At 71.7% G+C, this 54,679-nt stretch carries 59 protein-coding genes (1 of these 59 cut by a window edge); 29 read left to right on the top strand and 30 right to left on the bottom strand.

Annotated elements, in window-relative coordinates; translation table 11 throughout:
- Nucleotides 1–226: the 5' portion of a GlxA family transcriptional regulator gene (locus M1O15_RS27055; protein WP_248636808.1), read on the bottom strand. The gene continues 716 nt to the left of window position 1, outside the view; 226 of the gene's 942 nt are visible here — the first part of the coding sequence; its start codon is at nt 224–226; the stop codon falls past the left edge of the window.
- A gap of 224 nt (nt 227–450) precedes the next feature.
- On the opposite strand from M1O15_RS27055, the gene M1O15_RS27050 reads away from it, so the two are divergent.
- Genes M1O15_RS27050 through M1O15_RS27040 form a run of 3 tightly spaced genes read left to right on the top strand, consistent with a single transcriptional unit; the run spans nt 451 to nt 1,982 of the window.
- Nucleotides 451–1,146: a DJ-1/PfpI family protein gene (locus M1O15_RS27050; protein ID WP_248636807.1), complete on the top strand. Its 696-nt coding sequence runs from the start codon at nt 451–453 to the stop codon at nt 1,144–1,146.
- 27 nt (nt 1,147–1,173) lie between these two features.
- Nucleotides 1,174–1,491 (top strand): hypothetical protein, encoded by a 318-nt coding sequence (locus M1O15_RS27045; RefSeq protein WP_248636806.1) that lies wholly within the window; start codon nt 1,174–1,176, stop codon nt 1,489–1,491.
- On the top strand, nt 1,488–1,982 hold the full coding sequence (locus M1O15_RS27040; protein WP_248636805.1) for a hypothetical protein: 495 nt from the start codon (nt 1,488–1,490) through the stop codon (nt 1,980–1,982). Before M1O15_RS27045 ends, M1O15_RS27040 begins: the two co-directional genes overlap by 4 nt.
- Nucleotides 1,983–2,007: 25 nt before the next feature.
- On the opposite strand, the gene M1O15_RS27035 is transcribed toward M1O15_RS27040, so the two are convergent.
- On the bottom strand, nt 2,008–2,304 hold the full coding sequence (locus M1O15_RS27035; RefSeq protein ID WP_248636804.1) for a DUF397 domain-containing protein: 297 nt from the start codon (nt 2,302–2,304) through the stop codon (nt 2,008–2,010).
- 36 nt (nt 2,305–2,340) lie between these two features.
- Entirely contained in the window at nt 2,341–3,090 is a 750-nt protein-coding gene (locus M1O15_RS27030) for a helix-turn-helix domain-containing protein (protein ID WP_308282409.1), read from the bottom strand.
- 297 nt (nt 3,091–3,387) lie between these two features.
- Between M1O15_RS27030 and M1O15_RS27025 the strand changes: the two genes are divergently transcribed.
- The 6 genes from M1O15_RS27025 (at nt 3,388) to M1O15_RS27000 (ending at nt 6,537) form a co-directional block, all read left to right on the top strand.
- Nucleotides 3,388–3,597: a hypothetical protein gene (locus M1O15_RS27025; protein ID WP_248636803.1), complete on the top strand. Its 210-nt coding sequence runs from the start codon at nt 3,388–3,390 to the stop codon at nt 3,595–3,597.
- A gap of 4 nt (nt 3,598–3,601) precedes the next feature.
- Nucleotides 3,602–4,129: a DUF6879 family protein gene (locus M1O15_RS27020; protein WP_248636802.1), complete on the top strand. Its 528-nt coding sequence runs from the start codon at nt 3,602–3,604 to the stop codon at nt 4,127–4,129.
- Nucleotides 4,126–4,962, top strand: coding sequence for a helix-turn-helix domain-containing protein (locus tag M1O15_RS27015; protein WP_248636801.1), 837 nt, complete (start codon nt 4,126–4,128; stop codon nt 4,960–4,962). Before M1O15_RS27020 ends, M1O15_RS27015 begins: the two co-directional genes overlap by 4 nt.
- Nucleotides 4,963–5,048: 86 nt before the next feature.
- Nucleotides 5,049–5,255, top strand: a complete 207-nt coding sequence (locus tag M1O15_RS27010; RefSeq protein WP_248636800.1) for a hypothetical protein — start codon at nt 5,049–5,051, stop codon at nt 5,253–5,255.
- A 116-nt stretch (nt 5,256–5,371) separates the two neighbouring features.
- The gene (locus M1O15_RS27005) at nt 5,372–5,824 is read left to right on the top strand and encodes a hypothetical protein (protein WP_248636799.1); all 453 of its coding nucleotides are present in this window, start codon (nt 5,372–5,374) and stop codon (nt 5,822–5,824) included.
- Nucleotides 5,825–5,862: 38 nt separating this feature from the next.
- Nucleotides 5,863–6,537 carry a pentapeptide repeat-containing protein gene (locus M1O15_RS27000; protein WP_248636798.1) on the top strand — a complete coding sequence of 225 codons (675 nt, stop codon included), beginning with the start codon at nt 5,863–5,865 and terminating at the stop codon, nt 6,535–6,537.
- 30 nt (nt 6,538–6,567) lie between these two features.
- Here M1O15_RS27000 and M1O15_RS26995 read toward each other — a convergent pair whose 3' ends face one another.
- Nucleotides 6,568–7,320, bottom strand: a complete 753-nt coding sequence (locus M1O15_RS26995; RefSeq protein WP_248636797.1) for a nucleotidyltransferase domain-containing protein — start codon at nt 7,318–7,320, stop codon at nt 6,568–6,570.
- 81 nt (nt 7,321–7,401) lie between these two features.
- Between M1O15_RS26995 and M1O15_RS26990 the strand changes: the two genes are divergently transcribed.
- Both M1O15_RS26990 and M1O15_RS26985 read left to right on the top strand, forming a co-directional pair.
- Nucleotides 7,402–7,626: a hypothetical protein gene (locus tag M1O15_RS26990; RefSeq protein WP_248636796.1), complete on the top strand. Its 225-nt coding sequence runs from the start codon at nt 7,402–7,404 to the stop codon at nt 7,624–7,626.
- Nucleotides 7,627–7,649: 23 nt separating this feature from the next.
- On the top strand, nt 7,650–7,805 hold the full coding sequence (locus M1O15_RS26985; RefSeq protein ID WP_248636795.1) for a hypothetical protein: 156 nt from the start codon (nt 7,650–7,652) through the stop codon (nt 7,803–7,805).
- 162 nt (nt 7,806–7,967) lie between these two features.
- On the opposite strand, the gene M1O15_RS26980 is transcribed toward M1O15_RS26985, so the two are convergent.
- The 8 genes from M1O15_RS26980 to M1O15_RS26945 all read right to left on the bottom strand — a co-directional run bounded on the left by M1O15_RS26980 (nt 7,968) and on the right by M1O15_RS26945 (nt 17,727).
- Nucleotides 7,968–9,398 (bottom strand): DUF6177 family protein, encoded by a 1,431-nt coding sequence (locus M1O15_RS26980; protein ID WP_248636794.1) that lies wholly within the window; start codon nt 9,396–9,398, stop codon nt 7,968–7,970.
- Between the two features lie 142 nt (nt 9,399–9,540).
- Complete coding sequence (locus M1O15_RS26975) at nt 9,541–10,566, bottom strand: hypothetical protein (RefSeq protein WP_248636793.1); 1,026 nt, start codon at nt 10,564–10,566, stop codon at nt 9,541–9,543.
- Nucleotides 10,563–12,860 carry a hypothetical protein gene (locus M1O15_RS26970; RefSeq protein ID WP_248636792.1) on the bottom strand — a complete coding sequence of 766 codons (2,298 nt, stop codon included), beginning with the start codon at nt 12,858–12,860 and terminating at the stop codon, nt 10,563–10,565. The genes M1O15_RS26975 and M1O15_RS26970 overlap by 4 nt, the downstream gene beginning before the upstream one ends.
- Nucleotides 12,857–13,264 (bottom strand): DUF6507 family protein, encoded by a 408-nt coding sequence (locus M1O15_RS26965; protein ID WP_248636791.1) that lies wholly within the window; start codon nt 13,262–13,264, stop codon nt 12,857–12,859. Before M1O15_RS26965 ends, M1O15_RS26970 begins: the two co-directional genes overlap by 4 nt.
- 252 nt (nt 13,265–13,516) lie before the next feature.
- Nucleotides 13,517–15,211 (bottom strand): phospho-sugar mutase, encoded by a 1,695-nt coding sequence (locus tag M1O15_RS26960; RefSeq protein WP_248636790.1) that lies wholly within the window; start codon nt 15,209–15,211, stop codon nt 13,517–13,519.
- Between the two features lie 89 nt (nt 15,212–15,300).
- Nucleotides 15,301–16,125 (bottom strand): purine-nucleoside phosphorylase, encoded by an 825-nt coding sequence (locus M1O15_RS26955; protein WP_248636789.1) that lies wholly within the window; start codon nt 16,123–16,125, stop codon nt 15,301–15,303.
- A gap of 237 nt (nt 16,126–16,362) precedes the next feature.
- Nucleotides 16,363–17,190 (bottom strand): DUF899 family protein, encoded by an 828-nt coding sequence (locus tag M1O15_RS26950; RefSeq protein ID WP_248636788.1) that lies wholly within the window; start codon nt 17,188–17,190, stop codon nt 16,363–16,365.
- A 99-nt stretch (nt 17,191–17,289) separates the two neighbouring features.
- Nucleotides 17,290–17,727: a gamma-glutamylcyclotransferase family protein gene (locus tag M1O15_RS26945; protein WP_248636787.1), complete on the bottom strand. Its 438-nt coding sequence runs from the start codon at nt 17,725–17,727 to the stop codon at nt 17,290–17,292.
- Between the two features lie 169 nt (nt 17,728–17,896).
- Here M1O15_RS26945 and M1O15_RS26940 point away from each other — a divergent pair, with 169 nt between their 5' ends.
- Together M1O15_RS26940 and M1O15_RS26935 are read left to right on the top strand one after the other, a co-directional pair.
- Nucleotides 17,897–19,345 carry an NAD(P)H-quinone dehydrogenase gene (locus M1O15_RS26940; protein WP_372499593.1) on the top strand — a complete coding sequence of 483 codons (1,449 nt, stop codon included), beginning with the start codon at nt 17,897–17,899 and terminating at the stop codon, nt 19,343–19,345.
- 255 nt (nt 19,346–19,600) lie between these two features.
- A complete protein-coding gene (locus M1O15_RS26935; RefSeq protein ID WP_248636841.1) occupies nt 19,601–20,530 on the top strand; it encodes a DeoR/GlpR family DNA-binding transcription regulator in 930 nt (309 codons plus the stop codon).
- 23 nt (nt 20,531–20,553) lie between these two features.
- On the opposite strand, the gene M1O15_RS26930 is transcribed toward M1O15_RS26935, so the two are convergent.
- Together M1O15_RS26930 and M1O15_RS26925 are read right to left on the bottom strand one after the other, a co-directional pair.
- Entirely contained in the window at nt 20,554–21,147 is a 594-nt protein-coding gene (locus tag M1O15_RS26930; RefSeq protein ID WP_248636786.1) for a TetR/AcrR family transcriptional regulator, read from the bottom strand.
- A 189-nt stretch (nt 21,148–21,336) separates the two neighbouring features.
- Nucleotides 21,337–23,109, bottom strand: coding sequence for an acetyl/propionyl/methylcrotonyl-CoA carboxylase subunit alpha (locus M1O15_RS26925; protein ID WP_248636785.1), 1,773 nt, complete (start codon nt 23,107–23,109; stop codon nt 21,337–21,339).
- Between the two features lie 395 nt (nt 23,110–23,504).
- Between M1O15_RS26925 and M1O15_RS26920 the strand changes: the two genes are divergently transcribed.
- Complete coding sequence (locus M1O15_RS26920) at nt 23,505–23,984, top strand: hypothetical protein (RefSeq protein ID WP_248636784.1); 480 nt, start codon at nt 23,505–23,507, stop codon at nt 23,982–23,984.
- A 27-nt stretch (nt 23,985–24,011) separates the two neighbouring features.
- Here M1O15_RS26920 and M1O15_RS26915 read toward each other — a convergent pair whose 3' ends face one another.
- Nucleotides 24,012–24,620: a Maf family protein gene (locus tag M1O15_RS26915; RefSeq protein ID WP_248636783.1), complete on the bottom strand. Its 609-nt coding sequence runs from the start codon at nt 24,618–24,620 to the stop codon at nt 24,012–24,014.
- A 141-nt stretch (nt 24,621–24,761) separates the two neighbouring features.
- On the opposite strand from M1O15_RS26915, the gene mmpB reads away from it, so the two are divergent.
- Nucleotides 24,762–24,890: a morphogenic membrane protein MmpB gene (mmpB, locus tag M1O15_RS31520; RefSeq protein WP_282577309.1), complete on the top strand. Its 129-nt coding sequence runs from the start codon at nt 24,762–24,764 to the stop codon at nt 24,888–24,890.
- Between the two features lie 69 nt (nt 24,891–24,959).
- Here mmpB and M1O15_RS26910 read toward each other — a convergent pair whose 3' ends face one another.
- Both M1O15_RS26910 and M1O15_RS26905 read right to left on the bottom strand, forming a co-directional pair.
- Complete coding sequence (locus M1O15_RS26910) at nt 24,960–25,169, bottom strand: acyl-CoA carboxylase epsilon subunit (protein WP_248636782.1); 210 nt, start codon at nt 25,167–25,169, stop codon at nt 24,960–24,962.
- 53 nt (nt 25,170–25,222) lie between these two features.
- A complete protein-coding gene (locus tag M1O15_RS26905) occupies nt 25,223–26,884 on the bottom strand; it encodes an acyl-CoA carboxylase subunit beta (protein ID WP_248636781.1) in 1,662 nt (553 codons plus the stop codon).
- A gap of 182 nt (nt 26,885–27,066) precedes the next feature.
- Here M1O15_RS26905 and M1O15_RS26900 point away from each other — a divergent pair, with 182 nt between their 5' ends.
- The 5 genes from M1O15_RS26900 (at nt 27,067) to hutH (ending at nt 33,515) form a co-directional block, all read left to right on the top strand.
- Nucleotides 27,067–27,960: a biotin--[acetyl-CoA-carboxylase] ligase gene (locus tag M1O15_RS26900; protein ID WP_248636780.1), complete on the top strand. Its 894-nt coding sequence runs from the start codon at nt 27,067–27,069 to the stop codon at nt 27,958–27,960.
- A 316-nt stretch (nt 27,961–28,276) separates the two neighbouring features.
- Nucleotides 28,277–29,740, top strand: coding sequence for an adenylate/guanylate cyclase domain-containing protein (locus M1O15_RS26895; RefSeq protein WP_248636779.1), 1,464 nt, complete (start codon nt 28,277–28,279; stop codon nt 29,738–29,740).
- A 28-nt stretch (nt 29,741–29,768) separates the two neighbouring features.
- The gene (locus M1O15_RS26890) at nt 29,769–30,611 is read left to right on the top strand and encodes an enoyl-CoA hydratase/isomerase family protein (protein ID WP_248636778.1); all 843 of its coding nucleotides are present in this window, start codon (nt 29,769–29,771) and stop codon (nt 30,609–30,611) included.
- 143 nt (nt 30,612–30,754) lie between these two features.
- Nucleotides 30,755–31,903, top strand: a complete 1,149-nt coding sequence (locus M1O15_RS26885; RefSeq protein ID WP_248636777.1) for a GGDEF domain-containing protein — start codon at nt 30,755–30,757, stop codon at nt 31,901–31,903.
- Nucleotides 31,904–31,961: 58 nt separating this feature from the next.
- Complete coding sequence (hutH, locus tag M1O15_RS26880) at nt 31,962–33,515, top strand: histidine ammonia-lyase (RefSeq protein ID WP_248636840.1); 1,554 nt, start codon at nt 31,962–31,964, stop codon at nt 33,513–33,515.
- Between the two features lie 95 nt (nt 33,516–33,610).
- On the opposite strand, the gene M1O15_RS26875 is transcribed toward hutH, so the two are convergent.
- The gene (locus M1O15_RS26875; protein WP_248636776.1) at nt 33,611–33,949 is read right to left on the bottom strand and encodes a hypothetical protein; all 339 of its coding nucleotides are present in this window, start codon (nt 33,947–33,949) and stop codon (nt 33,611–33,613) included.
- A 106-nt stretch (nt 33,950–34,055) separates the two neighbouring features.
- On the opposite strand from M1O15_RS26875, the gene M1O15_RS26870 reads away from it, so the two are divergent.
- Nucleotides 34,056–34,448, top strand: a complete 393-nt coding sequence (locus M1O15_RS26870; RefSeq protein WP_248636775.1) for a hypothetical protein — start codon at nt 34,056–34,058, stop codon at nt 34,446–34,448.
- 354 nt (nt 34,449–34,802) lie between these two features.
- Nucleotides 34,803–36,080 (top strand): L,D-transpeptidase, encoded by a 1,278-nt coding sequence (locus M1O15_RS26865; protein ID WP_248636774.1) that lies wholly within the window; start codon nt 34,803–34,805, stop codon nt 36,078–36,080.
- Nucleotides 36,081–36,171: 91 nt separating this feature from the next.
- Here M1O15_RS26865 and M1O15_RS26860 read toward each other — a convergent pair whose 3' ends face one another.
- Both M1O15_RS26860 and M1O15_RS26855 read right to left on the bottom strand, forming a co-directional pair.
- Nucleotides 36,172–37,077 (bottom strand): ribosome-inactivating family protein, encoded by a 906-nt coding sequence (locus M1O15_RS26860; protein ID WP_248636773.1) that lies wholly within the window; start codon nt 37,075–37,077, stop codon nt 36,172–36,174.
- A gap of 174 nt (nt 37,078–37,251) precedes the next feature.
- Nucleotides 37,252–38,118 (bottom strand): helix-turn-helix domain-containing protein, encoded by an 867-nt coding sequence (locus M1O15_RS26855; RefSeq protein ID WP_248636772.1) that lies wholly within the window; start codon nt 38,116–38,118, stop codon nt 37,252–37,254.
- 127 nt (nt 38,119–38,245) lie between these two features.
- Between M1O15_RS26855 and M1O15_RS26850 the strand changes: the two genes are divergently transcribed.
- Nucleotides 38,246–39,289 (top strand): NAD(P)-dependent alcohol dehydrogenase, encoded by a 1,044-nt coding sequence (locus M1O15_RS26850; RefSeq protein ID WP_248636771.1) that lies wholly within the window; start codon nt 38,246–38,248, stop codon nt 39,287–39,289.
- Nucleotides 39,290–39,412: 123 nt separating this feature from the next.
- Nucleotides 39,413–39,778 carry a DUF1330 domain-containing protein gene (locus M1O15_RS26845; protein WP_248636770.1) on the top strand — a complete coding sequence of 122 codons (366 nt, stop codon included), beginning with the start codon at nt 39,413–39,415 and terminating at the stop codon, nt 39,776–39,778.
- A 10-nt stretch (nt 39,779–39,788) separates the two neighbouring features.
- Here M1O15_RS26845 and abc-f read toward each other — a convergent pair whose 3' ends face one another.
- Both abc-f and M1O15_RS26835 read right to left on the bottom strand, forming a co-directional pair.
- Nucleotides 39,789–41,420 carry a ribosomal protection-like ABC-F family protein gene (gene abc-f / locus M1O15_RS26840; protein WP_248636839.1) on the bottom strand — a complete coding sequence of 544 codons (1,632 nt, stop codon included), beginning with the start codon at nt 41,418–41,420 and terminating at the stop codon, nt 39,789–39,791.
- A 160-nt stretch (nt 41,421–41,580) separates the two neighbouring features.
- The gene (locus M1O15_RS26835) at nt 41,581–42,192 is read right to left on the bottom strand and encodes a dihydrofolate reductase family protein (RefSeq protein WP_248636769.1); all 612 of its coding nucleotides are present in this window, start codon (nt 42,190–42,192) and stop codon (nt 41,581–41,583) included.
- Nucleotides 42,193–42,343: 151 nt separating this feature from the next.
- Here M1O15_RS26835 and M1O15_RS26830 point away from each other — a divergent pair, with 151 nt between their 5' ends.
- A complete protein-coding gene (locus M1O15_RS26830) occupies nt 42,344–42,715 on the top strand; it encodes an AQJ64_40280 family protein (RefSeq protein WP_248636768.1) in 372 nt (123 codons plus the stop codon).
- A 20-nt stretch (nt 42,716–42,735) separates the two neighbouring features.
- Here M1O15_RS26830 and M1O15_RS26825 read toward each other — a convergent pair whose 3' ends face one another.
- The 3 genes from M1O15_RS26825 to M1O15_RS26815 form a co-directional block, all read right to left on the bottom strand.
- The gene (locus M1O15_RS26825) at nt 42,736–43,569 is read right to left on the bottom strand and encodes an NAD-dependent epimerase/dehydratase family protein (RefSeq protein ID WP_248636767.1); all 834 of its coding nucleotides are present in this window, start codon (nt 43,567–43,569) and stop codon (nt 42,736–42,738) included.
- A 134-nt stretch (nt 43,570–43,703) separates the two neighbouring features.
- Entirely contained in the window at nt 43,704–43,910 is a 207-nt protein-coding gene (locus tag M1O15_RS26820; RefSeq protein ID WP_248636766.1) for a DUF397 domain-containing protein, read from the bottom strand.
- A 168-nt stretch (nt 43,911–44,078) separates the two neighbouring features.
- Nucleotides 44,079–45,419: a tetratricopeptide repeat protein gene (locus tag M1O15_RS26815; protein WP_248636765.1), complete on the bottom strand. Its 1,341-nt coding sequence runs from the start codon at nt 45,417–45,419 to the stop codon at nt 44,079–44,081.
- 869 nt (nt 45,420–46,288) lie between these two features.
- On the opposite strand from M1O15_RS26815, the gene M1O15_RS26810 reads away from it, so the two are divergent.
- On the top strand, nt 46,289–46,780 hold the full coding sequence (locus M1O15_RS26810; protein ID WP_248636764.1) for a hypothetical protein: 492 nt from the start codon (nt 46,289–46,291) through the stop codon (nt 46,778–46,780).
- A gap of 353 nt (nt 46,781–47,133) precedes the next feature.
- Here M1O15_RS26810 and M1O15_RS26805 read toward each other — a convergent pair whose 3' ends face one another.
- Together M1O15_RS26805 and M1O15_RS26800 are read right to left on the bottom strand one after the other, a co-directional pair.
- Nucleotides 47,134–47,427: a DUF6087 family protein gene (locus M1O15_RS26805; RefSeq protein WP_248636763.1), complete on the bottom strand. Its 294-nt coding sequence runs from the start codon at nt 47,425–47,427 to the stop codon at nt 47,134–47,136.
- Nucleotides 47,428–47,440: 13 nt separating this feature from the next.
- A complete protein-coding gene (locus tag M1O15_RS26800) occupies nt 47,441–48,781 on the bottom strand; it encodes an NsdA family TPR-like regulatory protein (protein WP_248636762.1) in 1,341 nt (446 codons plus the stop codon).
- A gap of 217 nt (nt 48,782–48,998) precedes the next feature.
- Between M1O15_RS26800 and M1O15_RS26795 the strand changes: the two genes are divergently transcribed.
- The 3 genes from M1O15_RS26795 to tgmC are packed head-to-tail and all read left to right on the top strand — an operon-like array spanning nt 48,999 to nt 51,401.
- Nucleotides 48,999–49,232, top strand: coding sequence for a putative ATP-grasp-modified RiPP (locus tag M1O15_RS26795; protein WP_248636761.1), 234 nt, complete (start codon nt 48,999–49,001; stop codon nt 49,230–49,232).
- Between the two features lie 4 nt (nt 49,233–49,236).
- A complete protein-coding gene (tgmB, locus tag M1O15_RS26790; protein ID WP_248636759.1) occupies nt 49,237–50,211 on the top strand; it encodes an ATP-grasp ribosomal peptide maturase in 975 nt (324 codons plus the stop codon).
- The gene (gene tgmC / locus M1O15_RS26785; protein ID WP_248636758.1) at nt 50,208–51,401 is read left to right on the top strand and encodes an ATP-grasp peptide maturase system methyltransferase; all 1,194 of its coding nucleotides are present in this window, start codon (nt 50,208–50,210) and stop codon (nt 51,399–51,401) included. The genes tgmB and tgmC overlap by 4 nt, the downstream gene beginning before the upstream one ends.
- Before the next feature lie 844 nt (nt 51,402–52,245).
- Here the strand turns inward: tgmC and M1O15_RS26775 are convergent.
- From M1O15_RS26775 to M1O15_RS26765, 3 genes are all read right to left on the bottom strand, one after another.
- Nucleotides 52,246–52,680 (bottom strand): VOC family protein, encoded by a 435-nt coding sequence (locus tag M1O15_RS26775; protein WP_248636757.1) that lies wholly within the window; start codon nt 52,678–52,680, stop codon nt 52,246–52,248.
- Nucleotides 52,681–52,722: 42 nt separating this feature from the next.
- Nucleotides 52,723–53,388, bottom strand: coding sequence for a peptide-methionine (S)-S-oxide reductase MsrA (gene msrA / locus M1O15_RS26770; protein WP_248636838.1), 666 nt, complete (start codon nt 53,386–53,388; stop codon nt 52,723–52,725).
- 91 nt (nt 53,389–53,479) lie between these two features.
- A complete protein-coding gene (locus M1O15_RS26765) occupies nt 53,480–54,583 on the bottom strand; it encodes a hypothetical protein (RefSeq protein WP_248636837.1) in 1,104 nt (367 codons plus the stop codon).
- Nucleotides 54,584–54,679: the final 96 nt, after the last annotated feature.

The raw sequence follows: 54,679 nt of genomic DNA, 5'->3' as shown, positions 1-54,679 counted from the left end.
CGGCCGTACCCGGCACGATCACGGTGTCCGCACCCCGTAGCCCCTCCAGCCCGTACGGCGCCCGCAGCGCGAAGGTCCCCGCGTCCACCTCGGGCCGCTCGGCGCACACCCGGATGCGGTACGCGGGCCGCCCGTCCGGCAACCGGGTCCGCGAGAAGGTGTCGATGGGGGTGGCGAGGTCGAAAGGGAGCACCTGGTCGAGGGCGAGTACGGCGACGGTGTGCATGGCGGGAACGTACCCCGCCGCCCCCTCCCTGCCAACCGCCTCTCCGGCCGCACACCCGCCCTCACCAGCCGTGTCGCAAGCATCTGCGCCGATGGCCGTATCCCGTTGAAGAGTGTCGATAGTGCCACTGGGGGAGCGTCCCCGCACTGCCTAGGGTCGTGGGCGGGCCACCGGCAGATCGGCATCGGCCCACCCACGACCGCATCCACCCCGGGAGCCTGCCCATGCCGCCCACCTCCCCCGCCGACACCGCTCAAATCGTGCTGTTCGACGGCTTCGACCCACTCGACGCCGTCGCCCCCTTCGAGGTGCTGCACGCGGGCGCCATCGCCTCCGGCGGGGCGCTGACCGTGGAGCTCGTCTCCGCCGAGGGCCCGCGCGAGGTGGTCAGCGGTTCGGGTGGGCTGCCCCTGCGCGCCACGGCCGTGCTCGACCCCGACCGCCCCGGGATCGTCCTGGTCCCCGGCGCCTCGGGCCGTATCGCCGAATCGGACGCCGCCGGTACGGACCCCCGACCCAGCGGCGAACCCATCCCCGTACTCCTCGGCCGCGCCCTCACCACCCCGCTGCCGGATCTGCTCAAGGCGGCGATGGCCAACCCGGAGGTGTTGGTGGCCACCGTCTGCGGCGGCTCGGCCGTCCTGGCCCTGGCCGGCCTCACCGAGGGACGGCACGCCACCACCCACCACCAGGGCATGGACCTGCTGGACGCCACCGGCACCCATGCCGTGGCGGCCCGGGTGGTGGACGACGGCGACCTGGTCACCGGCGCCGGGGTGACCTCCGGTCTCGACCTGGCCCTATACCTGCTGGAACGGCGGCTCGGGCCGCGTATCGCCCACGCGGTGGAGGAACTGTTCGCCTACGAGCGCCGAGGCACCGTCTGGCGCCCCACCGGCCCCGTCCCCCTGCCGCTCTGACGCCCCTCCGAGCAAAGGACCATCCCCATGACCGTCGCCGTCACCGGCACGTGGGACCTGGCCATCGCCACCCCCCTCGGCACCATCCACGCCGTGGTCCACCTCCAGGAGGCGGACGGCGCCCTCACCGGCACCGCCTCCGGCGCGGGCGAGGACGTCCCGCTGCGGGACCTCGCCCGCACCGGCGACCGGCTCACCTGGCACCAGGCCGTCACCAGGCCCCTCCGCCTCAACCTGGTCTTCGACCTCACCGTCGACGGCGACACCCTGACCGGCACATCCAAGGCCGGGCGGCTGCCCGCCTCTCGGGTGACCGGCGCCCGCCGCATCGGAGTAGCCGCATGACCAAGCTGCTGCTCTCCCTGCACGTGGTGGCCGCCATCCTGGCGATCGGCCCGGTCGCCGTCGCCGCCAGCATGTTCCCCGCGATGCTGCGCCGCACGTCCCCCGCCTACGCGGCCGGGGCTCCCGCGCCGGCCGGTGCCGAGTCTCCCGTGGCGGCGACCGGCGACCGCATCGCCACCCTCCGCCTCCTCCACCGCATCTGCCGCGTCTACACCGGCGTCGGCGTGGCCGTCCCCGTCTTCGGCTTCGCCACCGCGAGCGCCCTCGGAGTCCTGGGCAGCCCCTGGCTGATCGCCTCGATCACGCTCACCTTCATCGCGGCGGCAATCCTCTGGGTGCTGATCCTCCCGGCCCAGGAAGCCGCCCTGGAAGGCACCGGCCCCACCGGCGGCCCCGGCCGACTCGCCATGCTGACCGGCGTGTTCAACCTGCTGTGGGTCGCCGTCACCATCCTGATGATCGTCCGCCCGGGCTCGACCACCAGCGCGTAGCGCACTGCGGGGCCCGGGCGTTGTCTCAGCTCACCGAGCGCGTGAACGCGGCCCAGGTGGCGGGCTCGACGGTGAGCATCGGGCCCGACGGGTTCTTGGAGTCCCGCACATGCACGGCGGCCGGATGCGCGGCCACCTCGACACACTGGCCGCCATCACTGCCACTGTGGCTGGACTTCTGCCATTCGTAAGCGACTTCGAGGCACTGGCCACCCTCGCTGCCGCTGTAGCTGGACTTGAACCACTCGTAGGCGACTTCGAGGCACTGGCCGCCCTCGTCGCCGCTGTAGCTGGACTTGAACCACGTCAGTGCGGTGCTCATCGCTCTCCCAGAAGCCGGTCCAGCAGGCTCCTGGTCTCATCCACATCCAGCGCCTGCGTCCGTCCGCAGCATCGCATACTTCTGCAACAGGATGCTGACCTCGGTCGGATCAGTGACGAGGTGGCTGCCGCGCTGCGTCTCCGTGTACCCCACCAACTGGTGGTCCGGGGTCTCCAGCACGGTGAACGGCCCATCGAGTGCCGCATGCCGGGTCTGGCTCAGCGGCAGGATCTGGATGGTGACGCCTGGGAGTTCGGCGCAGTCACGCAGATGCCGAATGGCCTCACGCCGGATCTCCGGCCCGCCGAAGTCGCACCGCAGGATCCACTCCGCGATGACGAAGCTGATGTTGGGAGGCTGCTTCCGGTGCAGGATCTCCTGCCGCGCCAGCCGAGTCGCCGTCATCGACTCGATCTCCTCCTCACTCATCGCGGGAACCTTGTTCCGGAAGGTCTCCAGCGCGTAGGCGCGGGTCTGGAGCAGCCCGGGGATGGCCTGGTTCTCGTACCACTGGATCGCGACGGCCACCTCCTCCAGGTCCATGTACTCCTCGGCCCAGGCCGGAATCAGGTCCACCTCGGGCATATGGGCCACCGCCGTCGTCAGCGCGCCCTTGGTCTCCAGGACGTCATCGATGATCCGGGCCCAGTCCGGTTTGAGCGCCCGGCGGCCCTGTTCGATGGAGGCGAGGGTGTCCAGCTCCATGCCGACCTCCTCGCTGAGCCCCCGTTGCGTGTAGCCCGCCGCTCGCCGGAACGTGCCCACCAGGGCCCCCACCAGCCGCATGGCCGACGCGTTGCGTCGCCGGTTCTGTGGTTGTCGTGACATGGGTGCGAACTCCCCCTCACGCGGGTCGGGTTAAGCGCGAATGGCTCGTACAGCAGCTTTGTACGACCTGGCGCACGGCCCGACCGGGTGATGGCCCGAATGCCCCACGGAAGGATGAGGACCACCCGCCTTCTCTTCTGGGTCCGGTCCGCAGACGGCGGCTCACGCCCCGGACGGGTGACGTTCGAAGGTCCTCTGGATGTGGCAGGCCGGCGGCGCTACGGTGCTCGCCACAGCCCCCGGCAGGAGGTACGCATGGCCAGACGCTTACGCACCCTTGGGACAACGTCGGATGACGGCAAGTGCCCCACCCTCTACGAGGACATCGACAGCGGCGACATCGTCGTCCAGGGATACGTACTGTCGGACCCAGACGATGTCCGGCAGATGGAGCACGTGCTGCCCGGTGAGTCCTTTGTCGTCGTCCCGCGTGAACTGCTCACCCGCTACGCGCCCAGGGAGTAGTGAAGTGCCGGAGTTCATCGACGACGAAGATTTCGGCAGTTACTTCGAGACCTTCGACCACACCGCCTGGCGGTTGGAGACGCGTCGGGGCTACGCCTCGGACCGGGTGAGTGAGAAGTTCCATCGCTGGTCGGAGAGCGGCGTGCTGCCTGACGACTCGCACCGCCCCTGGTGCCGGAACGTGCGACGGCAGACGGCCGCAGGCAAGAGGATCGAGCGGGTTCGGCTGGTCGATACCCCGCTCACTCCGGAGCAGCGATACCTGTTGGCCAGTGCCAAGGCCAACAACGCCGCTGGCGAGGACATCAGGACGCTACGGCGGGACGAGGCCGATCGGCTGAGGCTCGGGAGCGAGGATTTCTGGCTCTTCGACGCATGTCGAGCACTGGTGCTGCACTTCGACAAGGCGGACGAGTACCTCGGTGCCGAACTGGTCACCGACCTCGCCCGTGTCGTGCGGTTCTGCCAGCTCCGGGACGCGGCCTGGCATTTCGCGATCCCACACGAAGCGCTGGCGACCGAAGCCCAGTGAGCACGGATTTCCAGCAGGCGCGTGAAGCCCTCGGGCTGCGGTTGCGCGGCCTGCGCACCGCAACCGGTCTGAACGGGAAGGAGTGGGCGGGGCGGCTGGGATGGCAGCGTTCCAAGGTCTCGCGGTTGGAGACCGGCAAGCAGACCGCGACCCCGGTTGACGTCACGGCGTGGGCGGCGGCAGCCGGTGCTCCGGAGGCGGCCGACGAACTCATTCGGCGGCTGGACCGGTTGGAGACGCACTACCGCTCGTGGCGCCGGCAACTTTCGGCCGGGCACCGTGCCGTGCAGGAGCGGCACGGTGTCCAGGAGTCGCAGGCCCGGGAGATGCTCATCTTCGAGTCCGGCATCATCCCGGGGCTCGTCCAGACGCCCGAGTACGCGCGGGGTGTTCTGACGGACGTATCCGCTCGGCACGGCAGTCCGGCCGACGTGGAAGAGGGCGTCACGGCCCGGATGCGTCGTCAGGAGATTCTCTATCGACCCGGTCGCTCCATCAGCATGGTTCTGTGGGAAGCGGCGCTCTACGTGGTGCGCTGTGAACCACCGGCCATGGCGGCACAACTGGACCGGTTGTGCGGCCTGGTGGGCCTCGATGCCGTGACCATCGGCATCATCCCGCTCGGGGCCCGGACCCCCTTCTCGCCCAAACACGGCTTCTGGATCATCGATGACCGTGTGGTGGTCGCCGACACCTGGTCCGCGGAACTGAGCCTGGACTCGGCCGAGGACCTGGCCCTCTATCGACGTCTGTGGACCCTGCTGCACGGCGCAGCCGTCCACGGGCACCAGGCTCACGCGCTGATCACCCGCGCACGCGGCCGCCTGGCCTGAGCAACTTCTCCCATTCACCGCACCCTCGTGCGCAATCCCGCGCAATGGTGCGGTGAGCAGGGCGGACACGCTTCTACCGTCCAGCCATGGCTGAGGAACCGAACGCCCCGGGCTGGTGCCACTGGCACGGCGGCCCTACCCACAGCGCCGTACTCATCGCCGTACTGGAGGCGGGAAGCGGGCCGGGGAACGCGCTGTACGCCTGCGCCCCGTGCCGGGACGAGCAGCGCCTGACGCCGTACGCCGAGAGCGCCCCGCCCTCCGACAGCGCACCGCTGCCCTCCGAGGGCTGACCCGCCTACCGCCGCCACGCGCTGGAGCGGGCGCGCTTGGCGGGCCGAAAAGCCCCCGCCCAGGCCGAATTCCCTGGCAGGAGCGGGACGCCCGTCGAAGGGGGACCGAGGACCAGATGAGCAGAACCATGACGGGCACCGGCCGGGTGACCGTGCTCCCGCTGCTGCACCTGTGGCCGGACCACTACTGCGTACTCGCCTACACCGGGACCGGTGCCTTCGGCGACACCGCCGTCGTCGGCTGCGTCCCCGTCCCCGGGGTTCCGGAGGTGTCGCTGCTGGACGTGGCGGCCCGGCACCAGCCGCAGCGGCTGTACGGGTCCCCGGCCGGGCGACCGGAGTTCGCGGCGGCGTGCTGGCTGATCTGTACGGGGTGGAGCGGACGCGGCACTCCGCAGCCCCGGTCCCTGGACCTGCGGGTCGCCGACTGGGCCCTGGAAACGGAGCGGACGATCGAGCTGGGGCAGACCATGTACGGCCATGACCGGCTGTGCCTCGGCCGGTTCACGCTGGAGGACGAGGCGCTGATGGGGGCGGCTGTGAAGTTGATGCCGGACCATTCGGGCTGACGCAGCATCGCCCCTCGGCACCGCACGCAAGGAGCAGCATGGCCAGCCGTAGCTTCGGCCGCATCACCGTGACCACCCCCGACCTCGATGACCCCGGTCTGTACCTGTCCCTGGTCGAGACGCTGGAAAACCCTCGCGGCATCGTGCAGGACTTCGCCTACGGGGATGCCGACCTTCGCTCGCTGGCTCTCACCGGAGTCCAGCTCATCACGGGCAGGGTCAGCGATGTTCGCGCGGAGCGGGTCCGGTTCGAGTCGTTGAACCTGCACGGCGTCGAGATCATCGGCAGTGAACTGGGTTCGTTGCATTGGAGCGAGGGCAGGCTCACCCGGGTCCATTTCCGTGACTGCCGGCTCATGGGGGCCACGCTGGACGGAGTGGTCCTGGACGACGTGCTGTTCGAGGAATGCCGCTTGGACTACGCCACCGTCCGGAAGGTGCGCGCCGGCGGTCCTGTCGCGTTCGTCGGCTGTGCCTTCACCGAGGGCACGTTCACCGACTGCGACCTCTCCGGCGCCGTGTTCTCGGACTGCGGACTCAGGCTGACCGAGTTCGGTGGGGGACGGTACCGGGGCGTCGACCTCCGCGGCAGCGACCTCTCGCGGATCCGCGGTGTCGCCAACCTGGCCGAGGTCCGTATCGATCCCGGCCAACACGCGGACCTCGCCCAAGCCCTCGTGGGAGAACTCGGCATCACCATCGGCGACGACTGACTGATCAGGGAAGGGATGCGGGCTGACGTCCTACCCGGCGCCGGTCAGCGTGGCGCGGATGCCGCGGCGTAGGAAGGCGCGGGCTCGGGCCGCGCGGCGGAGGCGGCGCAGGGGGCTGAGTGGGGCGGGGGTGCCGTAGCGGCGGGCGCGGATGTCGTCCACCACGTCCAGCGGGGCGCCCAAGCGCGGGAGTTCGTCCAGGGCCTCGGCCTTGGTGATGAGCCGTCCGTCGCGCAGGGTGACGGTGGCGCGGGCCAGGACCAGGAGGCCGAGGTCCACCCAGATGTCCTGGAGCCAGAGCTGCGGTTTGGCGGTGGCCGGGAGCCAGTAGTGGCGCAGGTCGCGCCGGATGTGGGCGGCGAGCTCCCCGGGTGCGAGCGGTGGGAGGAGGGCGGTGGGCGGCGGGCCGTGCAGGGTGAGGCCGCCGTCGAGCAGTTCGCGGCGGGAGATGGGGGTGACCGGGCGGCGGAGCATCCGGGCGTGTGCCCAGGTCAGATGGTCCGTCCCGGCGTCGGAGAGGGCAGCCTCCGGCAGGTAGGAGCAGTGCAGCCGGGTCGCGTCCGGGTGCTCGACGGCGAGCAGCCGGTGGAGCGCCGCCAAGCGCTCCCGCTCCTGGGCGTCCACCGGGCGCTCGACCACCGCGATCAGGTCCAGGTCGCTGCGCCCCGGCTGGAAGTCGCCGAGGGCCAGGGAGCCATGGGCCCAGACCGCCACCAACGGCACCGACGTCCGTAACTCGGAGACGAACCTGCGGAGGAGGAGATCGGTGGATTCCGTCGTCATGGTCGTGATGGTGGCACGGGGTCAGCCTGAGCGGTATGGGCGGCGGATCATTCAGTCGTCGGACCGGTCGGGGACGAAGTGGTGGCGGATGTCGTCCCGGTCGAGGCGGGTGAGGGCTTCCACGACCCGGGTGGAAGGGGGTACTTCGACAGCAAGGACGGGCTGTTCGACGCCGTGGTCACCGACTCGCTGGACCGCATCGCCACCGTCCTCCTGATCGACGCTGACGACCTGGCGCGACTGGGCGGTCCGGCTCTACGACTCCTGTCTGAGCGACCCGGACACCGTCCGCCTGGATCGGGCTGAAGCGGCGGCCCGCCGGGCTTCTGGTGGACGACTCGGACCGGCTCGATGACCCCAAGACCGAGGCCTTCCGGCAGGCACGGACCGCCGGGCTGGTCTGCCCCGGCGACCCCTTCGACCTGATGGCCCCGGTCATTGCCATGGTCCGTGCCTGGTCCTCGGTGCTCCTCCGCCGGGGGTAGAGCCTGGGAGAGAGTCGCGGGCGATCTCGGGGCGGTCGCCAGTTCGCGCCCAACCAGGACCCCAGACGGCGAGGGTCAATTCTACCGGAGCGCCGGACGCGACATTTCGGCCCGTCGGCCTGCCCGTCAATGCTCAATCGCCGATAACGTTCACCGAAGTGATCACAGAGTGTCCGTGGGCTCACCCGTCGCAAGGCCTCGGGAGCGCAGATGCCGGCCGAGGCGTTGGAGCCGCCACCATGCCTCGGCGGGCGCGCCGTCACTGAGCGGGAAATGCAGGGCGGGGCTACTGGCCGGTCCAAAGAGGGTCGGGCTGACATCTGGCAGGATGTGGCGGGCCCTGTTGAGGCCGAGGCCCGCGACAGCGCTCGCGCCGAGGGTGACGGACAGCGGGACGGGTGGAGATTCCCGATAGGCCGGAGTCGTCAGATCGGTACTCCCGGCTCGCAGTTCGGCGACCATGGTGGCGAGGCCGTGGCGGGTGGCGAGTTTCTCCGCCACCTCGCGTACGCAGTCCAGCGGCGGTACGTCGCCAGCGAGGTGACGGGTGGTGAGTACAACGTGCTCCTCCACACCGGCGGCGGTGTGGGCCACGCGCATCGTGGCGATGGTCGGGTGTTCGGGCTCGCCGACGATGGCTAGCCAGGTAGAGGCTGACTGCCGGGCGCGGTCCCGGGCGAGCTCTGTCAGCCGCCCGGGCGACCAGGGGATGCCGACCGGCTCAGCGGTCGACCAACCGGCGGGCGGAGAACCGGTCAGCACCCGCCAGGCGCTCTCCAAGGCACCCCCCAGGACGAGCCGCTCGTCGGCGAAGTGGACCGTGCGGTAGGAGAGCGAGAGCTGTGCTCCTTCCATGGCGTTGGAGGGCCGGTCCTGGAAGGGCTCCGCGATGAGGGATGCGCCGTCCTGGCCGGCGACAGGGACGTAGCGCCCGTCTTGCCAATGCAGGACGACACCGGTCAGCCCGTCGTAGTAGCCGCCGTCGGGGCTCCGGACGACCCAGCGGGAAGGAGTGCGCCGCAGCAGCTCCCGCATCGGGAAGGTGAGCCGGACCCCGATGGGCGTAACGATGTTCAGCTCGCGTCCTGTGCCGAACGCGGTGCGCATGGCCTCGATCAGCCATGAGGTGGCTGCGACGACCGGCCGATCCTGCATGATGACGACCGCATGCTCGGTGAGGACATCGATGCCCGGGGGCGCCGCTGCCGGGCCGGTGGCTGAAGGCGTCACGACTTCGGTACGGGACCCCCCGGGCCATACCGTCCCACCCAGCAGGGCTGTGAGCCTTCCAGCCATCGACTGTGCCAGGCGCTCGGCTGCCTCGACCGTGGCCGTAGCCCGAAGCTCGGTCCACCAAACGGGCGTCACGGTCGTGATGTCGGGCCCGAGCAGCCGGGCGGCCTCACCGGGGACCTGGAGCAGGCGGGAGGTCTCCAGCGACACCAGCACCTGGCCGTCGGGCCCGCAGACCTCCGTCACGGCGCCGCTCGCCCGTCGGTTCACTCTGAGGTCGGGCCCGCCGGCGTAGAGAGCCGCCATCAGCGACCCGATGTCCGGCAGTTCGGGGGTGAGGGCGATGACATCCTGGGTCAAGGGTGCGTCCTGAGTGGCAGTTGAGTCGATGCTCGGTCGTCGACGCCGAGCTGTATGGCACCGCAGGGCGAACGACCCTGCGGGGAGGACGCCGCTCGCGCTGGTGCGGGGATGGGGGACGACTCTCCGGTCGCATCGGCCTTCAGTCGTGTGTCGGCGGACCGGCCGCCTGCGTCCGCAGCGTCTGCAACGTCTCAACCTCGGTGATCTCAGTCTCAATGGCGCGCCCGGCCACGGGGTCGAAGGGGTAACGCGCCATGTCCGTCAGCGCGGCGCCGGGGGTGAGACCCCGCTCATAGGCTTGGCGCAACCGCTCCAACCAGACGAGACCGGCTCGATGGGCGTCCAGGTCCGCCGCCTCGGTCGGCTCGAAGCTCGCCGCGTGGTCGGTGTCCGAGGACCACAGATAGCCCAGCACCTGCCGTTCACCCGCCACCGGTACGTACCGCACAGGCCCGAAGGCTTCGCGGGCGTATCCCGGCCGGAACTCGGGTGTCTGGTGGAACACCCGATTGCGGTACGGGATTTCGAAGCTTCCCCACACGTCCTGCGGCTGACCATGCCTATCGAGTTCGTTCTCGACCCCGCTTTCCGTCGGGACTCCGAACCACGTTGGGTCCTCCGGTTCGATCTCGACATCCAGAGCTTCTGAAATATCCGCCAGGGCAGCCGCGAGTCGGGGCCGGTTTGCGGCGAACACGGTTGCCTGTTCCCGCCCTTTCAGGTCATAGCGCATCCAGGCATCCGAGAACGTGGTCAGTCCGACGAGGAAGTAGGCCCCCGATACGCGTAGTGTCAGCCTGAACATACCCTCAGTCGGAACGAAGCCTGTTGCGGTTTCGACCAGTCCGTCGCAGGTTGCGCGAAGCTTCACCGACCCGATCGCACTGGCTGTGAGGCTGTTCCGGATGCCCGCCGCCAGAGTCGCTGCGCCGTCTGTTCCCTCACTGACAAGTGGGGGAGCGGGCACATCGCCCTCGAAGAGGAGACCTCGTGAGCCTGCCTCAGTGATCTCCACGGTTACACGGCCACCCTGCGGGGTGCCGAGCCGGCGCCGATCGAGGACGGCCAGTGCCAAGTGAAATCTGCGGAACCCCTCGTGGGTCAAATCGGTGTCGTGTCCGAACTCTCCCCATGACCAGCCTGCGATGGGTGTGCTCGTGATCACGAACGTACTCCAGGAATGAAGGTGGCGCCGGGTGGGTACATCAGGGTTCCGTCCTCGACTCGAAGTACGACGCTGACGCCAGTTTCCGCGTAGATCCTGGCCAGGCGACCCTCTATTTTCGAAGCCAGCAAGCTGGCCATGGTTCCCTTGGTGTCCAGGACGAAGACTTTGACGTCGGCCTTGCAGGACTCCAGTTGGTCTATGTTATCCCAGATTTTTTGTATGGATTTTTTGGGATTGGACACGCCTTTGAATTGGTAGCCATAGATCTTACCGTCAGAAGTTCTCGCCATGACGTCCATATCGGTATCCGGCCCAGTGGAGACGCCTGGTCTCAGTTCCACGTTCTCCTTGATGTCAAAACTAATGTCCGATATTCCATTCTCCTGTAGCCTCGCTGCCAAGCGGAGCTGTTCAAAGCCGCCGGGCATCATATTTTGATGACTGAATGCCGATACTACATCTTCGAAGTTTGTCAGTCCTTTGAATCGCCCGGAGGCGATCAAGTCGGCAATCTCCTGGCCAGCTGGGTGCTCGGCGAGATTGGCCAAGGCCTTTTCAAGGTCCCCGGGCTTGGGCTTGCCCCGGGACAGGACTTCCCTGATCTGCTGTTCCGTCTCCCCTCCGCGGACGAACGGTCGAGACTCTTGCGGCGGCGGGAAACTGTCGGGCTGACCGTTCGCCGGCGGTCGACTCCCGTCGCTGCTCTGATCATTTCCGGTCTGCGCGTCCGGCCCGTCCGCCGCCCCGCCGCCAGGCCCGTCCGGCACCCCCGCGCCATGGCCGTCGCCGGCACCGTGGCCCGCGCCGCCGGGTTCACCGCCGGCTGGGAAGTGGCCGGAGTGCGAGCCGCCGGAAGTGGAGGCGCCATTCGGGCCGGCCGGCGCTCCCGCGTGCCCGGCACCTCCGGGGCGGTCGCCGGGGACGTCGTCCCCCAGGCGGGTGTGATCCCCGGAGCCGACGGAGTTCTCCGGTCGTCGGGCGCCCGCACCCACCAGTTCGCGGTCCCGGTCCGGGGAGCCCGTGGCACGGTCCGCGGCGGAGGGTTCCTGGCGCGGCGGGGCGGTGTGGGGCGTGCCGTCGGGGTTGATCGGGACCAGGTTTCCGTCGGCGTCGATCCGGTACCGGTCGTCGAGGTCGAGAACGCCGTCGGGGAACTTGCTCGGCGGCAGCTTCAGACTCTCGCTGATGTTGGCCACCACGGCGGAGACCTTGGGCAGGTCCGCCAGGGCCTTGGTCGCTTTGAGCGCGCCCGAGAGCGGGTCGACCAGGTCGCCGACCTTCGCCACGGTGCCGGCCGCCCGGGCCAGGGAGCCGCCCTTGCCGAGTTTCGCGGCGGCCGCCAAAGGCCCCGACCCCAGGGTCAGCAGGTTGAAGGAGACGACGGCGTGGGCACGGGCCGGGTCCTCCTCCCACATGTCGTACGCGACGAACTGCTTGCCGAACTCCTTGGCGTACGCCTTGCTCTCGCGCTGCCAGTCGGACAGTGCGTCCCCCTGGCCGATGAGGTCCATTCCGTAGGCGTAACCGCCGACGAACGTGCGCCCCAGCCCGTCCCAGGCCTCGTCGCGGGCGTCCGTGCCATGAAAGCCGACCAAGGTACCCAGGCCGTCCAGGCCGCCCACGACACTGTCCACGACCAGGCCGTCCCAGACCCAGCTCTTGGCCCCGTGACCCCACCAGTCCAGACTCCACCGTTCGTACGTCTGGCCTTCCGGGCTTCCCCAAGGCAAGTCCTTGGCTCCTTTGAGGAGCTCGGCGCTCTCGCCGTACATGCCGGGCTTGTGCGTGCCGTCGTCCGGAACCCACGCCGGGCGGCAGATCACCGTGCTGAGCGCGTTGATGGCGTTCGCCGCGTCTCGCTCGGCCTCCTTGAAGCCCGCACGGGCCACCGCGACGTCGTCCAGCAGCGCCTCGTGCTTGTCTACCTTCTCCTTGTCCTCGGTCCAGTCGTCGTCACCGTCGACGCTCCGGACGAAGGCGAACGCCTGCTGCTTCAGCTCCTTGAGCCGGTCGGCGTGCGGCTTGGCCTCGGCGGCGAAGGTCTCCAGCGCGTCTGCCAATGATTCGATGGCGCCGGCGAACTCGTCTGCCTTGTCCATCACCGGCTGGGTGGAGGCGAGCAACTGGTCCGATTCCGGCGCGACGTAGTAGGCGGCCACCGCCTGGAACCGGGAGTGCGCGTCCCGCCCGCCGCTGCGGATGCCGATCGCGTCCGACCGGAGGCTTTCCACAGCTTTGGCCAGCTCGCCGAAGTCGCCGGTGTAGAGGGGTATTCCACCGGGGCTGATCACTTGGACTTCGCCCCGCTCCCGCTGTCCGTCTTCTCCGAAACAGCCAGGAGTTCGGCGGGTGTGGGAGCCTTGGCCGCCTCGCGCTGGGCGTCGGCCGCCATGTCGAGGTCGCCCTGGGCATACGCTGTGGTGGCCTCTACGGTGCCGTTCACCGTCTTCTTGAGACGGGCGGAGAGGAACCGGATCTGCCCCTCGTTGTCGGAGGCGAAATTGGCGATCGCGCCGCCCACCGGGCCCACCGGTGCTCCGCAGTAAGGCCCGTCGGAAAGAGTGCCCACCTGGATGGCGGCGTCCTGCACATGCAGACCGTAGCCGTTGAGGTTCTTTCCCATGTCGCCCGCGGCGAGCCCCACCAGCGACAGGATGGACGCCACCCCGCCGGGATCGATGTCCCATTTCGTCATTCGCTTCCCCCGTCGAACTGCGACGACCCTTGCCGATCACCCTACGGGCCATGTGCCAATGGGCCCCAGGTGGAAAGCAGCCACGGTGGTCGTTGCCCTGGCAGCTCACTCCTCCTCATATTCTTGCGCACGCCGCTGACATGCCGCGGGGTCGGGGTCCGGGCGCCTTGAGGAACACCGAACGGGCCCGTACGGAGAGCGGATTGCCTCCGGACGGGCCCGTACGGGCAAGAGTCTGCCTCGACTCCGGGATCAGATCCCGGCCGCCGCCGCGAGGTCGTGCTTGAGGGCGGTGAGGACCTCGGTGGCCCGGGTGCGGGCGTCGGCCAGCTCGGACTGGGCGGCGACGGGGACGACGACCTCCAGGTAGCACTTGAGCTTGGGCTCGGTGCCGCTGGGGCGGACGATGACGCGGGCGGTGTAGGCGCCTTCGAGGTGGTAGCGGAGGCCGTCGGTGGGCGGGAGGGTGTCGGTGCCCTTGGTCAGGTCCTCGGCGGAGGCGACCGTCAGGCCGGCCAGCTCGGCCGGGGGCTGCTCGCGCAGGCGGCGCATGGCGGTGGCGATGACGGTGAGGTCGGTGACCCGGACGGAGAGCTGGTCGGTGGCGTGCAGGCCGTGGGTGACGGCCAGCTCGTCCAGCCGGTCGGCGAGTGTGCGGCCCTGCTCCTTCAGCTCCGAGGCCAGCTCGGCGACGAGCAGCGCGGCCGTGATGCCGTCCTTGTCGCGCACCCCGCCCGGGTCCACGCAGTAGCCGAGCGCCTCCTCGTAGCCGTACCGCAGGCCCTCCACGCGGGCGATCCACTTGAAGCCGGTCAGCGTCTCCTCGTACCCGGCACCGGCCGCCTCGGCGATCCGGCCCAGCAGGGAGGAGGAGACGATCGATTCGGCGAAGACGCCCTCGGCGCCCTTGCGGACCAGGTGGTCGGCGAGCAGCGCGCCCACCTCGTCGCCGCGCAGCATCCGCCAGCCCGCCTCGGCGGAGGCGTCCGGCACCGCGACGGCGCAGCGGTCGGCGTCCGGGTCGTTGGCGATGACCACGTCCGGGGCGGCCCGGCGCGCGGTGGCGAAGGCCAGGTCCATCGCGCCCGGCTCCTCCGGGTTGGGGAAGGCGACCGTGGGGAAGTCCGGGTCGGGCTCGGCCTGTTCGGCGACCAGGGTGGGGGCCGGGAAGCCGGCCCGCTCGAAGGCGGCCAGCAGCACGTCCTTGCCGACGCCGTGCATCGCCGTGTAGACGGTCTGCGCGGTGCGGGCGGTGCCGGGGGTGAGGACGGCGTCGGTACGGGTGAGGTAGGCGGTGAGGACGTCCTCGCCGAGCGTGTCCCAGCCGGACTCGGGGCGCGCCACGTCCGCGAGGGCGCCGACCGCGTCGATCTCGGCGGCGATCTCGCCGTCGGCCGGCGGCACGATCTGCGAACCGTCGCCCAGGTACACCTTGTAGCCGTTGTCCCGGGGCGGGTTGTGGCTGGCGGTGACCTCGACACCGGCGACCGCGCCCAGGTGGCGGATGGCGAAGGCCAGCACCGGGGTGGGCAGCGGGCGGGGGAGCACGGCGGCGCGCAGCCCGGCGCCGGTCATCACGGCGGCGGTGTCCCGCGCGAAGTCGGCCGACTTGTGGCGGGCGTCGTAGCCGACCACGACCAGCCCGCCCGCCTCGCCCTTGGACTTCAGGTAGGCGGCCAGACCGGCGGCGGCGCGGATGACCACCGCGCGGTTCATCCGCATCGGCCCCGCGCCCAGCTCACCGCGCAGCCCGGCGGTGCCGAACTGGAGGGTGCCGGAGAAGCGGTCGGCGAGCGCGGCGGTGTCGCCCGCCTCGATCAGACCGGCCAGCTCCTCGCGGGTCTCCGCGTCCGGGTCCTCGGCCAGCCACGCCCGCGCCCGGGCGACGAGCTCCGCCTGCGCGGCGGCGTCCGCGGTGGCGGCATCGGCGGTGGGGTCCTGCTGCACGGTGGTCTGCCTTCCTGGGCGTGCTGTACGGGGATGGGGGCGGGCCCGGCGCCCGTGGGGGCGGGCCCGGCCCGGTGGGGTCCGCCGCCTCAGAGGCGGTTGAGGACCCGGGTGAGCAGCTCGCCCATCCGGGCCGCCGAGTCGCGGCCCGCCTGGAGGACCTCCTCGTGGTTCAGCGGCTCGCCGGAGAGGCCCGCCGCCAGGTTGGTGACCAGGGAGATGCCCAGCACCTCGGCGCCCGCCTCACGGGCCGCGATGGCCTCCAGCACGGTGGACATGCCGACCAGGTCGCCGCCGAGCACGCGGACCATGTTGATCTCGGCCGGGGTCTCGTAGTGCGGCCCGGGGAACTGGACGTAGACGCCCTCCTCCAGCGTCGCGTCGACCTCCTTGCACAGCGCGCGCAGCCTCGGCGAGTACAGGTCGGTGAGGTCCACGAAGTTGGCGCCGACGATCGGGGAGGCGGCGGTCAGGTTGATGTGGTCGCTGATCAGCACCGGCTGGCCGGGGCGCATGCCCTGGCGCAGGCCGCCGCAGCCGTTGGTCAGCACGACGGTCTTGCAACCGGCGGCGACGGCGGTGCGCACCCCGTGCGCCACCGAGGCGACCCCGCGGCCCTCGTAGAAGTGGGTGCGGCCGAGGAAGACCAGGGCGCGCTTCTCGCCGAGCAGGTACGAGCGGATCTTGCCCCCGTGGCCCTCGACGGCCGGCGGCGGGAAGCCGGGCAGCTCGGTGACCGGGAACTCGGCCTCCGGCGCCCCGAGCGCGTCCACGGCCGGCGCCCAGCCGGAGCCCATGACCAGGGCGACGTCGTGGGTCTCGGCGCCGGTCAGCGCGCGGAGCCGCGCGGCGGCGTCGTCGGCGGCGGCGTAGGGGTCGCCCTGGAGGTGGTCCGGGGTGGCAGTTGCGTTCACAGAGTCTCTCGCCTCGCGAAGAACGTCGCCCCGGGCGGGCCAGGCCGACCGGGGTCCGGGGCCGGGGCCCCGGAGAAAACAGAATGCGGTACGCACAGAGCCTAGCCGCAGATTGCCTACGCGCGTAGATGACGTAGCCCACGGACTTGCGATCGTTGTCTTGTCGTTTCCCACAGGGGTGGGTGGGGCGGCTGGGGCGTCTGCGGTACCTGGGGCGCCTGCCCGGGCCGGGGCGTCTCAGGAAGCGGCTGAGCAGTCGGCTGGGGGGTCGGCCAGGTCGTCGGAGCGGCCGGCGTCGATGCGCGGCCACTGGGCTGTGGGGCGCCCGCCCTCCCCGTCCCGCAGCGGCCGCCAGTCCGGTGCGCCGCCGAGGGTCCGGGTGGCCTGCCCGAGGCGCGGCCAGGCTTCCGGAGAGTCCTCCCACTCCTCCTGGCGCCCGTACGCCGTGAGGTCCATGAGCGCGTAGCTGTAGTCCACCGCCTCCGCCCCACGGCGTCTGGTCCAGTACGTCTCGAAGACGCGGTCGCCGTCGCGCAGGTAGCACACCAGGTGGAACAGGCCGGGCTCCCGGCCGGTGAGGAGCGACCCGAGCGAGGGCTGGGCGGAGTACCACGGCATCTCCCACCCCATGAAGGCGCGGTAGCGCAGGCTCTCCTCGTACGACGTCCGCGCGTCCGCGAAGCCGTACGCGGTGTTCCGCCCCTGGCACAGCACGGCGAAGGTGATGTCGCGGGAGTGGAGATAGCTCAGCTCGCCCACATGGCTCATCACCCAGGTGCAGCCCTCACACTGCTCGGCGGCCGGCCGTCCGGGCCACCACATGAAGTAGTAGGCGATCAGCTGGCGCCGCCCCTCGAACGCGTCCAGGAGTGTCACGGGGCCGTCCGGTCCCAGAAGGGGACTGTCCGCGGCCACCTCGACCATCGGGAGCCTGCGTCGCGCGGCGGCGATCGCGTCTCCTTCGCGGGTGTGCGCCTTCTCCCTCGTACGCAGGTCTGCCAGCTGCCGCTCGAAGGTCGCGCGGTCGGCTACGGGCGGGTGCGCCTTGCTCGGCTTCTCGGACACGGGGGGCTCCCGGGATCACGTGCGGGGGTGTGCGTGGCGTGTGTCGCCGTGCGGCCGTCTCTGCCCCCTTTCCGCCGGAGGACCTGCCGAAGAAAGAGGTCAGCAGGGGCGCTTGCGGAGTTCCATGACGTAGTCGTGCGGGGCGCCCGCGGACTCGGCGGCGTCGGCCACCTCGCCGAGGTAGCGGGCGGAGGGCAGCCCGCCCTCGTAGCCGTTGAGCACGTAGACCCAGGCGGGCTCCTCGCCGTCCAGGGTGTGCACCCGTACCCGCATCCGCCGGTAGATGTCGAGGCCGACGCCCTCCCAGCGGTCCATGGAGTCCTCGTCCATCGGCGCGATGTCGTACAGCGCGACGAAGACCTGGGAGCGCGGCGCCTCCACGATGGTGGCCAGCGACCCCTCCCAGCCCATCTGCTCGCCGCCGAAGGTCAGCCGCCAGCCGTTGAGCCAGCCCGTGCCGCGCAGCGGGGAGTGCGGAGCGCGGCGGGTCATCAGCCGCGCGTCGAGGTTGCCGGCGTACGCGGCGTAGAGCGACATGGCATCGAGGGTACGGGAGGGGCGGCCGTGGGGCCCGTTCCGGCCGGAGGGCCACCCTACGGCCGCCCCCACTCCCGTACGGGAGTACGGGACCCGGCGGGAAGCACCCCGGTGCGTGCGGGACAATGGGACGCGTACCCCAGACCCTGCCGTGACGAGAGCGCGAGGCGTGACCCCTGTGACCCGGATCGTGATCATCGGTGGCGGACCCGGCGGATACGAGGCGGCCCTGGTGGCCGCCCAGCTCGGCGCGGAGGTGACCGTCGTGGACACCGACGGCCTCGGCGGGGCGTCCGTCCTGACCGACTGCGTCCCCTCCAAGACCCTGATCGCCACGGCCGAGGTGATGACCACCTTCGACTCCTCGCACGAGGAGCTGGGCATCATCGTCGCGGACGACACCCCGCACATCGAGCAGGCCGCCCGGATCGTCGGCGTGGACCTCGGCAAGGTCAACCGCCGGGTCAAGCGCCTCGCGCTCGCCCAGTCGCACGACATCACCGCCTCGGTCACCCGGGCCGGTGCCCGGGTGGTGCGCGGCCGGGGGCGGCTGGAGGGGCAGCAGACGTCGGACGGCTCCCGCCAGGTCGTGGTCCGGGCCGCGGACGGCTCCGAGGAGCGGCTGACCGCCGACGCGGTGCTGATCGCCACCGGCGGCCACCCGCGCGAGATCCCCGACGCCCAGCCCGACGGCGAGCGCATCCTCAACTGGACCCAGGTCTACGACCTCGACGAGCTCCCCGAGGAGCTGATCGTGGTCGGCTCCGGTGTCACCGGCGCCGAGTTCGCCGGGGCGTACCAGGCGCTGGGCTCCCGGGTCACCCTGGTCTCCTCGCGGGACCGGGTGCTGCCCGGCGAGGACCCAGACGCGGCGGCGGTGCTGGAGGACGTGTTCCGCCGGCGCGGGATGAACGTCATGGCCCGCTCGCGCGCGGCCTCCGCCAAGCGGGTGGGCGACCGGGTGGAGGTCACCCTCGCGGACGGCCGGGTCATCTCCGGCACCCACTGCCTGATGGCGGTCGGCGCCATCCCCAACACCGACGGGATGGGCCTGGAGGAGGCCGGGGTGCGGCTCACCGACTCCGGGCACGTCAAGACCGACAAGGTCTCGCGGACCTCGGCGCCCGGGGTGTACGCGGCCGGTGACGTCACCGGTGTCTTCGCGCTCGCCTCGGTCGCGGCCATGCAGGGCCGGATCGCGATGTACCACTTCCTGGGCGACGCGGTCACCCCGCTGAACCTCAAGGCGGTCTCGGCGAACGTCTTCACCGACCCGGAGATCGCCACCGTCGGCTACAGCCAGGCCGACGTGGACGCGGGCCGGATCGACGCCAAGGTGGTCAAGCTGCCGCTGCTGCGCAACCCGCGCGCCAAGATGCAGGGCATCCGGGACGGCTTCGTCAAGATCTTCTGCCGCCCGGGGACCGGGATCGTGGTCGGCGGCTGCGTGGTCGCCCCGCGCGCCAGCGAGCTGATCCACCCCATCTCGCTCGCGGTCGACAACAACCTGACGGTGGAGCAGATCGCCAAGGCGTTCACCGTGTACCCCTCGCTGTCGGGCTCGATCGCCGAGGTGGCCCGGCAGTTGCACACCCGGAAGGCCGAGGGCGGGGCGTAGGGGCATTTTCCGGCCGCGGTGCCGGGCGGCGGGGAACGGACAACCCCCGCCAACCCCCGGCAAGTCGGGGCGGTGAGCGGTCGGCAATCGCCGTCCGGGGTCAAGGAGCGTCAACGAGCGAGCCGTCTTATACCAGTTGGTGGGCGTCTCTGTTCGGAAATTCGCTTAACGGGCGCATTCCGCTGCGTGGGAATGGTCGCTGGGGTTACTGTCAGTTTCGTGTTCGCTGCAGAACGTCGTCAGTTGATCCTTGAAATGGTGCGCGCCAACGGGGCCGTGAGCCTCCGGGAGCTCGCCCGCGTCGTCCAGACCTCAGAAGTGACCGTACGGCGGGACGTACGGGCGCTGGAGGCCGAAGGACTCCTCGACCGCCGGCACGGTGGTGCGGTACTTCCCGGCGGCTTCACCCGGGAGTCCGGGCTCCCGCAGAAGTCGCACCTGGCCACGGCCGAGAAGACCGCCATCGCCGATGTGGCCGCCGGACTGGTGGGCGAGGGCGAGGCCATCGTGGTCGGCGCCGGGACCACCACCCAGGAGCTGGCCCGCCGGCTCGCCCGGGTGCCCGGCCTCACCGTGGTCACCAACTCGCTGCTGGTCGCCCAGGCCCTGGCGCACGCCAACCGGGTCGAGGTGGTGATGACCGGCGGCACCCTGCGCGGCTCCAACTACGCCCTGGTGGGCAGCGGGGCCGAGCAGTCCCTCCAGGGGCTGCGGGTCTCCCGGGCGTTCCTGTCCGGCAGCGGGCTGACCGCCGAGCGCGGGCTGTCCACCTCCAACATGCTCTCCGCCAGCGTGGACCGCGCCCTGGTGCAGGCCGCCGCGGAGGTGGTGGTGCTCGCCGACCACACCAAGCTGGGCACCGACACCATGTTCCAGACGGTGCCCACCGACCTGATCACCCGGCTGGTCACCGACGAGCCCCCGCCGCACGAGGACCGGGCCGGCACCGAGCTCCAGGCGCTCGCCGACCAGGGGGTCCAGATCACCGTCGCCGGCACCGGCCAGAGCGGCCCCGAGACCGCGCCGCCCAGCCGCCGGGCCCGCCAGGACGTGCCGCTGCCCGGCCAGCGGGGCCGCCACCCGGGCGCCCCCGGTCCGCTGCGCGGTGCCCCCGGCCCGCTGGCCGCCCCCGAGCCCCAGCCCGCCGAGCGCGCGGCCCGGGTGGCGGACCTGCGCCGCCGCTGAGCCTCCTCAGCCGACGAGTGAGGTCACGGCTTCAGCCCGCGCAGGGTCAGGGTCAGCAGCCGGTCGGCCAGCTGCGCGTCGGCCGGGCACTCCTCGGCGGCCAGGGCGATCGCGTTGGTCAGCTGCATCAGGTCGCCGATCGACACGTCCTCCCGTACCGCCCCGGACCGCTGGGCGCGCCGCAGCAGGGCGGCGCCCGCTGAGCCCAGCGGGGTGCTGCACTGGGAGAGCGCGGAGGTGGTGTCGTGCGAGGCGGACATCAGCTCCTTGGCCAGCCCCCGGTACTCACCGGCGTGGGTGACGATGGCCCGCAGCCACTCCACCAGCGCGGCGCACGGCTGCTCGGCCTCCGCCAGCTCCTGGGAGCGGGTGAGCAGGGCGTGCAGCGCCTCCTGGAAGACCGCGTTCATCAGCGCGTGCCGGTTGGGGAAGTGGCGGTAGAGCGTGCCGATGCCCACGCCCGCCCGGCGGGCCACCTCCTCCAGCGAGGCGTCGGTGCCGTGCTCGGCGAAGGCCAGCCGCGCCTCGCGCAGCAGCCGCTCCCGGTTGCGGCGGGCGTCGGCGCGCAGCGGACGCGGCTGCTCGGGCACCCGGTCCGCCGCCGTACTGGTCGCCATCGCGCGGTCCCTCCTCGTCGCGGCCCCGCCGCGCTCGCGGCGTGCTCTCCAGGAACTCCAGGATGCCATCGCGGGCTCGGACCCCGGCCGGTACCGGGAAATCACCGGGCGCGGGTGCGGCGGTACGGGAACGGGGCCCACCGGAAACAAACCGGTGGGCCCCGTTCCGTATCCGCGGAGTGCCGGAGGTCAGTCCTTGATCTCGCAGATCGCGGCGCCGGAGGTGATGGAGGCGCCGACCTCGGCGGTCAGGCCCTTGACGGTGCCGGAGCGGTGGGCGTTCAGCGGCTGCTCCATCTTCATGGCCTCCAGGACCACGATCAGCTCGCCCTCCTTGACCTCCTGGCCCTCCTCGACGGCCACCTTCACAATGGTGCCCTGCATGGGGGAGGCGAGGGTGTCGCCGGAGGCGGCCGGGCCGGACTTCTTGGCGGCCCGGCGCTTGGGCTTGGCGCCGGCGGCCAGCCCGGTGCGGGCCAGCGACATGCCCAGCGAGGACGGCAGGGAGACCTCCAGGCGCTTGCCGCCGACCTCCACCACGACCGTCTCGCGGCCCGGCTCCTCGTCCGACTCGGCGTCGGCCGGGGCGGCGAAGGGCTTGATCTCGTTGACGAACTCCGTCTCGATCCAGCGGGTGTGGACGGTGAACGGGTCGGCGGAACCGGTCAGCTCGGGGCCGAACGCCGGGTCGACCACCACGGCCCGGTGGAACGGGATGGCGGTGGCCATGCCCTCCACGGTGAACTCGGCCAGCGCCCGGGAGGCGCGCTGGAGGGCCTGCTGCCGGGTGGCGCCGGTGATGACCAGCTTGGCCAGCAGGGAGTCCCAGGCCGGGCCGATGACGCTGCCGGACTCCACGCCCGCGTCGAGGCGGACGCCGGGGCCGGTGGGCGGGTCGAAGAGGGTGACGGTGCCGGGGGCGGGCAGGAAGTTGCGGCCCGGGTCCTCGCCGTTGATGCGGAACTCGAAGGAGTGGCCGCGCACCGCGGGATCGCCGTAGCCGAGCTCCTCGCCGTCGGCGATGCGGAACATCTCGCGGACCAGGTCGATACCGGTGACCTCCTCGGTGACCGGGTGCTCGACCTGGAGGCGGGTGTTGACCTCCAGGAAGGAGATGGTGCCGTCGTTGCCGACCAGGAACTCCACCGTGCCGGCGCCGACGTAGCCGGCCTCCTTCAGGATGGCCTTGGAGGCGGCGTAGAGCTGCTTGTTCTGGTCCTCGGTGAGGAACGGCGCGGGGGCCTCCTCGACCAGCTTCTGGTGGCGGCGCTGGAGCGAGCAGTCACGGGTGGAGACGACGACCACGTTGCCGTGGGTGTCGGCCAGGCACTGGGTCTCCACGTGCCGGGGGCGGTCGAGGTAGCGCTCGACGAAGCACTCGCCGCGGCCGAAGGCGGCCACCGCCTCGCGGACGGCGGAGTCGTAGAGCTCGGGGACCTCCTCCAGGGTGCGGGCGACCTTCAGTCCGCGCCCGCCGCCGCCGAAGGCGGCCTTGATGGCGATCGGCAGGCCGTGCTCCTCGGCGAAGGCGACGACCTCGTCGGCCCCGGAGACCGGGTCGGGGGTGCCGGCCACCAGCGGGGCGCCGGCGCGCTGGGCGATGTGCCGGGCGGCCACCTTGTCGCCCAGGTCGCGGATGGCGTGCGGCGGCGGGCCGATCCAGGTCAGCCCGGCGTCCAGCACGGCCTGGGCGAACTCCGCGTTCTCCGACAGGAAGCCGTAGCCGGGGTGGACTGCGTCCGCCCCCGCGTCGGCGGCGGCCTGGAGCACCTTGGCGATGTCCAGGTAGCTGGTCGCCGGGGTGTCACCGCCCAGGGCGAACGCCTCGTCGGCCGCCCGGACGTGCAGGGCGTCCCGGTCCGGATCGGCGTAGACGGCCACGCTGGCGATCCCCGCGTCCCGGCAGGCCCGGGCGACACGGACAGCGATTTCGCCACGGTTGGCGATGAGCACCTTGCGCACGATGGCTCCCTCCTTGAAACAAGCTGAGTTTAGGGACTGCCGACACGGCCTCACGACCCGTCCCCAGGGGTGAGCTTGCCCACACGGAGCGTGATTCGAGGCGTGCCGTATGCGGAAAAATCCTTGTCGCACCACGTTACGCAGGGCTTCTGGACGGAACAGTAACCGCCCGGTGTGGCCCAGGTCTCTGTCTGCCGGTCCAGCGCCGCGTCCCGATTCTTTGTGGAGTCCCTACCAATGGCGGAACGGATTCCTCTGAGCGGCGCGCCCGAGGCGATCTCCGAGGCCGGCCCTGGTCCACCCCCTTGTCCTGGCCATTACCACTCAGTAGCCTGCCCGGCACCGGTCACTACCGCCGGTAAGAGGAGACATCAGCGGGAGTAGGAGGGGGTTCCATGGGGGCCCGTCGAGCCATCGCCCTGGCGGCCGGGGTCGTGCTGCTGCTGGAAGCGGTCGGCACGGTGCTGCTGCATCTGGTGCTCGCCTCTGTGATGGGCGGCCAGCAGATGTCCCTGGACGGCCTCGACCCCGACCACATGGTCACCGGGATCTGGGTGCTGGGGGCGGTGTTCGGCGCGTTCCTGGCGCTCTGCGGGGTGCTGCTGCTGGTGGTGGGGGTACGGGACCAGCCGCCGACCCGGCCGGTGCGGATCGTGCTGATCGCCTGCGCCATCGTGCACGGGGTGCTGGGCGCGGTGGCGGTGGGGCTGGTCGGCTGGACCGCGTTCGCCCTGATGATGCTGGTCCTGGCGCTGCTGGTGGCCGCGCTGGTGCTGTATGCCCCCGACCTGCCGGACCGCCGCCCGGGCCCCGTCCCGGCGGAGGGCGACCCCGGGGCGGGCCCGGACGGCGGCGGGCGCCCGGCCCCGGCGTAGGGTCGCGGCCCGCGTACGAGGGGTGGCTCAGGCCCAGAGGTCGGTGATGGCCACGCCCAGCTCGGCCAGCAGCCGGCGCAGCAGCGGCAGGGACAGCCCGATGACGTTGCCCGGGTCGCCGTCCACGCCCTCGATGAACGGGGCGGACCGGCCGTCCAGCGTGAAGGCGCCCGCCACGTGCAGGGGCTCCCCGCTGGCCACGTACGCGGCGATCTCCTCGTCCGTCGGCTCGCCGAAGCGGACGACGGTGGACGCGGTGGCGGAGGCGTACCGCTTGGCGGCGGTGTCGTAGACGCAGTGCCCGGTCTGGAGCACGCCCGCCCGGCCGCGCATCTCCTTCCAGCGGGCGGTGGCCTCCGCCGAGTCGGCCGGCTTGCCCAGTGCCCGCTTGTCCAGCTCCAGCACCGAATCGCAGCCGATCACCAGGGCGCCGGCCACCTCGGGCCGGGCGGCCACCCGGGAGGCCTTGGCCTCGGCCAGCGCGAGCGCCAGTTCGGCGGGGGTGGGGGCGGTGATCGCGTCCTCGTCCACCCCGCTGACGATGACCTCGGGGGCGAGGCCGGCCTGCCGGAGCAGACCGAGGCGGGCGGGGGACGCGGAGGCCAGCACAAGGCGGCGGCGAGCGGCGATGGTCATGCCAGGGAGGGTACTGATCCACTCCGGCGGGCGCGGACACGGCCGGGGCGGGCGGGGGTGACCAGGCCCACGCGGGCCCCGGAGGAGGCTGAGTACGCGTACTCAGGCGGGCGGCGGGGCGGCGGCCGCAGGATCGAAGGCATGCTGTGGTCCGACCCGGAGAACGAGCCGCCCGAGGAGATGCGCGACATGCAGGCCATGCTGCGACGCGCGGGTGTCCTGCTGGCCCTGGCGATGGTGGTGCTGATGTTCGTCACCGGGCTGCGTTAGCGGCGGCCGCCCATGCCAGAGGGCCCGCACCCGCGCCGGGTACGGGCCCTCTCACCGATACCGCTGTCCTCAGGCCGGCCAGTAGGAGCGGGTCCAGGAGCGCGGGCCCGGCTGGGGGCGGCGGCCGCGGGCGATCCTGGCCGGGTCGGACCAGCCCTCCGGGGCGTGCGGCGGGCCGTCGGAGGCGGCCGCGGCATCGGCCGCCGCGCGGGCCCGGACCACCGCGAGGGCGGCGGCCAGCTCCTCCGGGGTCGGGTTGCCCCGTACGACTCTGATCATGGGAACCTCCTCGTGGTGCTGCGGGACGCGACGCTCACACGGGTACCCCCGCCCTACAGCGGGATGTTGCCGTGCTTCTTCGGCGGCAGGCTCTCCCGCTTGGTGCGCAGCTGGCGCAGCCCCTTGACCAGGTGCGCCCGGGTGTCCGAGGGCATGATCACCGCGTCCACATAGCCGCGCTCGGCCGCCGTGTACGGGTTGAGCAGGGTGTCCTCGTACTCCTGGATCAGCCGCGCCCGGGTCGCCTCGCCATCACCGGAGGACTCCGCCTCGGCGATGGTGCGGCGGTGCAGGATGTTGACGGCGCCCTGGGCGCCCATCACGGCGATCTGCGCGGTGGGCCAGGCCAGGTTGAGGTCGGCGCCCAGGTGCTTGGAGCCCATCACGTCGTACGCCCCGCCGAAGGCCTTGCGGGTGATCACCGTGATCAGCGGCACCGTCGCCTCGGCGTAGGCGTAGATCAGCTTGGCGCCGCGCCGGATGATCCCGCCGTACTCCTGGTCCACGCCCGGCAGGAAGCCTGGCACGTCCACGAAGGTGATGACCGGGATGTTGAAGGCGTCGCAGGTGCGGACGAAGCGCGCGGCCTTCTCCGAGGCGTCGATGTCCAGGCAACCGGCCAGCTGCATCGGCTGGTTGGCGACCACGCCCACCGGGTAGCCCTCGACCCGCCCGAAGCCGGTGACGATGTTCGGCGCGAACATCCCCTGGGTCTCCAGGAACTCCGCGTCGTCCAGCACGTGTTCGATGACGGTGTGCACGTCGTACGGCTGGTTGGCGCTGTCCGGGACCAGGGTGTCCAGCTCCCGGTCCTCGTCGGTGGGGGCCAGGTCGGCCTCCTCCGGGAAGGACGGGGCCTCGGTCAGGTTGTTCGACGGCAGGTACGACAGCAGCGACTTGACGTACTCGATGGCGTCCTTCTCGTCGCCCGCCATGTGGTGCGCCACACCCGAGGTGGTGTTGTGCGTCCGGGCGCCGCCCAGCTCCTCGAAGCCCACGTCCTCGCCGGTCACCGTCTTGATGACGTCCGGTCCGGTGATGAACATGTGCGAGGTCTGGTCCACCATCACGGTGAAGTCGGTGATGGCCGGCGAGTAGACCGCGCCGCCCGCGCAGGGGCCGACGACCAGGCTGATCTGCGGGATCACCCCGGAGGCATGGGTGTTGCGGCGGAAGATCTCGCCGTACAGGCCGAGCGCCATCACGCCCTCCTGGATACGGGCGCCGCCGGAGTCGTTGATCCCGATCACCGGGCAGCCCGTCTTCAGCGCGAAGTCCATCACCTTGACGATCTTCTGCCCGTAGACCTCGCCCAGCGCCCCGCCGAACACCGTGAAGTCCTGCGAGAAGACCGCGACCGGGCGGCCGTCCACCGTGCCGTAGCCGGTGACCACCCCGTCGCCGTAGGGGCGGTTGGCCTCCAGACCGAACGCGGTCGAGCGGTGCCGGGCGAACTCGTCCAGCTCCACGAAGGAGTCCTCGTCCAGCAGCAGCGCGACCCGCTCACGGGCGGTCAGCTTGCCCTTGGCGTGCTGCTTCTCGACGGCGCGCGCCGATCCGGCGTGGGTGGCCTCCTCGATACGGCGCCGGAGGTCCGCGAGCTTGCCCGCGGTGGTGTGGATGTCGATCGGGACCCCGGACGCGGACTCACCGGGCCGCGGCCCTCCGGTCTGGGGCTCCTGGGGCTGCGGGGACGTCTTGGCCGGCTCGGACATCGGGATGCGGCTCCCTGCCTGGTCGGGGACCTGGTCGTGGACGGTTGAGTCGTGGACGGTTGATCGATCGCCGGTTACGGGGCGGATCGCCCTGGTCACGGGGACGACGGCTACTGGCCCGTAGCGTATCGGCGGGGCGGGTCTCCGGCAGTGCGGTGTTTGCCACACCTACGCTGACTTGCATGACGCCCGCACAGCCCGCACACGGTTCTTCTTCTCCTGGTGGAAGCGGCGGCGGCAGCCGCTGGTCCGACCTCGAACGGCCGCCGCTCGACGAGGGGGCGCTGCGCCGCGCCCTGGTCCGCCCCGGCTCCCTGTGGACCTCCCTCGACGTGGTCGCCGCCACCGGCTCCACCAACTCCGACCTGTCCGCCCGCGCCGCCGAGCTCCCCGAGGGCGCGGTGCTGGTCGCCGAGGAGCAGACCGCCGGGCGCGGCCGGCTCGACCGCTCCTGGTCCGCGCCCGCCCGCTCCGGGCTCTTCTTCTCCGTCCTGCTGAGGCCGGACGTCCCGGTGGAGCGCCTGGCCTGGCTGCCGCTGCTCACCGGGGTGGCCGCCGCCACCGCGCTGGCCCGCGCCGCCGGGGCGGACACCGCCCTCAAATGGCCCAACGACCTGCTGGTGACCGTCGGCGGCGAGGAGCGCAAGACCGGCGGCATCCTCGCGGAGCGGGCCGGCGACGGCGGCGCGGTCGTCATCGGCCTGGGCCTCAACGTCAGCCTGCGCGCCGAGGAGCTGCCCGTTCACACGGCCGGATCACTGGCCCTGGCCGACGCCATCTCCACCGACCGCGACCCGCTGCTGCGGGCCGTACTGCGCTCGCTGGAGGAGTGGTACGGGCAGTGGACCGCCGCCAACGGCGACCCGGCCGCCTCCGGGCTCCAGGAGGCGTACGCCGCCGGCTGCGCCACCCTCGGCCGCTCGGTCCGCGCCGAGCTGCCGGGTGAGCGCACCCTGGTGGGCGAGGCGATCGCCCTGGACGGCGAGGGCCGGCTGGTGGTGGCCACCGAGGGCGGCGGCCAGGAGGCCGTCAGCGCCGGGGACATCGTCCACGTACGGACCGGGACCGGCGGCTGACCGCCGCGGCTCCGGCGGGGCGGTCAACGGACCGGGACCGGAAGCCGGCCGCCGCGGCTCCGGCGGGCCCCGGGCGGAGCTGATCCTTCCGCCCCGCCCGGGGCCGGAGGGGAGCCTGATCGGAGCCGGACCCGGGGTCGGATCGGGGCGGGACGAGGCCCAAACGAGCGCCGGACCAGCGAGTACGGCGTCGGGACCGGTCGGAGGCCCGGGCGGCCCATCAGGACGTGAGCCAGGGCACACCTGCCGTATCGTGGACCGCGATCCAGCGACAGATCGGCAGAACAGTGCGCACGGAACGGGCAGGAGGCGGCCGGTGACCGTCGACGACGCGAACCCCGACCGGCCGGAGCCCGGCTCCGGTACCGGTTCCGGCAGCGGCCCCGTCCACCGTTCCCGCACCGGCCCCGAACCCCGTTCCGGTACCGGTTCCGCCCGTCGTTCCGGCTCCGGCGCCCCGGACCCCTCCCACTCCGGGACCGAGCCGTACCGCTCAGGATCCGGCTCGGAGGCTGGGACCGGGGCCGGGGCCGAGAGCGACTCCGGCACCGGAGGCGACTCCGGGTCCGAGGCCGCGCCCGAGGACTCCCCGTCCCCGCGCTCCGGGGACGAGAGCCGGCCGGGCACCGCCTCCCGTACGGAGCACCGCTCCGGGGCGGCCGGGGAGGGCGCCGCGTACCCGACCCCGCACCATGTGGTCGACCACACCGCCGAGCCGACCGACGATCCGCTCGCCATCCGGCTGGAGCAGCTGATCCTCGGCGCCGACCGCCGCTACACCCCCTTCCAGGCGGCCCGCACCGCCGGGGTCTCCATGGACCTCGCCTCCCGCTTCTGGCGGGCCATGGGTTTCGCCGACATCGGCCAGGCCAAGGCGCTCACCGAGGCCGATGTCCTGGCGCTGCGCCGGCTGGCCGGTCTGGTGGAGGCCGGGCTGCTCAGCGAGCCGATGGCGGTGCAGGTGGCCCGCTCCACCGGGCAGACCACCGCCCGGCTGGCCGAATGGCAGATCGACTCCTTCCTGGAGGGCCTGACCGAGCCGCCCGAGCCCGGGATGACCCGGACCGAGGTCACCTATCCGCTGGTCGAGCTGCTGCTGCCGGAGCTCCAGGAGTTCCTGGTGTACGTGTGGCGGCGGCAGCTCGCGGCCGCCACGGGCCGGGTGGTGCAGGCCGCCGACGACGAGGAGATGGTGGACCGGCGGCTGGCGGTCGGCTTCGCGGACCTGGTGGGCTTCACCCGGCTGACCCGCCGGCTGGAGGAGGAGGAGCTCGGCGAGCTGGTCGAGGCCTTCGAGACCACCTGCGCCGACCTGGTGGCCGCGCACGGCGGCCGGCTGATCAAGACCCTCGGCGACGAGGTGCTGTACGCGGCCGACGACTCCGGTACCGCCGCCGAGATCGGCGTACGGCTGATCGAGACCCTGTCGCAGGACGAGACCATGCCCGCGCTGCGGGTCGGGATCGCCTTCGGCACCGTGGCGACCCGGATGGGCGATGTCTTCGGCACCACGGTGAACCTGGCCAGCCGGCTCACCTCGATAGCCCCCAAGGACGCCGTGCTGGTGGACGGGGCCTTCGCCGAGGAGCTGATCCGCACCGGCGAGGCCCCGGTCTCCGAGACCGAGGCGGCCGAGGCCGCGGCCCGCGCCGAGAAGGAGGGCGAGACCCCGCCCTCGTACCGCTTCGCCCTCCAGCCGATGTGGCAGCGCCCGGTCCGCGGGCTCGGGGTGATCGAACCCTGGCTGCTGACCCGCCGGACACCTAGGATCCCCGGATAACGTCCGTTGACCGGGAGGGTGCGTCCGCATGGCAGAGCAGGCAGCCGGGCCAGTGGGGTCAGAGGGATCGACGGGATCCGAGGGGTCCGAGCGGCGCTTCGGGGAGTACGTCGTCGTGCGCCGGCACGGGTACGTGGCCGAGCTGGTGCTGGACCGGCCGAAGGCGATGAACGCGGTCTCCACCGAGATGGCCCGCTCGCTGGGTGCCGCCTGCGAGGCGCTGGCCGCCGACCCGGCCGCCCGGGTCACCGTGCTGACCTCCTCGAACGACCGGGCCTTCTGCGTGGGCGCCGACCTCAAGGAGCGCAACTCCTTCAGCGACGCCGAGCTGGTGCGCCAGCGCCCGGTTGCCCGTGCCGCGTACACCGGGGTGCTGGAGCTGCCGATGCCGACCGTCGCCGCCGTGCACGGCTACGCGCTGGGCGGCGGCTTCGAGCTGGCGCTGGCCTGCGATCTGATCGTGGCCGACGCCAGTGCGGTGGTCGGGCTGCCGGAGGTGTCGGTGGGGGTGATCCCGGGCGGCGGCGGTACGCAGCTGCTGCCCCGCCGGGTCGGCGCGGCCCGGGCGGCGGAGCTGGTCTTCACCGCCCGCCGGGTCGAGGCGGCCGAGGCCCTGCGGCTCGGCCTGGTGGACGAGCTGGCCGAGGAGGCCCGTACCGCCGCGCTGGAGCTGGCCGGGCGGATCGCCGCCAACTCGCCGGTGGGGCTGCGTGCCGCCAAGCGGGCGCTGCGGCTGGGCCACGGCATGGACCTGCGGGCCGGTCTTGAGGTGGAGGACGCGGCCTGGCGCTCGGTGGCCTTCTCCGGCGACCGGGCCGAGGGCGTGGCCGCCTTCAACGAGAAGCGCAAGCCGGCCTGGCCGGGGGAGTAGTCCTCTCCGGGAGGGGAAGGCGGCCCGGGGGCCGGGTGGCGGGCGGCCGATCGGCCCTGGTCGCGGAGCCGACCGGGGCACCCCGCCGGTCCGGACCCGACCCCCCGGGGTGAAATGCCAGGAATCCTCCCTAAGCTTGAGGAATGGGAGAGGATGTCCGGCTGCGAGCCGTGGTGGCGGTGGCCCAGGCGATGGCGCTGGCGCACACTCCCGAGGAGAGCTGGCGGGCCGCCGCGCTCGGCGCGCGGGACGCCCTCGGCGGGAGCTTCGCCGCCCTGTCCACCTGGCAGCGGGACAGCGGCCGGCTGAAAGTGCTGGTCAACGTGGGGGAGCGGGCGCCGGACGAGGAGGAGTTCCCGGGCGACGAGAGCTACCCGGTGCACCAGTTCTCCGAGATCACCGAGTTCCTGCACGAGCGGTGGGCCAACGGCGGTGAGCCGCACGCCTGGGTGGAGACCGCCGAGGGCCCCGGGCCCGGCCGTCCCGGCTATCCGCACCCCCGGGTCGCCGCGCTGCGCCGGCGCGGGCGGGGTGCCTGTGTGGTGGCGCCGATAGTGCTGCACGCGCGGGCCTGGGGCGAGCTCTATGTGGCCCGGCCGACCGGCGCGCCCCTCTTCGACCGGGCGGACGCCGACTTCGCCACCGTGCTGGCCTCGGTGGTGGCCGCCGGGATCGTGCAGACCGAGCGGCTGGAGGAGGTCCGGCGGCTGGCCTTCACCGATCCGCTGACCGGGCTGGCCAACCGGCGGGCGGTGGACCTGCGGCTGGACGAGGCGGTGGACCGCTGGCGGGTGGACGGCTCCGTGGTGAGCCTGGTGGTCTGCGACCTGAACGGGCTGAAGCAGGTCAACGACACCCTGGGCCACGCGGTGGGCGACCGGCTGCTGGAACGGTTCGGCTCGCTGCTGTCCTACTGCGGGGCGATGCTGCCGGGGACCCTGGCGGCCCGGCTGGGCGGCGACGAGTTCTGCCTGCTGGCGGTCGGCCCGCAGGCGGACGAGGTGATCGCCGCCGCCGACGAGCTGTGCGCACGGGCGGCGGAGCTGGAGCTCGGCGCGGGTGTGGCCTGCGGGGTGGCCTCCACCGGCGATCCGATCGGGCCGGTGCGCTCGGCTCGCCGGCTGTTCCGGCTGGCGGACGCGGCCCAGTACCGCGCCAAGGCGGCCCGCTCCCCGAAGCCGGTGGTCGCGGGGCGGGACGGGGCGGTGATCCGGCTGGCCGACGCCCCCTCGCCGCCGCTCGGCCCCGGCCGCGACCGCCGCCGCTTCCGGGACGCCCCGCCGCCCCCGTAGAGGCCCGCATCCGGTAGTGACAGGTCTCGATTCAATACGTACGCTGCTGAATATGGATATGCACACAGTGGTGGTGGGGACGTCCGGGACCACCGCGCAGGACGTCATCGCCGTGGCCCGGGCGGGCGCCCGCGTCGAACTGTCCGCCGAGGCGCTCGCCGCCCTCGCCCGCGCCCGGGAGGTCGTCGACGCCCTCGCCGCCAAGCCCGAACCGGTCTACGGGGTGTCCACCGGCTTCGGCGCGCTCGCCACCCGGCACATCGGCCATGAGCTGCGCGCCCAGCTCCAGCGCAACATCGTCCGCTCGCACGCGGCCGGGATGGGCCCCCGGGTCGAGCGCGAGGTGGTCCGGGCGCTGATGTTCCTGCGGCTGAAGACCGTCGCCTCCGGTCACACCGGGGTGCGCCCCGAGGTCGCGCGGACCATGGCCGACGTGCTGAACGCGGGCATCACCCCGGTCGTCCACGAGTACGGCTCGCTGGGCTGCTCCGGCGACCTCGCCCCGCTGTCGCACTGCGCGCTCACCCTGATGGGCGAGGGCGACGCCGAGGGCCCCGACGGCACCGTCCGCCCGGCCGGCGAACTGCTGGCCGCCCATGGCATCGCCCCGGTCGAGCTGCGCGAGAAGGAGGGCCTGGCCCTCCTCAACGGCACCGACGGCATGCTCGGCATGCTGCTGATGGCCCTCGCCGACCTGGACCGGCTCTACACCGCCGCCGACATCACCGCCGCGCTCTCCCTGGAGGCGCTGCTCGGCACCCCCAGGGTGCTCGCCCCCGAGCTGCACGCCATCCGCCCGCACCCCGGGCAGGCCGCCTCCGCGGCCAACATGCTCGCCGTGCTCGACGGCTCCGAGCTGACCGGCCACTTCCAGGAGCAGGAGGCCCCCCGGGTCCAGGACGCCTACTCGGTGCGCTGCGCCCCGCAGGTGGCCGGCGCCGGCCGGGACACCCTGGCGCACGCCCGGCTGGTGGCCGAGCGCGAGCTGGCGGCGGCCGTGGACAACCCGGTGGTGCTCCCCGACGGGGCCGGCGGCGGCCGGGTGGAGTCCAACGGCAACTTCCACGGCGCCCCGGTCGCGTACGTGCTGGACTTCCTGGCCATCGCCGCCGCCGACCTCGGCTCCATCGCCGAGCGCCGCACCGACCGGCTGCTGGACAAGAACCGCAGCCACGGGCTCCCGCCGTTCCTGGCCGACGACGCCGGGGTGGACTCCGGGCTGATGATCGCCCAGTACACCCAGGCCGCCCTGGTCGGCGAGCTGAAGCGGCTGGCCGTGCCCGCCTCGGCCGACTCCATCCCGTCCTCCGCCATGCAGGAGGACCATGTCTCGCTGGGCTGGTCGGCCGCGCGCAAGCTGCGCACCACGGTCGCCAACCTCACCCGGGTGATCGCCGTGGAGCTGTACGCCGCCACCCGGGGCATCGAGCTGCGGCACGGCCTGGCCCCGGCCCCCGCCTCCCGCGCCGCCATCGAGGCGCTGCGCGCGGCGGGCGTCCAGGGCCCTGGGCCGGATCGTTTCCTCGCCCCCGACCTGGAGGCCGCCGAGGCCTTCGTACGGGACGGGCGGCTGGTGGAGGCGGTCGAGCGGGTCACCGGGCCGCTGGCCTGAGACCAGGGCGCGTATCCCGGTACGGGGCGTGCGGGGCGGCCTTCCCAGGCGCCCCGCACGCCCCTTCGGCGTACCGGAGCATCACCGGGCGGCTCTCAGAGCGCCCCGCGGGCCCCTCGGCGTACCGCGAAGGCCACCATCCCGGTGCCGAGTCCCAGGAAGGCCGCGCCGCCCACCAGGTACGGCGTGGTGTCCACGCCACCGGTGTCGGCGAGCGCCACCACGGCGGCGGATCGCTTCTCGGTGGAGACTCTGGGCGGGCTGGGAGTGCCGGGGGTGCTGGGAGTACGAGGAGTGGCGGCGGCGGCCACCGCGCGGTCGCGCCCGGTGGGCGGCTGGTCGGCGGTGGCGTTGGCGGAAGGAACGAACCACAGCGCGGCGAGGAGGCTTCCGGCGGCGGTGGCGGTCAACAGCGGTCGGCGTGCGACGGACACGTGTTCAGATCCCCTTGCGGAACCGGAGATTGACGATTGCGCCGATGCTAGACAACACAGCGGGTCGTGGGAAAGTCGCGGTCTCCGGCACCTTACGCTCCGTCATATGAGCGCCTCTGAAACCTCACGGTATGTCCGGCTGCGGGTGGAACTCCTGCTGGAGGTCACCGATCCGGACCAACTCACCGCAGCCGCGCTGGAGCGCGTGGAGAGTGACGAGTTCCTCCCGGACGAGGAGCGTACGCACGCCCGTTCCGCGGTACGCGAGGACGAAGCGGAAGCCCTCGCCTACCTCGTGGAGCCCACCGATCTGATCGGTGAGGTGCCCGGGGTGGACCTCGCCCAGGCGTCCTGGAGCAGCGAGCGGGCCGAGCACGACCCGGAGGCCTTCGCGTGGGAGGAGTTCGACGGGGAAGACGGGGAGGAGGACGGTGACTACCTCGACGAGGACGAGGACGAGGATGAGGACGAAGGTGAGGAGCGCGGCCTGCGGCCCTAGCGGCGGCCGGGGTTCCGTATCGTGGTCCGGACCGCAGGCCGGGGCCCGGACCCGGGCCGGCGCATCCGGCGGATCACGGCGGGCGTACGGCGGGAACCGGCGGCGGCCCGGACGCGTCGATCATGACGTGCTCGGCGGTCGATGACCGGAACGGTGTGACCGGTCACACAGGACCGGCGTCATCCGATCACGGATCGACCGGGATTGGTCCGCTGATCGATCGAGGTTGATCAGTGGCATTTCCCACATCCCGCCCGTGAGGGAACCGGGCGGGTCGATATGGGTGTTCTGTTGATGGGTGACCTGAAAGCGGCCACCGCGTCCGGCAGGGGCGGCGGCAGGGATTCGGCGACGATGGAGAAGCGTGTGATGACGGACAGCAAGCGGCGCAGGGGCTTGGCGGCCGCGTCCGTGGTGCTCGGCGGCGTACTGGTGCTCTCGGCCTGCGGCGGCGGGGACAGTGAGGCCGATTCCGGGTCCGGCTCGGGCGACGGGAAGTCGTCCTCGCAGTCGCAGGTGGACGACGCCGCGGCCAAGGAGACCTCCCAGGCCAAGATAGCCATAGCCCCGAAGAACGGCGCGCAGGACGTCGGTATCAACGACGACGCCAAGGTCACCGTGAGCGAGGGCACCCTCACCGAGGTGACGCTGACCGGCCCGGACGGCAAGACCGTCCAGGGCGAGCTGGCCGCCGACGGCAAGAGCTGGCAGCCCACCCAGCAGCTGGAGCGGGCCACCCTCTACAAGATCGCCGCCTCCGCCAAGGACTCCGACGGCCGCCAGGCCCACGAGAACTCCTCCTTCACCACCGTCTCCAAGGCCAACAGCTTCATCGGGAACTTCACCCCCGAGGACGGCTCCACGGTCGGCGTCGGCATGCCGGTCTCGATCAACTTCAACAAGGCGATCACCGACCAGAAGGCCGTCCAGTCGGCCATCAAGGTCAGCTCCAGCAGCGGCCAGGAGGTCGTCGGCCACTGGTTCAACTCCCAGCGCCTGGACTTCCGCCCCGAGCAGTACTGGAAGGCCAACTCCAAGGTCACCCTCAAGCTCGACCTGGACGGTGTCGAGGGCGCCGACGGCGTCTACGGCGTCCAGCAGAAGACGGTCACCTTCACCGTCGGCCGCAACCAGGTCTCCACGGTGGACGTCGCCACCAAGACCATGAAGGTCACCCAGGACGGCAAGACCGTCCGTACCATCCCGATCTCCGCCGGATCCAAGGACAACCCGACCTACAACGGCCAGATGGTGATCTCCGAGAAGTTCAAGGAGACCCGGATGGACGGCGCCACGGTTGGCTTCACCGACGACGACGGCAAGGGCGAGTACGACATCAAGGACGTGCCGCACGCCATGCGGCTGTCCTCCTCGGGCACCTTCATCCACGGCAACTACTGGGGCGCCGACTCCATCTTCGGCTCGGCCAACACCAGCCACGGCTGCGTGGGCCTGAACGACGCCAAGGGCGCCGGCGACTCCAAGCAGGACGGTGCCTGGTTCTTCGACAACTCGATCACCGGCGACGTGGTCGTCGTCAAGAACTCCCCGGACAAGACCATCAAGCCCGACAACGGCCTCAACGGCTGGAACATGGACTGGGCGCAGTGGAAGGCCGGCTCGGCCCTCTGAGCCCCGCCGCACACACGAGACGGCGGCCCCTCCCGTACGAGGAGGGGCCGCCGTCGGCGTACGCGCACAGGGCCAAGCGGTCTTGCGGGGCTCAGCGGGAGCCCGAGTGCAGCTCCATGAAGAAGACGTATGCGAGGAGCTGCTGGAGGGACCGGAAGGACCGGTGGAAGACACCGGAGCCGAAGGAGAGCTCACCGGCGGCGGGGTTCTGGATGACGCGGTAGACCCAGTGGGAGATGCGGCTCCAGTTCTGCTGGAGGTCCACGTTCTCGATGCCGAGCTGGACGCCGCCGCTGCCGGCGGTGCGGATGTTGCCCCGGATGTTGTCGAAGACGCGGCCGAAACGGGCGGCCTCGGCGGTCGCCTGGATCATCATGACGAGGGACTGGCCCAGCAGGTCCTGGCCGGCCCCGTGGGTGATGAGCCTGCGGGCACTGGCCAGGTTCATCATGGCGCCGTGCAGCCGGGGCCCGTTGATCTGGAGGTTCTGCCGGGTGCTTCCGCCCGGCAGCGCGATGTAACTGCCGTTCCAGGGCAGCGGTTCGGAGTGGACGCCGAGCACGGCGTTGAAGTCCGCGGGCCGCTGGTCGCGGAAGGCGAAGTGCCCGCCGCCCTGCCCCGGCTGGTAGATGCCGGCCAGGTAGAGGTTGTCGGCCCAGAAGTAGAGCGCGCCGACGTAGGTGCCCTCGTGGCGCAGGCTGATCTGGACCAGCCGGTTGGACAGACCCGTCGTCTCGTCCAGCTGCGTCTGGTGGAAGTCGTGACCGGTGTGGTGGTGCAGCTGGTCGATCACCCGCCAGTACTCGTCGTGGGCGGCCTGACCGCCGCCCTCCAGGCTGGTGATGTTCCAGTCGATGACGGTCAGCGGCTGCTTGGGGTCCGCGTGCGAGACGGGGGCCGTCAGGCCCACCATGCTCAGCGCCATGACGAACGCGAGGCCCAGGCCGGTCAGGCGCCTGCCCCGGACCAGCCGGCGCAGCGGATACGGCAGCTTCATATGAGGGGTACTCCTTGCGAGGGTGAACCGGCTCGGCCCGATCGGCCCGCCGGATCGCAGGCTATGAAGCCGCCGTCCGCCCGCGGTGGACCACGAGCGCACAACGCTGGTTCACCCGCGCACCCGAGGCGCCGCGGGTGTGGGAGCTGCCGCCGTTCCCGTGCGGATACGGGCCTAGCGCCGGCTGCCGGCCGCCGGTTCGTCCACGCCCCAGTGCGCCAGCAGCCGCAGCGCGTCCGCCGAGGGGGAGTCCGGCTCGGCCGTGTACGTCACCAGGCTCTGGTCGTGGTCGTCGGGCACCTTCAGCGTCTCGTACGCCAGGGTCAGTTCGCCCACCACCGGATGGGCCAGCCGCTTCACCCCGTGGCCCTTCTCGGCCACCGTGTGCTTGGCCCACATCGCGCGGAACTCCGGGCTGCGCACCGACAGGTCGCCCACCAGCACCGACAGCTGGGGGTCGTCGGCCGAGCAGCCCGCGTACATCCGCAGGAAGCTGACCACCTCGGTGGCCTTGGCCTCCCAGTCCACGTACAGCTCGCGCGCGTGCGGGGAGAGGAACACCTGCCGGGCCATGTTCCGCTCCTGCGGCTCCAGCGCGGCGAAGTCCCCGAGCAGGGCCGCCGCCATCCGGTTCCAGGCCAGCACATCCAGCCGCCGCCCCAGGACGTACGCCGGGACGCCGTCCAGCGCGTCCAGCAGATGCCGCACCGAGGCCCGCACCGTCTGCGGCCGGTTCGCCGCCGCCCGCTTGCGCTTCTTCTCCGCCGGCTTCGCCAGATGGGTCAGATGGTTCCGCTCGGCCTCGGTCAGCCGCAGGGCGCGGGCGATGGCGTCCAGCACCTCCAGCGAGACGTTCCGCCCGTTGCCCTGCTCAAGGCGGGTGTAGTACGCCACCGAGACCCCGGCCAGCTGCGCCAGCTCCTCCCGGCGCAGCCCCGGCACCCGGCGGTGCCGCCCGAACTCGGGCAGACCCACGTCCTCGGGCTTCAGCCGGGCCCGCCGCGAGCGGAGGAATTCGCTGAGTTCGGCGCGCTGGTCCATAGCGCAAGTATCCCTGGGTGGCCGGAACACACACCCTGCCGAGCCTGATCCTGCCAGTGGTACGCACGCTGGTCGTAGGTACGACGGAGGGCTGGGTGGCAGTCTTCCGCGGCGGCAGGGTGGAGCCATGACCACCAACGTCACCGCTTACGCAGCCCCCGCAGCCAAGGCCCCCCTGGAGCGCACCACCGTTCCGCGCCGGGCGGTCGGTGAGCACGACGTGCTGATCGAGATCAAGTACGCCGGCATCTGCCACTCCGACATCCACCAGGCGCGCGACGGCTGGGGCGAGGGGATCTTCCCCATGGTCCCGGGCCACGAGATCGCCGGAGTCGTCACCGAGACCGGCTCCGCCGTCACCAGGTACGCCGTCGGCGACCGGGTCGGCGTCGGCTGCTTCGTCGACTCCTGCCGCGAGTGCGCATACTGCGAGCAGGGCCTGCAGCAGTACTGCGAGCAGGGCATGATCGCCACTTACAACGGCCGCGACAAGGCCGGCGACCCCACCTACGGCGGCTACTCCAGCCACATCGTGGTGGACGAGGCCTACACCCTCCGCATTCCCGACGGCCTCTCCCTGGACGTCGCCGCCCCGCTGCTGTGCGCCGGCATCACCCTCTACTCGCCGCTCGCGCACTGGAAGACCGGCCCCGGCAAGAAGGTCGCCATCGTCGGCCTCGGCGGCCTCGGCCACATGGGCGTCAAGATCGCCCACGCCATGGGCGCCGAGGTGACCGTGCTCAGCCAGAGCCTGCGCAAGCAGGAGGACGGGCTGCGGCTGGGCGCCGACCGCTACCACGCCACCAGCGACCCGGCCACCTTCGAGCAGCTGGCCGGCAGCTTCGACCTGATCGTCTCCACGGTCTCCGCCCCCCTCGACTTCGACGCCTACCTCTCCCTCCTCAAGACGGACGGCGCGCTGGTCAACGTGGGCGCCCCGGAAGACCAGGTCAAGCTGAACCTGTTCTCCCTGATCGGCGGCCGCCGCACGCTGGCCGGCTCGGCGATCGGCGGCATCCCCGAGACCCAGGAGATGCTGGACTTCTGCGCCGAGCACGGCCTGGGCGCCGAGATCGAGCTGATCCGCGCCGACCAGATCAACGAGGCCTACGAGCGGGTCCTCGACAGCGACGTCCGCTACCGCTTCGTCATCGACACCGCGACCCTGTAGTCCCTTCGCGGGCCGTACGGCGTCGATGACCTCCGAGGTCATCGACGCCGTCGTCGTCTCCCGGACACGATGGCGGCACGCCCCGGGGACAGCCGGGGCACTCCCCGAGAGGACGGCCCCGCCATGACCGCGTACGCCATCGCCCACCTCCGCCGCCCGGCCGCCGACCTCCCCGACGAGGTGCTGGACTACATGGAGCGCATCCAGTCCACCCTGGACCCCTACCAGGGCCGCTTCCTCGTCCACGGCGCTCCCCGCACCGAGGTCCTGGAAGGCACCTTCGACCAGGCCCTCGTCATCATCGGTTTCCCTACCTTCGACCAGGCCCGCGACTGGTACCACTCCACCGCCTATCAGCGGCTCCTGCCGCAGCGCACCGACCACCTGGACGGCGACTGCCTGCTGGTCGACGGCGTCCCGCCGGGGTACGAGGCGGCGGCGACGGCCGCCGCCATCCGCGAGGCCCAGTCGGCGGCCCCCGACACCTGAGCCGCCCCCTTCAACTCACCCGCCGCCCGCCCCGCAACACCACCTCCGCGCCTCGGAACGCGTCCCGGAAGCGCCGGTCGTGCGAGACCACCACGACCGCGCCCCGGTACGCGGCCAGCGCCACCTCCAGCTCCTCCACCAGGCTCAGCGCCACATGGTTGGTCGGCTCGTCCAGCACCAGCAGGTCCGCCGGGCGGGACACCAACCGGGCCAGCTCCAGCCGCCGCCGCTGCCCCACCGAGAGGGCCGCCACCGGTACGGTCAGGTCCTCCTCGCGGAACAGCCCGAGCGCCAGCAGCTCGTCCCCGTACTCCTCCGCCGTCCCCGGCCTCCCCGCCGCGTACGCCGCCAGCAGCGGCCGTCCGGTCGGCCGCACCGGTGTCTCCTGCGGCAAGTACCCGACCCTGCCCCCGGCCGACCGCCGCACCACCCCGCGATCAGGCGCCAGCTCCCCGGCGATCACTCGCAGCAGCGTCGACTTCCCCGCGCCGTTCTCCCCGGTGACCAGCAGCCGGTCACCGCTTCCCACCCGCAGCCCGTCCAGCCACAGCCGCCCCTCGACCAACACCCCCGCCAGCTCCACCGCCGACGCTTCCTCGGCCGCCTCCAGCCGCGGGGTGAACGTCAGCGGCTCCGGCGGCGCCGGCACCGGCTCCCGCTCCAACCGCTCCAGCCGCTGCCGGGCCTCCCGCACCCGGCCGGACAGCTTGGCCTCGCTGGACCTGCGGTGCTTGCCGAACCCCTGGCGCGGGTCCCGCCCGGTGGTGGCCAGCCGCCGCGCGGCCGCCTCCACCAGCTCCCGGGTACGGGCCACCTCATCCACGTACTCCTCCCGCCGCCGCACCCAGCGGCGCCGCGCGGCCGCCTTCGCCGCCCGATACCCCTCGAACCCGTCCCCGTACCGGTGCACCGACCGGCTGTCCCGGTCCACCTCCAGGATGGCCGTGGCCACCGACTCCAGGAACACCCGGTCATGGGTCACCGCGAGCACGGTGCCCCGATGGGCGCGCAGCCGCGCCTCCAGCCACCCGGTGGCCGCCGCGTCCAGGTGGTTGGTCGGCTCGTCCAACAGCAGCAGCTCCGCCCCCGAGGCCAGCGCACAGGCCAGCGCCACCCGCGACCGCTCACCCCCGGACAACGACCCGAGCCGCCGCTCGCGGCCGATCGTCCCGACGCCGAGCCCGTGCAGGGCGGCGTCCACCCGGGCGTCCGCCTGGTAGCCGCCACGCTCCTCGAACGCGGCCAGCAGCTCCCCGTACGCATCGAGCGCCGCCGCGTCCGCGCCCGCCAGCGCCTCCTCCGCCGCCCGCAACTTCCGCTCCAGCTCCCGGAGTCCGGCCAGCGACACCTCCACCGCGTCCTGTACGCGGGCGGTGTCGTCCAAGTCGAGGGTCTGCTCCAGATACGCCACCCCACCCGGGAAGCGGACGCGGACCTCGCCGCCATCCGGCTCCTCCGCCCCGGCGATCAGCCGCAGCAGCGTGGACTTACCCGAGCCGTTCTCCCCGATGACCCCGACCCGCTCACCCGGGCGGACGGTGAACCCCACCTGATCGAGCACGGCCCGGGTCCCGTACGCCTTGGAGACGTCCCGAAGGGCGAGTTGGGCGGCCTCAGGGCCGGTGGAGGCATGGGTGATCATCTGTGCGCGCACGCGCAAGGTCTTCTCCTGACGAATCGTGAGAACGATCGGAACCGGGAAAGGGCAAGGCCCTGTCCCGCGTCAGGAGAAGAAGTAGTACGCACCCATACGGCCGAGGCTAACCCCGCCCCACCCGCCCCCGCACACCCTTTTCCCGGCCTCAGCCCCGCCCGGCCTCCTGCGCCCGCCGGTACACGCACACCTGAGTGCCGGTCGGGCTCGCCGTACTGGACACCAGCTCCCACCGCCGCTGCCCGCCGTCCTCCGGGAAGATCGACTTCCCGCCGCCCAGCAGCACCGGCGTCAGGATCAGCCGCAGCTCGTCCACCAGATCGGCGCTCAGCAACTCCCGCACCAGCGTGGGGCTGCCCATCACCAGCAGGTTGCCGTCCTCCTCCCCGGACTCCGCCAGTCCCCGCACCGCGTCCGCCGCCTTGCCCCCGCCCAGCCGGACCGTGTTCTCCCAGCTCAGCCCCTCATCCCCCAGGGTCTCCGACACCACGTACTTCCGGATGGCGTTCATCCGGTCCGCGAACGGGTCCCCGGCCCGCTCCGGCCATGCCCCCGCCATCGTCTGCCAGGTCCGCCGCCCGAACAGCAGCGCGTCCGCCGAGGCCAACGCCGCGTCGAACGCCCCGCCCACCACCTCCGGATCGAAGAACGGCCCCGACCACCCCCCGTGCGCGAACCCACCCGACTCGTCCTCCCCCGGCCCACCCGGGGCCTGGACGACACCGTCAAGACTGATGAACTCACTGACCGTGATGCGCACGGGAACCACTCCTTCTCTTCCGGCTGTACGGCACTACAGACTGCCGCCCCGCGCGAAACTCATCGCCACGCATCGCCGTCGGGCGCGGGCAACCTCCCCGGCGCGCCCGGCAGTCCTTTCCGCTGGACCACATTCCGGATCGAGGGTGGAGATGACGGACCTGAACACCACGGTGACCTGGGTGGACGCCCGCGACCGCCGCCCGGACGACGGCGCCCCGGTAGCCGCCGCGATCACGGGCCGCTACCCGCCACCCGACGATTCCGGCAGCGGCGAGTCCTTCTGGCTGGTGCGCCCCATGGTCTACACGACCCGCCATATCGCCGAGGACGGCACCCGCCACCTGGACTGCTTCGTCGACTCCGACGGCGTCGTCCGGCTGCCCTACGGCGGGGGGACCGAGGAGACGGTGACCCACTGGGCCGCCCTGCCGCCGCTGCCGGGTGGGACGGGGCACGCGGTGCTGGGGGATGGAGTGGAGGAGGCGCTACGGGGGGCGTGGGGCGTCCGGCCTGCCACCTGACCGCCGCCCGGGCCGGTGCCTCAGGGCCGGAGGTGTCGCAGGGTGAACTCGGGCGAGGCGAACGATCCGGCTTGCGGAGCTCCGGGATCGGCTGGGAGATCGGCGCCGGCGATGCCCGGTGCGTGGACTTCGGCGTTGTCGACGGGCGTATAGGCCAGTTCGGATTCCGCCGGAAGCTCCCAGAAGCGTTGAGAGTTGGCGGAGACGGCGTACACCGTGGCGAACCGTGTGGCGAGCGGGGCCGCCAGCGCGGCGCGGCAGAAGCCGACGGCATCGCGCGGGCTGAGCCAGGTCGCCAGATGGCGCGGTTCGCTCGGCACCTCCTCGAAGCTGCCGATCCGCAGGCAGATCACCGAGACCCCGAACTTGTCCGCGTACAGACTTCCCAGGGCTTCGAGGGCCGCCTTGCTCACCCCGTACAGACCGTCCGGGCGCACCGGCTCCTGCGGGGTGGTGCGATGGGCCGTGGGGTAGAACCCGGCCACCCGGTTGCTGCTGGCCAGTACCACCCGGGGGATCGCCGCGCGGCGGGCGGCCTCCAGGACGTGGTGGGTACCCAGCACATTGGCGTCCAGAAGATCCCCGAGCGGCGCCTCGTCCGGCACGCCGCCCAGATGGAGCACGGCATCCGCGCCCGCGAGCGCGTTCTCGACGGCGGCCGCGTCACGGAGGTCCACGGTGTGGATCACCTCGTTCGCGGCCTCGGCCTCCAGGGGAACGCGGTCGAGCAGGATCAGACGGCTCACCTCGCCGCGCAATGCCCTGCGCACGACCGAGCCGATGTTCCCCGCCGCCCCGGTGATGGCTATGGTCCCCAATGCCACTGCGTGCCTCCCCTGTTCGAGCTCCAGCATCCGCGAGCCGCTCATCGGTCCGCCACGGCGGAAGGATAGGGCAGCCTGCTGGGCGCTGGCCGCGACACCTGAGCCCCGCTGCTCCGGCTTTACCGGAGCAGCGGGGCTCAGCGGGCGGCGGACGGCCGGCGAGGTCAGCCGCGGGCCTTGGCGAAGGCCACCAGCCCCGCGAAGCCCTCCGGGCTCAGCGCCAGTCGCGGCCCGTCCGGGTTCTTGCTGTCCCGAACCAGGACCGTGCCCGTCGCGCGGGCGTATTCCGGGGCCCACTCGACGCACTGGCCACCATCTCCGCCGCTGTATGTGCTCTTGACCCACTCCACGGGGCCGGGTGCGCTGCTCATCTCGCGTGCTCCTCCATGATCGTGCCCATCAAGGCCAGCGACTCGTCCTCACGCGTTCCATCGGCCACGTCCGCTGTGCTCGACGTGCCGCAACCGCGAGACCGCGCGCGCCGTCAGCCGGCGATTGGGTCGCCGAGCAATGGGCGCAGGAACTTTCCTGCCTTCTGATCAAACCACTACTGATGGCGCGGTGACAGAGCGCGCACGCTGATAGAGGTTCCGGGCAGCTTGATTCTTGAGGTAGGGTCGAATTCGAGCTTGCATCGTTGACACGGCCTTGTCGCATTGTCCTGATTGGACGTCGGGATAGATGTCCAAAACTTTGACCCACGTGGCGCATGCGCTCTCAAGGTGGCCGATCTCCAGCTGACGTTCGGCAAGCATCGAGAGATAGCGGATCCGGTTCCTCTTGAAGGAGCCATGCCGCAGCCTGTCGGATTCCTCCAATTCCTTGATCGATCCGTGGATGTCGCCCAGTTCGTAGCGAACCTGTCCCGCGTGATAGGTGAGTGAAGACGGGTTGTAGGAACCGAAAGTCTTGGTTTGAGACTCGGCCCTTTCCATCGCCACTTCGGCCTCCCGGAGGTACATCAGTGCCATTGTGCGATCGCCGAGCTGTGCGGAGGCGTGCGCCTGCTGTCCCGCCAAGAAGGCGCGCATTCGAGGACCGGCCTGGGGTGATGCGGAAGCTGCTGCGTCAGCCAGACGCATAGCCGTCTTTCCGTGTCGCAGGTCAACCGCCTGTACGCTCATCCCCCGCAGCGTGGTGCAGTAGGTGAGGTGGTCCTCCGAAGCCCCTGCCAATTCCAGTGCCTTCAGGTAATACTGCTGCGCCAGACCGTGAACCCCCTCATCGACGGCCATGTATCCGGTGAGGTAGCAGAGATCGGAAGCCGCTGACATCATCGCCTTGCGGACTTCATCTGTGGCGTCGGCTCGAAGGTAAGGAGTGACCGTGTTGACGAGGAACGCGGCGGCCATCGGTCGGGCGTGCCGGCCTCCGAATTGATCATCCAGGTCGGATACGCGCTCCGTCATTGCGATGACCATATTCACATCGGCCATTCCTATGCGCTGAGTCTTTCCGGTCTGAATCGCTTCCATTCGCCCCACGACGTCCGGCCACCCGGGAACGGTAAGAGCCACGGAGAACAGTCCCGCATTCAGGACGCTACGGCGTGAGGGGTCCATGTCCTGCCTCCCGAGGTCGGCCAGCCCTTCCACGGTAGCCGGATGGCTGCCGGACTCTTCCGGGAATGCCGGGAATCCCGCCTCGTTGTGCGTGATAGGCCGGAGCAGTCGCCGGGCGAGCACCTCAAGAACCAGCGGCCGGACGGACTCCTTTGGCAGGTGTCCGCTCAACCACTGGTGCACCGAGGGCTCTCGGTACCGCAGAGGGGTCCCACGCTCTGTGCCCAAGCGGTTGACCTCTTGAGCGAACTGTCGCAGCGTCCAACCGCTCTCGCGATACAGCCGTTCAAGTCCGGCGTTCGGCTGTCGTGCCGTCACTGGCCTCAACTCCCGTGCTTTGGACGCTTAAAGCTCTTAAGCCCTGCCCTTCCTCCAACGGTACCGCTGTGCGTAGCGGAGCGGTTGCCTAGTGCGAGGGCGGGGATCACAGCGGAGCGAAGGGTGCTGACATGGACGACCAGCTCAACCACGGGACCAGGGCATCGAGCGAGTTACACGGAGAGTTCAAGCGGATCATCAGCACCCACCCCCGCCATGGTGCGCCGCCTTCGGATAGAGCAGGGGAGGGCGGGCCGGAAGGGGACGCGGTGTCCGTCGACCGGCCCCGCCAGCCGTCGGCCCCCGACCTCGACCCCTGCGGGTGCCCCGAACCGTACTGCCCGCTCAGGCGCCCGCCCAGTGAGCAGCGGGCACTGCTCGGGGCCGACAGTCCCGCGCTGACGGACCTCCGTGCCCGGATCGCCGCGGACCTCGCCAGCCGCAGGCGGCACGGGCTGCTGGGGAGGTTGCTGTGAGCGAGTGCGAGGAGTGCGAGTACCTGCGTGGCTCCGAGAGGGCGGCCGAGAGGGTGGGCGACTACTCCCGGGCCGTCGACTGCCGAGTCCTGCTGGCCCGGCACCCGGACCACGGGAAGCGCCTCATCCGGCGGGAGGCACCGGAGGAGACTGACGAACGGGTCGTCCCGCGCCGCCGCGAGGCACAACCCCTCGATGGCGAACTGCCGCGTTCCCGCCCACTCCCGCCTCGGCGGACGTAGAAGGAGCCAACCACCAGGAGAACGCCAGATGTTCACTCCGGGCACACCCCCCAGCCCCCGTGCCCGGAGCGGGCCGCGGGCCCCCACTGCCAGCACCACCAAGAAACGGAGGCGCAGTACAGACCAGCACTTGAGGATGGCAGCGTCGTCGATGCCGGAGTTCGTCCGATGGAAAATCGTGGCGTGCGGCATGATGTGCCCGATGCCCCGTCTGGGGCCGCTGAGGTGGGAGAACGTGCGAAGAGCACTGGTATTCACGATGGGTACGGTGCTGCTCGTGGCTGGATGCTCCAACGGCCAGTCCAGCAGCGCGGCCAATACGGGAGGCCCGTCGGCGGCTGCGGTCGAAAATTCGCCGGCGCAGGCCTGCACACGCGACGTGCTTGCCGCTCTGGCGCTCAAGTGGCGGGAGGGCAAGGCGCCGCTCGATCAGGATGGCAAGAAGCTGCTTCAGGCGTTCATGGACGCCAACATGGTCGAGATCACTCCGCAGTACCGGATCTTCATCGACCACTATGCCGCAGGTACAGGCCCGATCGCTCTGGCCGTTGCTCAGGGCACGGACCACGAAGAGGCCATCACGGAACAGCTCGGCACCGCTAGCGAAGGCGTCGCGGCGGACTGTGCCGCGGCCGCCGGGTAACAGCGGTCGGAACGCTGGTACAGCGGTTAGCGCCAAGCACTTGTTCTTTGTTCCGGGGCCGGGTGCTTGACCTCTCCTCTCGACGGCGGACGCGTTGTGACGGGGACACGTGCTCGCCTCCGCGGCGCTCGTGAGAGCGGGCCCGATCCACGTTCCTCGCCTGACCCGAGCCGGAAGGGCGGGGCGATGCGGTTCCATGGGGAAGGCGTCGAGCTGCCGATGGACCTCCCAGGTCCGCTTGAGCAGGGTGGCGGTGATGCCCTGATCGCAGGCCTATTCGGCGACGGCCAGGCCGTGGGCCTTGGCGACGAACAGGCTCAGGGCCACAGGCTTCAGGGTGGTGAAGCCGTTGTTCATGGCGCTGCCGACTCCTCGCCGGACGTCTGTTCGATCACCCACCGCACGGCGTCCGCGAGGTTCGCGGCGATGCCCGCGGGCTCGTAGGAAAACCCGTTCCACTCCTCCAAGGCCCGTGGCTCATCGGGCCGGATGTGTCCACCACCACCGTGCAGCGGGCGGTGACGGCGGCGGATGTCCAGCGGCGGGCGGCGGCGCCTGCGGTACGCCGCGAGCGGGTCGTTGCCGTCGATGCGGGGGATCGCGCGGGACGGCTGGTTCGGCGGTCCGGGTCGGGAGTGCTTGCCCATGGCTCCGATGGTCTCAGGCGGCGACGGTGGTCGGTCGGGTCGCAGCGAGATCCGCCGCGCGGGTGCGGACCTCGTCCACGTCGGCCGTGCGGTACGGGCGTGCGGCGTCCAGCAGGGTGTTGAGCCGGGAGGCCACGAGGGTGGAGTCGAGGCGGGCGGCGTCGTCCAACGCTTGGTGGGCGGCGGCGGCGCCGCGCTCGGGCTCGCCCTCGGCGAGGAGGGCGGCGGCCAGGCCGATCCGGTCCATGACCTTCACCCGGTCGAAGCCGGGCCTGCGCAGCCGCAGGGCGTCGGTGAAGTACATGCTGGCGGGTCGGCGCTCGCCGTGGACTGCGGCGAGGTCGCGGGCGGAGACCGCGCGGGCACCGGCGTGCTCGGCGGCGTCGAAGTAGTCCACCCAGGCGGGGACGGCGTGCAGACCACTGGCGACCAGTTCATCAGCGGCGCCGAGGTGCCGCTCGGCACGCTGCTCGTCACCGAGGGCCGCGTGGACCCTCCCAGTCTGGGAGGCGACCAGCGCCTTCGTCGCGGGCATGGTCGCCTTCTTCGCGGCGACGCCGAGGAGACCGAGGGCGTCCTGGGGATGACCGAGGTAGATCATCTGGTGGGACATGCGAGTGACGACCTCCACCCCGCGGTCTGCCTGCCCCGCCTCCGATGCGGCGTAGATGCCGTACGACCAGTACCGCTGGGCGGTGGCGTACCGCCCGCAGTCGTGGCTGACCCACCCGGCCAGAGCGGCGAGGTCCGCGGTCGCCGCGAACACCCGGGCCTTCAGCGAGGCGGGGACGCCGTTCTGGATGCGGCGGGCGACTTCGGCGAGCTGGGCGACGATCGCGGAGCGGTACAGGCCGCCGCCCTTGGAGGCGTCGGCCTTGGTGAAGAAGGTGGTCACGTCCTCCAGCGCGGCGGTGGTGTCGGCATCGAAGCCCTTGGTCGCGCGGTTCAGCCGGTGGGCCGTGCAGCCCAGCATCCGTTCGGCGGCAAGGATGAGCGGGGTGCCGAGGGCGAGTTTGAGGGTGTCGCGGCGGTCGAGGAAGAGGTCCATCTGGGTCCATCCGGCCAGGGTCTGGGCAGCTGCCTCGGTCAGCAGCGGGAGCTGGATGCTATCCAGTGTGGGCCCGGCGGCCGTTAATCCGAGATCACCCGGTGTGAGGGGCTGGCCGACCGCGTCGGAGATCACCGTGGCGAGCAGGGCCGGGACTGGCTGGCGGGGGCGTTCGCCGTCGATCCAGCGGCGGATACGGGTGGCGTCCGGGGCTATCTGCCGGTGACCTTGGCGGATCGCTCCCGCAGCGATGCGGCGGGCGATCTCGCCGTGGGACAGGCCGGTGGCCGCGATCCACAGTGCCAAGTGCGCATTGCTCGATCTGCTCGGCACCGGTGCCTCACTCTCCCCGACTCGGCGTCACGGAGTGTGGCGGTTTCGCCACGGTTCGCGGCACCTACGGTACTGGTCAAAGCTACGACCGGGGGTGGATTCTGCATCTGCGGTAGCCGTCCGGCTATCGGCTTGAGGTAAGGGGAAGGACGAACGCATGGTGACGCTTGCACCCCAGGCTCCGTGGGCGATGAGGCTGGTCACTGACCGGCTGCCGGTCGGCCCGCCGTCGTACGCCGCGGTGACACTCGACGCGGCCACGCAGACCGCCCGCTACACCGACGCCGCCGGTCAGGTGGTGGAGATGGGCAAGCACGGCACGAGCAAGATCACCGGCACGGCGTCGATGTCCGGCGGCGGCGACGGGCAGAAGCCCCAGCCGCAGACGCAGGACGACCACACCACCGACTACCAGTCGGACTGATCCAATGGCCTCCACCGTCCTGGTCATCACCGCGCTGGAAGACGTCACCGCGGACTACGTGATCGCCGTGCTGAACGAGCGCGGGGTGCCCGTGGTCCGGGTCGACCCGGTCGATATCGGCCACGGCCTGATCTTCGACGCCCGCATCAGCGCCGGGGCGCCGGTCTGGAGCGGGCGGTTGGTCACCGGCAGCCGGGAGGTGGGGCTGGGGGAGGTGGCGGCGGTGTACTACCGCCGCCCCACCCCTTACGCCGCCCGGTTCGGGCACCTGCCCGCCCAGCAGCGCGACTTTGCCGCCGCAGAGGCGCGGCACGGGCTCGGCGGCGTCTTGAACCACCTGCGCGGCGCGTTCTACGTCAACCACCCCGGCGCGGTGACGGCCGCTGACTTCAAGCCCGCCCAGCTCCAGCAGGCGGCCCAGCTCGGGCTGGCCGTGCCGCCGACGCTAATCACCAACGACATGGAGCAGGCGCGGAAGTTCGCCACCGATCACGGGCCCGTGATCTACAAAACGTTCCGCGGCCTGCCCTCGGGCGACGACGGGCACACCGGCGCGATCTGGGCTCAGCGCGTGGACCCCGGCACTTTCGACGACTCCCTCGCGGTGACCGCGCACCTGTTCCAGGCGGAGATTGCCAAGACCGGCGACGTGCGCGTCACGGTAGTTGGGAAAAAGGTATTCGCCCAGCAGATCGCCGCGCCCGAGGGGGCGCTGGACTGGCGCCGCGGCCACTGGGACGCCTTGCTCCACGCGCCCATCGCCGTCCCGGCCGCCATCGAAGCCGCGCTGCACCGCTATCTGAGCGCTTTCGGCCTGGTCTTCGGCTGCTTCGACTTCGCCCTGACCGGCGACGGCGACGCGGTGGAGAGCTGGGTGTTCATCGAGTGCAACCCCAACGGCCAGTGGGGCTGGCTGCCCGACGCAGCCGCCATCACCGAGGCTTTCGCCAACCTTCTGCAGAACGGAGGTACGCCGTGAGCACGAGCGGCGACCTGGAGACCGACGCGGCCGGCCTGCGGGCCCATCTGGCCCGCTCCCTCACCGAGGACGGCCTGGGCGAGGAATGGACGCAGGCGGTGGCGACGGTGCCGCGGCACCGGTTCGTGCCGGGCTTCTACCTGCCCACCGACGAGCGCGACGGGCAGGGCCTGACGGTGTGGGAGCCGGTCACCGCCGAGCTCGACTATGACCGCTGGGTGGCCGCCGCGTACTCCGACACGACGCTGATCACGCAGTTCGACGGCGACGAACCCGATTGGAAGAACCCGCAGGTGCGGCACGGCGGGGCGCCCACCTCGTCGTCCACCCTGCCCTCGCTCGTCGTACGGATGTGGGCCGACGCGGATGTGCAGGAAGGCCACACGGTGCTGGAGATCGGCACCGGCACCGGCTACTCCACCGCGCTGGCCTGCGAACGCCTCGGCTCGTCGGACGTGACCTCGATCGAGGTCGATCCGCACCGGCTTCAGCAGGCGGCGAGCGCGCTGTACGGGTGCGGGTACACACCGACCCTCGCGGTGGCGGACGGGCTGCACGGCTACTGGCCCGAGGCATCCTTCGACCGGATCGTGGCCGCCTGCTCCTTCCGGGCCGTCCCGCCCGCGCTGCTGGCGCAAGCCCGGCCCGGCGGGAAGATCCTGCTCACCCTGTCGGGCTGGCTCTACGGCTACGCCCGCGTCCTGCTCACCGTGAACGGCGACCACGCCGCCGAGGGGCAGTTGCTGGGCGGCACGGTGTCGTTCATGTCCGCGCGTACGCACGCGGCCCCGGCGTTCGGCAACCCCGCCCACTGGGCCGCCGGGCTGCCGGAGACGGGCCGGACGGCCCGGCACTCCCCGCGGCGGATCACGGCCGCGACGGAGGAGGCGTTCCACCTGCGGTTCCTCGCCCAGTGTGCGGTGCCGGACGCGCAGATGACCACGGTCGGTGAGGTCGTCCACTTGGTCGACGTCGTGACCGGCTCCGCCGCCACCCTCACCCCCACCGGCGACCGGTGGGAGGTGCGCGAGGACGGCCCCGTGCGGCTGTGGGATCGGATCGAGCGCGTGCTGTCCGCGTACGACGAGGCGGACCAGCCCGGCCCGGAGACATTCACGCTGCACGTCTACGACGGCGGGCAGCACCTGCGGCACCCGCACCTGCCCGGCCTACCGCTGCCAAGGCCCTGATCCGGGCCGACCGGGAGGACTCCGGAGCCCGGGCGGGGAGTGTGACGGATCCCGCTCGGCTCAGATTGTGTTCGGGGCCAGCCGTTCGGGTGGGGGCTGCGGGAGGTGGTCGCCGGCACGCCGGGGACGCAGATCTGGTACGAGACCGTGCGGGTTGTCTGCTGCGGCGAGGCCGCCGAGGCCGCGCGGAAGGCGGAGAACGAGTGTGTCTACGGGCCGTGGCGCGAGCGGGTGGAGAATGCGAAGACGGAGCCGGCCTCCGACAAGCGGATCGCGTACCTTCACAAGCTGGTGGCCCAGGTGGGGCGCGAGCGGTTCGACGCCGAGTTCGAGGGCCGTCAAGGGCACCGGCATCCAGCCGCGGGCCCGATGGAGCGGACGACCACGGTCATCAAGCGGCTGACCGGCAGTTTCATGATCGCCCGGCCGCCCCGCCCGACGCTGGCACGGCTGCCCGGGGAGAAGCGCCCGAGCCGGGTCGATCCCGCGAAGCTCGACGACTGGACCGGTGGTTGGGTCGCGCAGCTCGGGGCACCCTCGGCCGAGCGCATGGGGGCGGGAGCGCAACAGATGCTGTGGGACGTCTCCACCGGTTCGCAGGCCCGGACGGCGCCTGGCTTTGATGGTGGGTGGACCGTCGTACAGCGTGGGCCCGTTCCGCCGTGGGACCGGGTCGAGCGGGCGGTGCAGTGCTGGCAGGACGAGGGCCCCAGCAGGAGGGGTTTGGCATCACTGTCTCGGCTGCGGGTCAGCGGGTATGGCTCGGAACCGAGCACGGGGCAGGCTGGGACCTGCCCATCTGACACCCGGCGGTCCCGTCCGCCTGGACGACGAAGTCGGCCCCTCAGTCGAGGCAGAATTCGTTGCCCTCGATGTCCTGCATGGTGATGCAGGACTCGTTCTCCTCGTCGGCGGTCTGGACGAGGACGCACGTCGCGCCGAGGGCGATCAGGCGGTCGCGTTCGGCTTCGAGGGTGGCCAGGCGTTCGTCGCCGACCAGGCCGGTGCCGGCGCGGACGTCGAGGTGGACGCGGTTCTTGGCGGACTTGCCTTCGGGGACGCGCTGGAAGAAGAGGCGCGGGCCCTCGCCGGTGGGGTCGGTGCAGGCGAACCAGGAGTCCCGTTCCGCGGGGGGCTGGGCCTGGCGGTAGGCGTCCCAGGTGGGGAAGGGCTCCGGCGGTGCCGGTACGGCGTAGCCGAGCACCTCGCACCAGAAGCGGGCGAGGCGCTCGGGTTCGGCGCAGTCGAAGGTGACCTGGATCTTTCGGAGCGTCGGCATCGGCGCACCTTAACAAGGGCGCCGGCGCGGGCCCAGCGGGTTTCAGCCGTCGGCGCGGACCACGCCGATGGGGCAGGAGACGCCGGTGCCGCCGATGCCGCAGTAGCCGCCGGGGTTCTTGTCCAGGTACTGCTGGTGGTAGCCCTCCGCCGGGTAGAAGGCGCGGTCGGAGGCGGGGAGGATCTCGGTGGTGATCTCGCCGTAGCCGGAGCCGTTCAGCACCTGCTGGTAGGCGTCGCGGGAGGCGGCGGCCTCGGCGGCCTGATCGGGGGAGTGGGTGTAGATCGCCGAGCGGTACTGGGTACCCACGTCGTTGCCCTGGCGGAAGCCCTGGGTGGGGTCGTGCGACTCCCAGAAGAGCTTGAGGAGGGCGGTGTACGGGACGAGGGCCGGGTCGAAGACCACGCGGACCACCTCGGTGTGGCCGGTCTGGCCCGAGCAGACCTCCTCGTAGGTGGGGTGCTCGGTGTAGCCGCCCTGGTAGCCGACCAGCGTGGTCCACACGCCCTCGGTCTCCCAGAACTTGCGCTCGGCGCCCCAGAAGCAGCCCAGCGCGAAGTCGGCCACCTGGAGGCCGGAGGGGTAGGGGCCCAGGAGCGGGTTGCCGAGGACGGTGTGCTGGGAGGGGACGGCGAACGCCGGCTCGGGGCGGCCGCGCAGGGCCTGGTCAGGGGTGGGGAGCACGGGGGTGCGGCCGAACAGCATGATCGGGTCTCTCCTTCGCACGGGTGGCGGCATGAAGGGGAACGCCCCGGCGGGGAGGGGAATTCCTCCGGCCGGGGCGTTCTGGTGGACGGGATCAGTGGGAGAGGGTGGCGGGGCTGCCGCCGTTGGCCTCGTAGCCGGCGACGGCGAGGGCACGGTAGACGGCGTACTCGGCGGCCGGGTCGCTGCTCAGCGTCCAGGGCAGGGCGCCGATGTGGCCGTCCACGTGGACCAGCTGGTGCATCGCCTCCGACCAGCGCTCGGCGCGTACCAGGAAGTGGACGAGAAGGTGGCGGACGTGCGCCGACATCGGGTCGTCCGGGCGGGCCGAGTGCACCGCGTACATCGCGCCGCCCATCGCCTTGGAGACGGTCTCGGTGTTGAAGAAGTCCTGCACCATGACCACGTCGGGCAGGTGCTCGAAGACGGCGAAGAGGGGGAGCGCGGCGAGGAGGGAGCCCTGGGGCGCGCGGGCGGCGGCGGCCGTGGCGAAGCGGTCGGCGTCCTGCCGGGAGCCGTGCCACTTCTCGCACCAGTAGTGCAGCGCCGCCAGATGGGCGCCCATGTGCTGCGGCGCCCGGTCGATGATCTTGGCCCAGAGCTGGTCGAACTGCTCGGGGGTATAGGCGAGGCCGCGGGCCACGGCCAGCTCGGTGATGTAGGGGACGGGATCGCCGGGGGCCAGCAGCCCGGCCTGGCCGCAGACCTCGCGGGCCTCCTCCAGGATGATCCGGAAGTCGTCACTGCCGACCGAGGACGACCGCCAGGCCTGCTGCACCAGGAACTCCGCGTGCACCGCGGCCCCACCGGCGTCCTTCGGCTGCTCCGCCCGCCAGGCCCGCAGCCAGGAGCCGCCCTCGCCCGGCCGCTGCTGGAGCTCCAGCGAGGCCGCGCCCGCGAAGGCCTGCACCCGCTGCCAGCGCACCTCCCCTTCCTTGGGGGTGCCCGCGAGCAGCTGGGCCGCCGCCCGCCAGTCCTGGGTGCGCTGCACCAGGTCGAGGACGTCCAGCAGGTCCTGGTCCGGGCCCGGCATACGGATGTCCAGCTCCTCCTGGCGCACGAAGCCGTAGGCGCTCGGGTCGGCCGCGTCCGGGGAACCCGGCTCGGCCAGCCGGATACCGCCGCGGCGGCGCCTCAGCCAGGTCGCCAGGATGACGCCCAGCAGGCCCAGCGCGAAAAGGAACCAGAGAAAGTCCACCATGCATTCATTGTCCCGGATGGGGATGAGAGCGGGGACGGGGCCTGGGGGGCGGATGGATGGGGGGAGGGGGATGGAGGGGTCACCGTGCTGCCC

Origin of the sequence: Streptomyces lichenis (assembly GCF_023218175.1) — a bacterium.
In the GTDB taxonomy this organism is placed as follows: Bacteria; Actinomycetota; Actinomycetes; order Streptomycetales; family Streptomycetaceae; genus Streptomyces; species Streptomyces lichenis.
Note: the sequence above shows the minus strand (reverse complement) of the source record. Positions and strands in the feature narration are given on the sequence as shown.

Bases quoted from the DNA above. Each gene is read 5' to 3' on its own strand.
- M1O15_RS27050 (WP_248636807.1), top strand. From the start codon at position 451: ATGCCGCCCACCTCCCCCGCCGACACCGCTCAAATCGTGCTGTTCGAC.
- M1O15_RS27045 (WP_248636806.1), top strand. From the start codon at position 1,174: ATGACCGTCGCCGTCACCGGCACGTGGGACCTGGCCATCGCCACCCCC.
- M1O15_RS27040 (WP_248636805.1), top strand. From the start codon at position 1,488: ATGACCAAGCTGCTGCTCTCCCTGCACGTGGTGGCCGCCATCCTGGCG.
- M1O15_RS27035 (WP_248636804.1), bottom strand. From the start codon at position 2,304: ATGAGCACCGCACTGACGTGGTTCAAGTCCAGCTACAGCGGCGACGAG.
- M1O15_RS27030 (WP_308282409.1), bottom strand. From the start codon at position 3,090: ATGCGGCTGGTGGGGGCCCTGGTGGGCACGTTCCGGCGAGCGGCGGGC.
- M1O15_RS27025 (WP_248636803.1), top strand. From the start codon at position 3,388: ATGGCCAGACGCTTACGCACCCTTGGGACAACGTCGGATGACGGCAAG.
- M1O15_RS27010 (WP_248636800.1), top strand. From the start codon at position 5,049: ATGGCTGAGGAACCGAACGCCCCGGGCTGGTGCCACTGGCACGGCGGC.
- M1O15_RS27005 (WP_248636799.1), top strand. From the start codon at position 5,372: ATGAGCAGAACCATGACGGGCACCGGCCGGGTGACCGTGCTCCCGCTG.
- M1O15_RS27000 (WP_248636798.1), top strand. From the start codon at position 5,863: ATGGCCAGCCGTAGCTTCGGCCGCATCACCGTGACCACCCCCGACCTC.
- M1O15_RS26995 (WP_248636797.1), bottom strand. From the start codon at position 7,320: ATGACGACGGAATCCACCGATCTCCTCCTCCGCAGGTTCGTCTCCGAG.
- M1O15_RS26965 (WP_248636791.1), bottom strand. From the start codon at position 13,264: ATGACGAAATGGGACATCGATCCCGGCGGGGTGGCGTCCATCCTGTCG.
- M1O15_RS26945 (WP_248636787.1), bottom strand. From the start codon at position 17,727: ATGTCGCTCTACGCCGCGTACGCCGGCAACCTCGACGCGCGGCTGATG.
- M1O15_RS26935 (WP_248636841.1), top strand. From the start codon at position 19,601: ATGGTGCGCGCCAACGGGGCCGTGAGCCTCCGGGAGCTCGCCCGCGTC.
- M1O15_RS26930 (WP_248636786.1), bottom strand. From the start codon at position 21,147: ATGGCGACCAGTACGGCGGCGGACCGGGTGCCCGAGCAGCCGCGTCCG.
- M1O15_RS26920 (WP_248636784.1), top strand. From the start codon at position 23,505: ATGGGGGCCCGTCGAGCCATCGCCCTGGCGGCCGGGGTCGTGCTGCTG.
- M1O15_RS26915 (WP_248636783.1), bottom strand. From the start codon at position 24,620: ATGACCATCGCCGCTCGCCGCCGCCTTGTGCTGGCCTCCGCGTCCCCC.
- mmpB (WP_282577309.1), top strand. From the start codon at position 24,762: ATGCTGTGGTCCGACCCGGAGAACGAGCCGCCCGAGGAGATGCGCGAC.
- M1O15_RS26910 (WP_248636782.1), bottom strand. From the start codon at position 25,169: ATGATCAGAGTCGTACGGGGCAACCCGACCCCGGAGGAGCTGGCCGCC.
- M1O15_RS26905 (WP_248636781.1), bottom strand. From the start codon at position 26,884: ATGTCCGAGCCGGCCAAGACGTCCCCGCAGCCCCAGGAGCCCCAGACC.
- M1O15_RS26900 (WP_248636780.1), top strand. From the start codon at position 27,067: ATGACGCCCGCACAGCCCGCACACGGTTCTTCTTCTCCTGGTGGAAGC.
- M1O15_RS26890 (WP_248636778.1), top strand. From the start codon at position 29,769: ATGGCAGAGCAGGCAGCCGGGCCAGTGGGGTCAGAGGGATCGACGGGA.
- M1O15_RS26885 (WP_248636777.1), top strand. From the start codon at position 30,755: ATGGGAGAGGATGTCCGGCTGCGAGCCGTGGTGGCGGTGGCCCAGGCG.
- hutH (WP_248636840.1), top strand. From the start codon at position 31,962: ATGCACACAGTGGTGGTGGGGACGTCCGGGACCACCGCGCAGGACGTC.
- M1O15_RS26870 (WP_248636775.1), top strand. From the start codon at position 34,056: ATGAGCGCCTCTGAAACCTCACGGTATGTCCGGCTGCGGGTGGAACTC.
- M1O15_RS26865 (WP_248636774.1), top strand. From the start codon at position 34,803: ATGGAGAAGCGTGTGATGACGGACAGCAAGCGGCGCAGGGGCTTGGCG.
- M1O15_RS26860 (WP_248636773.1), bottom strand. From the start codon at position 37,077: ATGAAGCTGCCGTATCCGCTGCGCCGGCTGGTCCGGGGCAGGCGCCTG.
- M1O15_RS26855 (WP_248636772.1), bottom strand. From the start codon at position 38,118: ATGGACCAGCGCGCCGAACTCAGCGAATTCCTCCGCTCGCGGCGGGCC.
- M1O15_RS26850 (WP_248636771.1), top strand. From the start codon at position 38,246: ATGACCACCAACGTCACCGCTTACGCAGCCCCCGCAGCCAAGGCCCCC.
- M1O15_RS26845 (WP_248636770.1), top strand. From the start codon at position 39,413: ATGACCGCGTACGCCATCGCCCACCTCCGCCGCCCGGCCGCCGACCTC.
- abc-f (WP_248636839.1), bottom strand. From the start codon at position 41,420: ATGATCACCCATGCCTCCACCGGCCCTGAGGCCGCCCAACTCGCCCTT.
- M1O15_RS26830 (WP_248636768.1), top strand. From the start codon at position 42,344: ATGACGGACCTGAACACCACGGTGACCTGGGTGGACGCCCGCGACCGC.
- M1O15_RS26825 (WP_248636767.1), bottom strand. From the start codon at position 43,569: ATGCTGGAGCTCGAACAGGGGAGGCACGCAGTGGCATTGGGGACCATA.
- M1O15_RS26820 (WP_248636766.1), bottom strand. From the start codon at position 43,910: ATGAGCAGCGCACCCGGCCCCGTGGAGTGGGTCAAGAGCACATACAGC.
- M1O15_RS26810 (WP_248636764.1), top strand. From the start codon at position 46,289: ATGCCGGAGTTCGTCCGATGGAAAATCGTGGCGTGCGGCATGATGTGC.
- M1O15_RS26805 (WP_248636763.1), bottom strand. From the start codon at position 47,427: ATGGGCAAGCACTCCCGACCCGGACCGCCGAACCAGCCGTCCCGCGCG.
- M1O15_RS26795 (WP_248636761.1), top strand. From the start codon at position 48,999: ATGAGGCTGGTCACTGACCGGCTGCCGGTCGGCCCGCCGTCGTACGCC.
- tgmB (WP_248636759.1), top strand. From the start codon at position 49,237: ATGGCCTCCACCGTCCTGGTCATCACCGCGCTGGAAGACGTCACCGCG.
- M1O15_RS26775 (WP_248636757.1), bottom strand. From the start codon at position 52,680: ATGCCGACGCTCCGAAAGATCCAGGTCACCTTCGACTGCGCCGAACCC.